At 66.8% G+C, this 54,303-nt stretch carries 57 protein-coding genes (2 of these 57 only partly in view); 33 read left to right on the top strand and 24 right to left on the bottom strand.

What is annotated here, in order from left to right:
* From uvrB to ASF08_RS09530, 3 genes are all read left to right on the top strand, one after another.
* Window positions 1-1,509 carry the 3' portion of an excinuclease ABC subunit UvrB gene (gene uvrB, locus ASF08_RS09540; protein WP_056144239.1) on the top strand. 1,179 nt of this gene lie to the left of the window's left edge, so only the last 1,509 of its 2,688 coding nucleotides appear in the window; its start codon lies beyond the left edge, outside the window; it ends in the stop codon at window positions 1,507-1,509.
* 107 nt (window positions 1,510-1,616) lie between these two features.
* On the top strand, window positions 1,617-1,916 hold the full coding sequence (locus ASF08_RS09535) for a hypothetical protein (RefSeq protein WP_056144236.1): 300 nt from the start codon (window positions 1,617-1,619) through the stop codon (window positions 1,914-1,916).
* Between the two features lie 38 nt (window positions 1,917-1,954).
* On the top strand, window positions 1,955-2,695 hold the full coding sequence (locus ASF08_RS09530; RefSeq protein WP_056144233.1) for a YidB family protein: 741 nt from the start codon (window positions 1,955-1,957) through the stop codon (window positions 2,693-2,695).
* A gap of 7 nt (window positions 2,696-2,702) precedes the next feature.
* On the opposite strand, the gene mutM is transcribed toward ASF08_RS09530, so the two are convergent.
* A complete protein-coding gene (gene mutM, locus ASF08_RS09525) occupies window positions 2,703-3,623 on the bottom strand; it encodes a bifunctional DNA-formamidopyrimidine glycosylase/DNA-(apurinic or apyrimidinic site) lyase (protein ID WP_056144230.1) in 921 nt (306 codons plus the stop codon).
* Window positions 3,624-3,767: 144 nt separating this feature from the next.
* Here mutM and ubiE point away from each other — a divergent pair, with 144 nt between their 5' ends.
* The 4 genes from ubiE to ASF08_RS09500 all read left to right on the top strand — a co-directional run bounded on the left by ubiE (window position 3,768) and on the right by ASF08_RS09500 (window position 8,136).
* Window positions 3,768-4,541, top strand: a complete 774-nt coding sequence (gene ubiE / locus ASF08_RS09520; RefSeq protein WP_056144745.1) for a bifunctional demethylmenaquinone methyltransferase/2-methoxy-6-polyprenyl-1,4-benzoquinol methylase UbiE — start codon at window positions 3,768-3,770, stop codon at window positions 4,539-4,541.
* Between the two features lie 211 nt (window positions 4,542-4,752).
* A complete protein-coding gene (gene ubiB / locus ASF08_RS09510) occupies window positions 4,753-6,309 on the top strand; it encodes a 2-polyprenylphenol 6-hydroxylase (protein ID WP_056144224.1) in 1,557 nt (518 codons plus the stop codon).
* Window positions 6,310-6,409: 100 nt separating this feature from the next.
* Window positions 6,410-7,681 carry a phosphopantothenoylcysteine decarboxylase domain-containing protein gene (locus ASF08_RS09505; RefSeq protein ID WP_056144221.1) on the top strand — a complete coding sequence of 424 codons (1,272 nt, stop codon included), beginning with the start codon at window positions 6,410-6,412 and terminating at the stop codon, window positions 7,679-7,681.
* A 245-nt stretch (window positions 7,682-7,926) separates the two neighbouring features.
* Window positions 7,927-8,136, top strand: coding sequence for a hypothetical protein (locus tag ASF08_RS09500; RefSeq protein WP_018042632.1), 210 nt, complete (start codon window positions 7,927-7,929; stop codon window positions 8,134-8,136).
* Window positions 8,137-8,160: 24 nt separating this feature from the next.
* Here the strand turns inward: ASF08_RS09500 and ASF08_RS09495 are convergent, their stop codons facing one another.
* Together ASF08_RS09495 and ASF08_RS09490 are read right to left on the bottom strand one after the other, a co-directional pair.
* A complete protein-coding gene (locus tag ASF08_RS09495; protein ID WP_018042631.1) occupies window positions 8,161-8,568 on the bottom strand; it encodes a VOC family protein in 408 nt (135 codons plus the stop codon).
* Between the two features lie 53 nt (window positions 8,569-8,621).
* Complete coding sequence (locus ASF08_RS09490; protein WP_056144218.1) at window positions 8,622-9,254, bottom strand: glutathione S-transferase family protein; 633 nt, start codon at window positions 9,252-9,254, stop codon at window positions 8,622-8,624.
* 459 nt (window positions 9,255-9,713) lie between these two features.
* Between ASF08_RS09490 and rpsT the strand changes: the two genes are divergently transcribed.
* The 4 genes from rpsT to recF all read left to right on the top strand — a co-directional run bounded on the left by rpsT (window position 9,714) and on the right by recF (window position 14,559).
* Complete coding sequence (gene rpsT / locus ASF08_RS09485) at window positions 9,714-9,980, top strand: 30S ribosomal protein S20 (protein WP_018042629.1); 267 nt, start codon at window positions 9,714-9,716, stop codon at window positions 9,978-9,980.
* Between the two features lie 564 nt (window positions 9,981-10,544).
* Window positions 10,545-12,056, top strand: coding sequence for a chromosomal replication initiator protein DnaA (gene dnaA, locus ASF08_RS09480; protein ID WP_056144743.1), 1,512 nt, complete (start codon window positions 10,545-10,547; stop codon window positions 12,054-12,056).
* A gap of 176 nt (window positions 12,057-12,232) precedes the next feature.
* Complete coding sequence (dnaN, locus tag ASF08_RS09475) at window positions 12,233-13,354, top strand: DNA polymerase III subunit beta (RefSeq protein WP_018042627.1); 1,122 nt, start codon at window positions 12,233-12,235, stop codon at window positions 13,352-13,354.
* Window positions 13,355-13,395: 41 nt separating this feature from the next.
* Entirely contained in the window at window positions 13,396-14,559 is a 1,164-nt protein-coding gene (gene recF / locus ASF08_RS09470) for a DNA replication/repair protein RecF (RefSeq protein WP_056144739.1), read from the top strand.
* Between the two features lies 1 nt (window position 14,560).
* Here recF and ASF08_RS09465 read toward each other — a convergent pair whose 3' ends face one another.
* Both ASF08_RS09465 and ASF08_RS25310 read right to left on the bottom strand, forming a co-directional pair.
* Complete coding sequence (locus tag ASF08_RS09465; RefSeq protein ID WP_056144214.1) at window positions 14,561-15,187, bottom strand: disulfide bond formation protein B; 627 nt, start codon at window positions 15,185-15,187, stop codon at window positions 14,561-14,563.
* A 10-nt stretch (window positions 15,188-15,197) separates the two neighbouring features.
* The gene (locus ASF08_RS25310) at window positions 15,198-15,353 is read right to left on the bottom strand and encodes a DUF5993 family protein (protein WP_018042624.1); all 156 of its coding nucleotides are present in this window, start codon (window positions 15,351-15,353) and stop codon (window positions 15,198-15,200) included.
* A 116-nt stretch (window positions 15,354-15,469) separates the two neighbouring features.
* On the opposite strand from ASF08_RS25310, the gene ASF08_RS09460 reads away from it, so the two are divergent.
* From ASF08_RS09460 to grxD, 7 genes are all read left to right on the top strand, one after another.
* Window positions 15,470-16,108, top strand: coding sequence for a LysE family translocator (locus ASF08_RS09460; RefSeq protein ID WP_244474492.1), 639 nt, complete (start codon window positions 15,470-15,472; stop codon window positions 16,106-16,108).
* A gap of 173 nt (window positions 16,109-16,281) precedes the next feature.
* Window positions 16,282-18,138 carry a DNA helicase RecQ gene (gene recQ, locus ASF08_RS09455; RefSeq protein ID WP_018042622.1) on the top strand — a complete coding sequence of 619 codons (1,857 nt, stop codon included), beginning with the start codon at window positions 16,282-16,284 and terminating at the stop codon, window positions 18,136-18,138.
* Window positions 18,139-18,298: 160 nt separating this feature from the next.
* A complete protein-coding gene (locus tag ASF08_RS09450) occupies window positions 18,299-19,444 on the top strand; it encodes a hypothetical protein (protein ID WP_056144734.1) in 1,146 nt (381 codons plus the stop codon).
* A 158-nt stretch (window positions 19,445-19,602) separates the two neighbouring features.
* Window positions 19,603-21,822, top strand: a complete 2,220-nt coding sequence (gene purL / locus ASF08_RS09445) for a phosphoribosylformylglycinamidine synthase subunit PurL (protein WP_056144208.1) — start codon at window positions 19,603-19,605, stop codon at window positions 21,820-21,822.
* A gap of 26 nt (window positions 21,823-21,848) precedes the next feature.
* Window positions 21,849-22,085 (top strand): BolA family protein, encoded by a 237-nt coding sequence (locus tag ASF08_RS09440; RefSeq protein ID WP_018042619.1) that lies wholly within the window; start codon window positions 21,849-21,851, stop codon window positions 22,083-22,085.
* A gap of 22 nt (window positions 22,086-22,107) precedes the next feature.
* Window positions 22,108-22,614 carry a DUF29 family protein gene (locus ASF08_RS09435; protein WP_056144206.1) on the top strand — a complete coding sequence of 169 codons (507 nt, stop codon included), beginning with the start codon at window positions 22,108-22,110 and terminating at the stop codon, window positions 22,612-22,614.
* A gap of 45 nt (window positions 22,615-22,659) precedes the next feature.
* Window positions 22,660-23,001 (top strand): Grx4 family monothiol glutaredoxin, encoded by a 342-nt coding sequence (gene grxD / locus ASF08_RS09430; RefSeq protein WP_018042617.1) that lies wholly within the window; start codon window positions 22,660-22,662, stop codon window positions 22,999-23,001.
* A gap of 918 nt (window positions 23,002-23,919) precedes the next feature.
* On the opposite strand, the gene ASF08_RS09425 is transcribed toward grxD, so the two are convergent.
* Window positions 23,920-24,744: a hypothetical protein gene (locus ASF08_RS09425; RefSeq protein ID WP_056144202.1), complete on the bottom strand. Its 825-nt coding sequence runs from the start codon at window positions 24,742-24,744 to the stop codon at window positions 23,920-23,922.
* A 232-nt stretch (window positions 24,745-24,976) separates the two neighbouring features.
* On the opposite strand from ASF08_RS09425, the gene ASF08_RS09420 reads away from it, so the two are divergent.
* Window positions 24,977-25,225 carry a porin gene (locus ASF08_RS09420; protein ID WP_244474491.1) on the top strand — a complete coding sequence of 83 codons (249 nt, stop codon included), beginning with the start codon at window positions 24,977-24,979 and terminating at the stop codon, window positions 25,223-25,225.
* Between the two features lie 7 nt (window positions 25,226-25,232).
* Here the strand turns inward: ASF08_RS09420 and ASF08_RS09415 are convergent, their stop codons facing one another.
* From ASF08_RS09415 to ASF08_RS09405, 3 genes are read right to left on the bottom strand one after another with little or no spacing between them, the layout of a single operon-like run.
* Window positions 25,233-25,721, bottom strand: a complete 489-nt coding sequence (locus ASF08_RS09415; protein ID WP_056144196.1) for a hypothetical protein — start codon at window positions 25,719-25,721, stop codon at window positions 25,233-25,235.
* Window positions 25,705-26,130: a rod-binding protein gene (locus ASF08_RS09410; protein WP_156465606.1), complete on the bottom strand. Its 426-nt coding sequence runs from the start codon at window positions 26,128-26,130 to the stop codon at window positions 25,705-25,707. Before ASF08_RS09410 ends, ASF08_RS09415 begins: the two co-directional genes overlap by 17 nt.
* A gap of 37 nt (window positions 26,131-26,167) precedes the next feature.
* A complete protein-coding gene (locus ASF08_RS09405) occupies window positions 26,168-27,307 on the bottom strand; it encodes a flagellar basal body P-ring protein FlgI (RefSeq protein WP_026175720.1) in 1,140 nt (379 codons plus the stop codon).
* A gap of 281 nt (window positions 27,308-27,588) precedes the next feature.
* Here ASF08_RS09405 and ASF08_RS09400 point away from each other — a divergent pair, with 281 nt between their 5' ends.
* Window positions 27,589-28,020: a flagellar assembly protein FliX gene (locus ASF08_RS09400; RefSeq protein WP_056144193.1), complete on the top strand. Its 432-nt coding sequence runs from the start codon at window positions 27,589-27,591 to the stop codon at window positions 28,018-28,020.
* Between the two features lie 37 nt (window positions 28,021-28,057).
* Here the strand turns inward: ASF08_RS09400 and ASF08_RS09395 are convergent, their stop codons facing one another.
* Window positions 28,058-31,066 (bottom strand): PAS domain-containing protein, encoded by a 3,009-nt coding sequence (locus tag ASF08_RS09395; protein ID WP_056144732.1) that lies wholly within the window; start codon window positions 31,064-31,066, stop codon window positions 28,058-28,060.
* Between the two features lie 480 nt (window positions 31,067-31,546).
* On the opposite strand from ASF08_RS09395, the gene dksA reads away from it, so the two are divergent.
* A complete protein-coding gene (dksA, locus tag ASF08_RS09390) occupies window positions 31,547-31,966 on the top strand; it encodes an RNA polymerase-binding protein DksA (protein ID WP_018042608.1) in 420 nt (139 codons plus the stop codon).
* A 206-nt stretch (window positions 31,967-32,172) separates the two neighbouring features.
* A complete protein-coding gene (locus ASF08_RS25305) occupies window positions 32,173-32,349 on the top strand; it encodes a hypothetical protein (protein WP_187273287.1) in 177 nt (58 codons plus the stop codon).
* A 278-nt stretch (window positions 32,350-32,627) separates the two neighbouring features.
* Here ASF08_RS25305 and flgH read toward each other — a convergent pair whose 3' ends face one another.
* The 4 genes from flgH to flgF all read right to left on the bottom strand — a co-directional run bounded on the left by flgH (window position 32,628) and on the right by flgF (window position 36,107).
* Window positions 32,628-33,380: a flagellar basal body L-ring protein FlgH gene (gene flgH / locus ASF08_RS09385; protein ID WP_056144728.1), complete on the bottom strand. Its 753-nt coding sequence runs from the start codon at window positions 33,378-33,380 to the stop codon at window positions 32,628-32,630.
* Between the two features lie 65 nt (window positions 33,381-33,445).
* Window positions 33,446-34,495 (bottom strand): flagellar basal body P-ring formation chaperone FlgA, encoded by a 1,050-nt coding sequence (gene flgA / locus ASF08_RS09380; RefSeq protein ID WP_056144190.1) that lies wholly within the window; start codon window positions 34,493-34,495, stop codon window positions 33,446-33,448.
* Between the two features lie 67 nt (window positions 34,496-34,562).
* Window positions 34,563-35,354, bottom strand: coding sequence for a flagellar basal-body rod protein FlgG (gene flgG / locus ASF08_RS09375; protein ID WP_018042604.1), 792 nt, complete (start codon window positions 35,352-35,354; stop codon window positions 34,563-34,565).
* Window positions 35,355-35,366: 12 nt separating this feature from the next.
* On the bottom strand, window positions 35,367-36,107 hold the full coding sequence (gene flgF / locus ASF08_RS09370; protein ID WP_018042603.1) for a flagellar basal-body rod protein FlgF: 741 nt from the start codon (window positions 36,105-36,107) through the stop codon (window positions 35,367-35,369).
* A 273-nt stretch (window positions 36,108-36,380) separates the two neighbouring features.
* Between flgF and fliL the strand changes: the two genes are divergently transcribed.
* From fliL to ASF08_RS09340, 6 genes are all read left to right on the top strand, one after another.
* Entirely contained in the window at window positions 36,381-36,878 is a 498-nt protein-coding gene (gene fliL, locus ASF08_RS09365) for a flagellar basal body-associated protein FliL (RefSeq protein ID WP_056144178.1), read from the top strand.
* Window positions 36,879-36,903: 25 nt separating this feature from the next.
* The gene (gene fliM / locus ASF08_RS09360) at window positions 36,904-38,121 is read left to right on the top strand and encodes a flagellar motor switch protein FliM (RefSeq protein ID WP_018042601.1); all 1,218 of its coding nucleotides are present in this window, start codon (window positions 36,904-36,906) and stop codon (window positions 38,119-38,121) included.
* A 7-nt stretch (window positions 38,122-38,128) separates the two neighbouring features.
* Window positions 38,129-38,644 carry a DUF6468 domain-containing protein gene (locus ASF08_RS09355; RefSeq protein ID WP_056144174.1) on the top strand — a complete coding sequence of 172 codons (516 nt, stop codon included), beginning with the start codon at window positions 38,129-38,131 and terminating at the stop codon, window positions 38,642-38,644.
* Window positions 38,641-39,489, top strand: a complete 849-nt coding sequence (locus tag ASF08_RS09350; RefSeq protein WP_244474490.1) for a MotE family protein — start codon at window positions 38,641-38,643, stop codon at window positions 39,487-39,489. Before ASF08_RS09355 ends, ASF08_RS09350 begins: the two co-directional genes overlap by 4 nt.
* Window positions 39,490-39,658: 169 nt before the next feature.
* A complete protein-coding gene (locus ASF08_RS09345) occupies window positions 39,659-40,330 on the top strand; it encodes an invasion associated locus B family protein (protein WP_156465607.1) in 672 nt (223 codons plus the stop codon).
* 47 nt (window positions 40,331-40,377) lie between these two features.
* A complete protein-coding gene (locus ASF08_RS09340) occupies window positions 40,378-40,752 on the top strand; it encodes a hypothetical protein (protein ID WP_056144167.1) in 375 nt (124 codons plus the stop codon).
* A gap of 75 nt (window positions 40,753-40,827) precedes the next feature.
* On the opposite strand, the gene ASF08_RS09335 is transcribed toward ASF08_RS09340, so the two are convergent.
* The 3 genes from ASF08_RS09335 to ASF08_RS09330 all read right to left on the bottom strand — a co-directional run bounded on the left by ASF08_RS09335 (window position 40,828) and on the right by ASF08_RS09330 (window position 41,674).
* Complete coding sequence (locus ASF08_RS09335) at window positions 40,828-41,040, bottom strand: hypothetical protein (protein WP_026175717.1); 213 nt, start codon at window positions 41,038-41,040, stop codon at window positions 40,828-40,830.
* Window positions 41,040-41,165, bottom strand: coding sequence for a hypothetical protein (locus ASF08_RS25990; protein WP_018042593.1), 126 nt, complete (start codon window positions 41,163-41,165; stop codon window positions 41,040-41,042). The genes ASF08_RS09335 and ASF08_RS25990 overlap by 1 nt, the downstream gene beginning before the upstream one ends.
* A gap of 65 nt (window positions 41,166-41,230) precedes the next feature.
* Window positions 41,231-41,674, bottom strand: a complete 444-nt coding sequence (locus ASF08_RS09330; RefSeq protein WP_056144166.1) for a DMT family transporter — start codon at window positions 41,672-41,674, stop codon at window positions 41,231-41,233.
* A gap of 262 nt (window positions 41,675-41,936) precedes the next feature.
* On the opposite strand from ASF08_RS09330, the gene ASF08_RS09325 reads away from it, so the two are divergent.
* Both ASF08_RS09325 and ASF08_RS09320 read left to right on the top strand, forming a co-directional pair.
* The gene (locus tag ASF08_RS09325) at window positions 41,937-42,185 is read left to right on the top strand and encodes a hypothetical protein (protein WP_056144164.1); all 249 of its coding nucleotides are present in this window, start codon (window positions 41,937-41,939) and stop codon (window positions 42,183-42,185) included.
* A 437-nt stretch (window positions 42,186-42,622) separates the two neighbouring features.
* Window positions 42,623-45,937 (top strand): hypothetical protein, encoded by a 3,315-nt coding sequence (locus tag ASF08_RS09320; protein WP_082473139.1) that lies wholly within the window; start codon window positions 42,623-42,625, stop codon window positions 45,935-45,937.
* Between the two features lie 182 nt (window positions 45,938-46,119).
* Here the strand turns inward: ASF08_RS09320 and ASF08_RS09315 are convergent, their stop codons facing one another.
* Window positions 46,120-47,223: an alkene reductase gene (locus ASF08_RS09315; protein WP_056144160.1), complete on the bottom strand. Its 1,104-nt coding sequence runs from the start codon at window positions 47,221-47,223 to the stop codon at window positions 46,120-46,122.
* Between the two features lie 429 nt (window positions 47,224-47,652).
* Window positions 47,653-48,537 carry an HpcH/HpaI aldolase/citrate lyase family protein gene (locus tag ASF08_RS09310; RefSeq protein ID WP_056144157.1) on the bottom strand — a complete coding sequence of 295 codons (885 nt, stop codon included), beginning with the start codon at window positions 48,535-48,537 and terminating at the stop codon, window positions 47,653-47,655.
* A gap of 214 nt (window positions 48,538-48,751) precedes the next feature.
* Between ASF08_RS09310 and ASF08_RS09305 the strand changes: the two genes are divergently transcribed.
* On the top strand, window positions 48,752-49,096 hold the full coding sequence (locus ASF08_RS09305; protein WP_056144722.1) for a DUF167 family protein: 345 nt from the start codon (window positions 48,752-48,754) through the stop codon (window positions 49,094-49,096).
* Between the two features lie 2 nt (window positions 49,097-49,098).
* On the opposite strand, the gene ASF08_RS09300 is transcribed toward ASF08_RS09305, so the two are convergent.
* From ASF08_RS09300 to ASF08_RS09280, 5 genes are read right to left on the bottom strand one after another with little or no spacing between them, the layout of a single operon-like run.
* Entirely contained in the window at window positions 49,099-49,470 is a 372-nt protein-coding gene (locus ASF08_RS09300) for a tRNA-binding protein (protein WP_056144155.1), read from the bottom strand.
* Between the two features lie 16 nt (window positions 49,471-49,486).
* Complete coding sequence (locus ASF08_RS09295) at window positions 49,487-50,314, bottom strand: FTR1 family iron permease (RefSeq protein WP_056144153.1); 828 nt, start codon at window positions 50,312-50,314, stop codon at window positions 49,487-49,489.
* A gap of 43 nt (window positions 50,315-50,357) precedes the next feature.
* Window positions 50,358-51,758, bottom strand: a complete 1,401-nt coding sequence (locus tag ASF08_RS09290) for a 4Fe-4S binding protein (RefSeq protein WP_056144150.1) — start codon at window positions 51,756-51,758, stop codon at window positions 50,358-50,360.
* Window positions 51,759-51,762: 4 nt separating this feature from the next.
* Window positions 51,763-52,098 carry a cupredoxin domain-containing protein gene (locus ASF08_RS09285; protein WP_056144148.1) on the bottom strand — a complete coding sequence of 112 codons (336 nt, stop codon included), beginning with the start codon at window positions 52,096-52,098 and terminating at the stop codon, window positions 51,763-51,765.
* A gap of 8 nt (window positions 52,099-52,106) precedes the next feature.
* Window positions 52,107-52,670 (bottom strand): iron transporter, encoded by a 564-nt coding sequence (locus ASF08_RS09280; protein ID WP_018042582.1) that lies wholly within the window; start codon window positions 52,668-52,670, stop codon window positions 52,107-52,109.
* A gap of 269 nt (window positions 52,671-52,939) precedes the next feature.
* On the opposite strand from ASF08_RS09280, the gene ASF08_RS09275 reads away from it, so the two are divergent.
* Together ASF08_RS09275 and ASF08_RS09270 are read left to right on the top strand one after the other, a co-directional pair.
* A complete protein-coding gene (locus ASF08_RS09275; protein WP_056144143.1) occupies window positions 52,940-53,956 on the top strand; it encodes a DUF2336 domain-containing protein in 1,017 nt (338 codons plus the stop codon).
* A gap of 94 nt (window positions 53,957-54,050) precedes the next feature.
* Window positions 54,051-54,303: the 5' portion of a hypothetical protein gene (locus tag ASF08_RS09270; protein ID WP_056144139.1), read on the top strand. 107 nt of this gene lie beyond the right edge of the window; 253 of the gene's 360 nt are visible here — the first part of the coding sequence; its start codon is at window positions 54,051-54,053; the stop codon falls past the right edge of the window.

Raw genomic sequence — 54,303 nt, 5'->3', positions numbered from 1 at the left:
TTCGTGAAGGTCTACGCCAACTCGCACTACGTCACGCCGCGTCCGACGCTCCAGCAGGCGATCAAGGGCATCAAGACCGAACTGAAGCTTCGGGTCGACGAGTTGACCAAGATGGGCCGGCTCATCGAGGCACAGCGGATCGAGCAGCGCTGCACCTTCGACATCGAGATGATCGAGGCGACGGGCGCCTGCAACGGCATTGAGAACTATTCGCGCTACCTCACCGGCCGCAAGCCCGGCGAGCCGCCGCCGACGCTGTTCGAATACCTGCCCGACAATGCCATCGTCTTCACCGACGAGAGCCATGTTACGGTTCCGCAGATCGGCGGCATGTACAAGGGCGACTTTCGCCGCAAGGCGACGCTGGCCGAATACGGCTTCCGCCTGCCCTCCTGCCTAGACAACCGCCCGCTCCGGTTCGAGGAATGGGACGCCATGCGGCCGCAATCGGTCCACGTCTCGGCGACCCCGGCGAAATGGGAGATGGAGCAGACCGGCGGTGTCTTCGCCGAGCAGGTCATCCGCCCCACCGGCCTCGTCGACCCGGTGATCGAGATCCGCCCTGCCCGTTCGCAGGTGGACGATCTGTTGGGCGAAGTGCGCGAGGTGGCCCAGGCCGGCTACCGCACCCTGGTGACCACGCTCACCAAGCGCATGGCCGAGGACCTGACCGAGTATTTGCACGAGAACAGCGTCCGCGTGCGGTACATGCACTCGGACATCGACACGCTGGAACGGATCGAGATCATCCGCGACCTGCGGCTCGGGGCGTTCGACGTGCTCATCGGCATCAACCTGTTGCGCGAGGGCCTCGACATCCCTGAATGCGCCCTCGTGGCGATCCTCGACGCCGACAAGGAGGGCTTCCTGCGCTCCGAGACCTCGCTGATCCAGACCATCGGCCGCGCCGCACGCAATGCCGATGCGCGCTGCATCCTCTACGCGGACAACATCACCGGCTCGATGGAGCGGGCCATGGCGGAGACCGAGCGTCGCCGCCTGAAGCAGCTCGCCTATAACGAGGAGCACGGCATCACGCCGCAGAGCGTGAAGCGTGGCATCTCCGACATTCTCAGCAGTGTTTTCGAGGGCGACCACGTCAAGGTGGATACCGGGCTCGCCAAGGACGCCGTCACCATCGGCCACAACTTCAAGGCCGTCATCGCGGATCTCGAGAAGCGCATGCGCACGGCCGCCGCCGATCTCGATTTCGAGGAAGCGGCGCGCCTGCGCGACGAGCTCAAGCGCCTGCAGGCGACGGAACTCCTGCTCTCGGATGATCCGATGGCGCGCCAGGGTGACGTTGAGCGCGACGCGGGCAAATACGGCGCGAAGCGGAGCCGCATCTCGAAGCCGAGCCTCGACAATATGGGTCCGGGCACCGACCGCGAATTACCCGTGGGAGGCGAAGCGCCGCTCTGGGCTGAGCGGCCGAAGCCGCGTTCGACGCAGGGGCTCGGCGGCCAGAAGCCGAAATACAAAGGCGGTGGCGGGCGCAAGCGCGACTGAAACACGCATCGTCGGCGGAACCCCCGGCCTAGGCTCGGGCTTGGAGAAGCATGTGACGGCGGCCCTTCACCTGTCGCCCCCATGCCTCGAACCGACGGAGCAATCCCATGCGCAAGGAACCTCTTATCCGGGCGAGCCTGCTCCTCGCTGCCGGAATCCTCCTGGTGCATACCGCGCCCGCTCAGGCGATCTCCGATCGTCGCGACCAACCGACGGCTGCCGACGTGCCGTCCGAAACCCGATCGGGCGAGACATCTGGTTCGAAGCCCATCGGCGATGTGAAGCCGCCGAGCGCCATCCGCCCCTCGACGGCTGTCACCGAGGATGACGGGAAGACCTCTCGGACCAACCCGCTCGATCATCTGCCCGCGCGCGACCGCGCCGGGACCGGCGGACGCCGGGAATAGAATTCGCCGTCAAGGCTCGCTGCTCAGGAGGAACGACCATGGGATTACTCGATCAGGTCATCGGCGGTGTGCTCGGCAACGTCCTCGGCGGCGGCCGGGGCAGCGATCACCAGCAAGGCGGCGGTTCCGGTGGCGGAGCGCTCGGAGGCTCCCTGTCGCCGATCGTCCAGGCTTTGCTGATGCTGCTTCTGCAAAAGGGCGGCGGCGGGCTGAGCGACATCCTCGGCGGCGGCCGGGGCGGCCCGCCGGATATGGAGCAAGGCCGGCGCGGGCCGCCCGAACCCTATGAGGAAGGCGACCAGGGCGGGTTCAACCAAGACCCGTACAATGAGGGCCGAGACCGTGGCGGCTACGGCGGCGGATCGCGCGGATCGTCGCCCGAAGGCGACTTCAGCGACCTGTCGGGGATGCTCGACGGACCCGGCGGCGACCAGGGCTCTCGCGATCAGGGGCATTCCTCCGGCGCGGGGTCTTACAGCCGCCTCGACCGGGAGCAGGGCGACGATCTCGGTGGGTTCGACGGGTTGATCGATAAATTGCAGCGCGGCGGTCTCGGCGACGCCATCGGTTCCTGGATCGGGCATGGACAGAACCAGCCCGTGGAGCCGAACCGGCTTGCCGACGCCCTCGGTTCGGACACAGTGAACACGTTGCAGAGCCGCACCGGGCTCTCCCGCGATGATCTGCTGTCGCAACTTGCACAAGCGCTTCCGGGCGTCATCGACGGGCTGACCCCGCAGGGGCGCAAGCCGGCTCCGGAGGAGCGTCGCGGCTGGTAATACCGAGTCAAGCCCGGCGAACAGCAGGTTTGCCGGGCTTCGCAGGCTGACAGGTGGCACAGTAGAAGGTCGAGCGGCCCGATTGCACGATCCGCGCGATGGTGCCGCCGCAGCCTTTCGTGGTGCAGGGCTCGCCGGTGCGGTCATAGACCCGGAACGCATGCTGGAACGAGCCCGACCCGCCATCGGTATGGGCATAGTCGCGCAGGGTGGACCCGCCGGCGGCGACCGCCTCGGTGAGCACGTCGCGGATCATCCGCGCGAGCAACCGCGCTTTCGTCGTCGGCCGCCCGTCGTCTTTCGCCAGGATTCCCGCCGGCAATTCGGGATGCAGCCCGGCGCGGTGAAGCGCTTCGCAGACATAGATGTTGCCGAGACCGGCAATGAGCCGCTGATCGAGGAGAGCGGCCTTCAGCGGCGTGATCTTGTTGCGGAAGAGGAGCGCCAGGCTCTCCGGGCTCATGGCTTCGCTCAGCGGCTCGATCCCCATCGCGGCGAAATGCTTACAGCCGGCGAGGTCAAGGGTCGGCACGAGGTCCATGAAGCCGAAACGGCGCGCATCGTTGTAAGTGACAGTCGCGCCGTTCGACATCGCCATCACCACATGGTCGTGCTTGGCGTTGCCGAGCGCCCCTTCGAGATAGAAATCTCCCGGCGAGACGTTGTGACCGTCCGGCAAGGCCACGTCGAAGCGCCCGCTCATGCCGAGATGCAGGATCAGGGTCTCCCCGGTGTCGAGACCGGCGGTGAGGTATTTCGCCCGTCGCGCCAGATCTGTCACCGTCGCGCCTTCGAGCCGCTGGGCGAAGCGCTCGGGGAAGGGAAACCGCAGGTTCGGCCGGCGCAGGGTCACGCGGGAGAATCGTGCACCCACCATGGCGGGGGAAAGCCCGCGACGGACGGTTTCGACTTCGGGCAGTTCTGGCATGGAGGGGGGCGAGGCTCTGGATCGGGGACGGCGCCTACATGACGAGAGCGGCATCCGCCACCCGATCGTCATGCACCTGTCTAACCCGGCACATGGCGATCCGTGCCGGCTTTCGCTATGACGCTCGCGCAAGAGGATGGTGACATGAGTTCGGCCGAGCGATCGAAGGAAGAGTCCAGCACGCATTTCGGGTTCGAGCAGGTTGCGCTCGACGAAAAGCAGGGGCGTGTCGACGACGTGTTCCGCTCCGTGGCGAAACGCTACGACCTGATGAACGACCTGATGTCGGGCGGGCTCCACCGCGCCTGGAAGTCGCATCTCATCTCGATGCTGCGGCCACCGCGCAACCGGCCTTTCCACCATCTCGACGTGGCCGGCGGCACCGCCGACATCGCCTTCCGCTGCCTGGAGGCGGGGGGCTCCGAAACCCATGTCACAGTGCTCGACATCAACGAGTCGATGCTGCGGGTCGGTGCGGAGCGGGCCGGCCACCGCTATGACGGCCGGATCGATTTCGTCACCGCGAATGCCGAGTCGCTCCCTCTGCCGAACGAAGCGTTCGACGCCTACACCATCGCCTTCGGCATCCGGAACGTTCCCCGGATCGACCTGGCCCTGGCCGAGGCACGCCGCGTCCTGAAGCCCGGCGGGCGCTTCCTCTGCCTGGAATTCTCAAAAGTCGATCTGCCCGTCCTCGACCGGATCTACGACGCCTACTCGTTCCACGTGATTCCTCGCTTGGGCGCGAGCGTGGCCGGCGATGCGGATTCCTACCGGTACCTCGTGGAATCCATCCGCAAATTCCCGACCCCTGGTCGATTTGCCGGCATGATCGAAGACGCCGGGTTCAAGCACGTTACCCACCGGCCCCTGTCCGGCGGAATCGTCGCGATCCATTCCGGCTGGAAGATCTCGTGACGTCAGATCGGATCGATCTGCCCGATCTGGTCCTACACAGCGGCCTCATCCTGAGGTGCCGCGATAGCGGCCTCGAAGGAGGCCTCCAGATCGCAGGGTGGCCTCTGGAAACCTCCTTCGAGGCCGCCGCTCCGCATCGTCACCTGAGGATGAGGTTCAGTGGTGGGACGAGTGCTGGTCCTGCCGTGATCACGCACGTCGAAAGCATCCCATGCTAGGCGCCATCGTCTATCTCATCCGCGGTGCCGGGGTCGGCTTCGTGCTGGCACGCGAAGGCGGGCTGTCGTTCATCGACCCCACCGAGCTACCGCCGCATCTTCGCTTCGCCCTTAAGCTCGGGCGGATGCTGGAGCGGCCGGGCCTCGGCGCCGGGGCGGGTCCGCTGCAACGTGCGCTGACCCGGCTCGGCCCTTCCTACGTCAAGTTCGGCCAATTCCTGGCGACGCGGCCCGACATCGTCGGCATGAATGCCGCCCTCGATCTCGAGAAGCTGCAGGACAGGGTTCCGCCGTTCCCACAGGAGCAGGCGATCCACGTGGTCGAAGCCGCCTTCGGCAAGCCGGTCCGCGAGCTGTTCCTGTCCTTCAGCGAGCCTGTGGCCGCCGCGTCCATCGCCCAGGTCCACAAGGCTCACATCCTCGACGCGAACGGCGTCGAGCGGGTGCTGGCGGTGAAGATCATGCGGCCGGGCGTGCGCGAGCGGTTCCAGCGCGATCTTCAGGTGATGCGGTTCATGGCTCGCGTGGTCCATGCCCTGTCGCCGAAGGCGGAGCGCCTGCGCCCGCGCGACGTGGTCGAGATCCTGGCCCGCTCCGTGATGATGGAGATGGATTTCCGGCTCGAAGCCGCGGCCATGTCCGAGCTCGCGCAGAACACCAAGGACGATGCCGATTTCCGCGTGCCGAAGCCCGAATGGGAGCTGACCGCGCGGGACGTGCTGTCGAGCGAGTGGATCGAGGGCATCCGGCTCAATGATCGCGCCGCCATCGTCGCTGCCGGCCACGACCCCAAGGCGCTCGGCCTCGCGGTCATCCAGTCCTTCCTGCGGCAGGCGATCCGCGACGGCTTCTTCCACGCCGACATGCATCCCGGAAACCTGTTCGTCGATGCGAGCGGCACGCTCGTGGCGGTCGATTTCGGCATCATGGGCCGGCTCGGGATGATGGAGCGGCGCTTCCTCGCCGAGATCCTGCTCGGCTTCATCCTGCGCGACTACAAGCGCGTGGCGCAGGTGCATTTCGAGGCGGGTTACGTGCCGGCCCACCATTCGGTGGAGGATTTCGCCCAGGCCATCCGCGCCATCGGCGAGCCGATCCACCAGCGACGGGCCGACGAGATCTCGATGGCCAAGGTGCTGACGCTGCTCTTCGACATCACTGCCCTGTTCGACATGAGCACCCGCACCGAATTGGTGATGCTGCAGAAGACCATGGTGGTGGTGGAAGGCGTCGCCCGTTCCCTGGACCCGCAGCTCGATATGTGGACCGGGGCGGAGCCGGTGGTCCGCTCGTGGATCGCGCGTAATCTCGGCCCCCTCGGGCGAATCGAGGGTGCGGGACGTGCAGCCCTGACCTTGTCCGACGTCGTCACCGACCTGCCCGATCTCGCCCAGCGCCTGCGCCGGATTCTCGTGCGTCTCGACGAGAGCGGAACCGGCGACCGCAAGGCGTTGGAGAGCATAGCCCGCAAGGAGCGTCGCCGGGCGCTGTGGTCCACGGCGGCGCTCTGGGCCATCGCGGTAGGCGCACTGATGATGGCGTTCCGGTAAGGGCCGGGTGAACGGGATGGCGCGGACACCGCTGTTCGTGGCCGCACTGTCATATCCGTTCGCTGTGGACGATCACGACGCGCGGGAGTAGCCCTCCATCATGACCCTCCCCCTCCAGAACCGACGCATCCTGCTCGTGATCGGTGGCGGTATCGCCGCCTACAAGTCGTTGGACCTGATCCGCCGCCTCCGCGAGCGCGGGGCGCGGGTGCGTCCGCTGCTCACGGCGGGGGCACAGGAATTCGTCACTCCTCTCGCCGCTGCCGCCCTCGCCGGGGAGCGCGCCCATACCGACCTGTTCGACCGGGCGGAGGAAGCCGATATCGGCCATATCAAGCTGGCGCGCGATGCGGATGCCATCGTGGTCGCGCCTGCCACCGCCAACCTGATGGCGCGGATGGCGAGCGGAGACGCCTCGGACCTCGCCTCCACGGTTCTCCTTGCGACGACCCTCCCGATCCTGATCGCTCCGGCGATGAATGTCCGCATGTGGCAGCATCCGGCGACGCGTCGGAACCTGGCGACGCTCAAGGGCGACGGTGTCCGAGTGGTCGGACCCAATGACGGCGCCATGGCCGAAGCGGAGTTCGGTCCGGGCCGCCTCGCGGAACCCCTGGAAATCGCCGATGCGGTCGAGGCCATGCTCGGTGAAATTTCGACGGCATCCTCGGCGGCGACCGGGGGATTCGGATTTCTCGCCGGTCGTTCGCCGCAGAAGCCTCTCGCGGGCCGGCGCGTCCTCGTGACGTCCGGCCCGACGCATGAACCGATCGACCCCGTACGATACCTCGCCAACCGCTCGTCGGGGCGACAGGGCCATGCCATCGCCGCCGCTGCCGCAGAAGCGGGCGCGGAGGTCACGCTGATCTCGGGTCCCGTGGCCATCGCCGACCCGAAGGGCGTTACAATCGTGCGTGTGGAGACCGCGCGGGAGATGCTTGCTGCGGTGGAGGCCGCCCTCCCCGCCGACCTCGCCGTCTTCGCCGCGGCGGTGGGGGACTGGCGCCCGGCTCAGGACAGTACGTCGAAGATCAAGAAGGACGGAGCGGCCGTGCCGCCCCTCTCCCTTGTGGAGAATCCGGACATTCTCGCCACCATCGCCAAGCGCAGTGAAGGGCGCCCGAAGCTGGTGGTCGGCTTTGCCGCCGAAACCGATTCGGTGATCGCCCACGCTCGGGCGAAGATCGCCCGCAAGGGCTGCGATCTGCTCGTCGCCAACGATGTCTCCGCCGAGGGCGGCGTCATGGGCGGCACCGCCAACACCATCCATCTGCTCGACCGGGACGGTGGGTTGGAGACATGGCCGACCCTCGACAAGGACGAGGTCGGGCGACGACTCGTGGAGCGCTTTGCCGCGCGGCTCGCACCGTGAGGCGGATCAATCTCGCAGATGCCACGTTAAGGCTTGACGAACACTTCGCACCGCATCATGTGGGCGCAACCGCCGTTGCCCGGCATATGCTCGGCTCGGTGGATCACAGGAACTTTCGAACCCAATGCCCAGCGACAGTAGTCGATGGACCGCGCCGAATTTGGCCGACCGCGTGTTGAGCGCCTGATCGCGTGATCGGGTTCACCCGCGATCGGCCTTGACGGCCGGTCGAACGAGGTGAGCCCATGACCTTCCAGACTCTTGCTTTCCGCCGTGCCCGCTCGCGCGTCGCTTCGCCCGCCCGCGACAACAGCGTGGCGTTGATCCTTCTCGTGATGATGTCGCTGGTCTTCGCGCCCGTCATCGGCATGCACCTCGTGGCGGCCTTCGCCCCCGCTTCGCTTCCCTCGACGCTGATGACGCGCTCGGCCGGCACGGCGCTTCCGCCGGGCTGAGCTTCGGCGGCCACGAAGCACGCCTTAGGATCGCGGCGGCATGGCTGCCGGATCCATATGCATCAGCTCCCAGACGTGGCCGTCCGGATCCTGGAACGAGCAGCCGTACATGAAGCCGTAATCCATGTTCGGCTTCCAAGGCTTGGCACCGGCCGCCAGCGCCTTGGCCAAGGTATCGTCGACCTCCTGACGTGATTCGCAGGAAAGGCAGGTCAGCACTTCGGTGGCCTTCGACGCATCGCAGATGTCGCCGGTGATGAAGTCACGAAAACGCGCTTCCGTCAGCAGCATCACGAAAATTCTGTCCGACACCACCATGCAGGCCGCATTCTCGTCGGTGAAGGCCGGATTGAACGTGAAGCCGAGGGCGCCAAAGAAGGTCTTTGAGGCTTCGAGATCCTTCACCGGCAGATTGACGAAGATCATCCGCATGTCTGTCGCTCCTTCTCATGATTCCGGTGGGCATGGTGGGTCGCGGACAGCGATCAGCCCGCTTCCTGCTGCTGGGCCGCCAGGGCGGATTCTTCGGCCGTGGTCTTGCGGAAGGAGGGGCGATCCTTGATCCGGGCGACGTAGGCGACGATCAAGGGTTCTTCCGGAACGAGTTTGAAGGCGGTCATCCAGCCGAGTGCGGCACCCCAAAGGATGTCGGCGGCGCTGAATCGCTCACCTAGAAGATATGGCCCCTTCGACAGGCCCGCGACGATGCTGTCGAGAACCGCGTCGAAGCTGCCATAGGGGGACATCGCCATCGGGCCCGGCTCTCTTTCGAGCGCGCGGTCAATCACCGCCGGCTCGAAGCACGACCCGTACAGAATCATCCAGCGAAGATAGGGACCGCGCAGCGGGTCCCCGATCGGCGGCGCGAGGCCCTTCTCGGCGAACTCATCGGCGAGATAGAGATAGATCGCGGCCTGCTCGGTGATGACCGCATCCCCGCGGCGGATGGCGGGGACCTTGCCCAGGGGATTGATCGCCAGATAGGGGGCCTCGCGATGCTCCCCCGCCCTCATATTGAGGACGTGCAGGCGGTAGGGCACCTGGAGCTCGTCCAGCAGGATGCGGACGCCAGACGAGCGCGTGTTGGGTGAATGATAGAGCGTGATGTCGGAGGTCATCGATTCCGTTTCGCGTGCGAATCGTGGAAGGCCACTTTCTCCGAAGCCTTGTCCCGGTCAAACATCGTCTCATCGTTAGGCGAAAAAAGACGGTCGCCGGATGATCGTGTCGGGAACGAGAGGGTTGTGTCGGGGCGCCCCCTTCAATTGTCGAAGCGGCGGATAACCTCTTCGTATTCCAATGCAATACTTGCCGTGATGGTGCTGCGTTGTCCGATCGGCGTCATTCTGTGCAGAATGTCGATGGCTCGGCCGAGGGTTCGGCAGCATCGGCGGCGCGGACATTCGCGCCTGTCGCGTTGACGGAATGCCGGGGCGTGTCTATAGAGCGCGCTTCGCCGACAGGCCGCACTCAAGCAGCCCGTCGGCTTCGCCATTGCCCGAACAACCTTCGCGCGTAGACCGACACACCAAGCCCGCGGGCTCGTCGGCATCGCCCTACATGAACGAGGATGCCCCATGGCCAACACCGTGTCGGCCAAGAAAATGACCCGCAAGATCGCGAAGCGGACCGCTGTGAACCGCTCGCGCCGCAGCCGTATGCGTACCTTCCTCCGCAAGGTCGAAGAGGCGATTTCCGGTGGCGACCAGTCCGTTGCGCTGACCGCCCTGCGGGCAGCCGAGCCCGAGATCATGCGGGCCGCTCAGCACGGCATCGTTCATAAGAACAACGCCTCCCGGAAGGTTTCGCGCCTCGCGGCGCGGGTGAAGGCTCTCGCAGCCTGATCCTTTCCTTCCTCGGATGACGCGAAAGAAGCCCGGCCTCAGTGCCGGGCTTCTTTCGTTTCAGGCTCGGTTTTCCGCCCCGTTCCCGATACTTTTTCCGCACGAGCCCGCCGGATGTCTCGTGGCGGGTGCCGGTCATCTCTCGATGGTCCGGCCGGCTGGTCATCGCTTCAATTTGAGTCGAACCGTTAACCCTACTTGCGAATCTGCCGTGTTGCGGAGTCTAGGAGGGCTGTGTAGATTAATGATCTCTCGCCAGAAGCGGGAAAATTCACACTTAATTCAAACCTATCCGAATCGTCCGCAAGGTTTCGGGCGGCTCAGGACTCGGTGCGGATCAGAGAGACTCTCACGGCACCTCACACAGCTTTCCCCGCAACCCCCGTTGTTAGGAGAACCGTAGCTTATTGTTGATAGGCTCCTCTCATCGGCAAAAGCCTGCGGTGGAGATGTTGACTCCGCAGGATCTCTATGGGTTCCGCGAATTCCTTGCGGGGCGTGAAGTCAGTCCAGTGTGCGTACGTTCCGAGCGGCGGCTTCGCCCTCGGCGCGAGGAGAGTGATGATGCATGTCGACGGTAGCGTGGCGGGTAACGCCGAGACCGGCATGGGTGGCGCAGGGGGATCGGACACGGTTGCTGCCTGGGCGCGCGTGAAGCGGCGCCTGCGGGCGGAATTGGGCGAAGACGTCTTCGCCAGCTGGTTCGCGCGTCTCGAATTGGTGGAGGTGGTCTCCGGGACCGCCCGCCTTAGCGTGCCGACCCGATTCCTTAAGAGCTGGATCGAATCCCATTATCTCGACCGTGTCCTGGCCACGTTCCGCAGCGAGGTAGAGAGCGTCTCGCTTATCGAGGTGGGCGTGCGCGGGGCAGGTGCTCCCCCACGCGTCGTTTCGGGTGCGGTCAAGTCCTCGGCTCCCGCGAGTCCCCTCGCCCGTCTCCAGGCCGCCAGCAACGCGCAGCCCTCATCCGGCGAGATGAGCTTCCCAGCCGAGGCGGAATCCTCCTCTCAGGCGCGCGGCGAAGCCTCCAGTGACCTCAACGGTGCGCCCCTCGACAATCGCCTCACCTTCGCGAGCTTCGTCGTCGGCCGATCCAATGCCCTGGCACACGCCGCAGCCGAGCGCGTGGCCCGTCATGATGGGCAGGGCGCCCTCTACAATCCGCTCTATTTCCATGCCGGTGTGGGCCTGGGTAAGACCCACCTTCTCCACGGCATCGGCCATGCTGCGCGCGAATCTGGCCGCCGTGTGATCTACCTGACCGCCGACCGCTTCATGTACGGCTTCGTCAACGCCCTGAAGACCCAGAGCGCGCTCGCCTTCAAGGAGAAGCTGCGCGCCATCGATCTCCTCATCCTTGATGACGTCCAGTTCATCCAGGGCAAGTCGATCCAGGCCGAGTTCGGGCACACGATCAACTCGCTCATCGATGCGGGCCGTCAGGTCGTCGTCGCCTCGGACCGCCCGCCCACCGAACTCGAAGCCCTGGAAGAACGGGTCCGTTCCCGTCTGGCCGGGGGCCTCGTGGTCGAGATCGGCACGCTGGACGAGCAGCTGCGCATGTCGATCCTGTCGGCGCGGCTCGCTGCCGTGCGGGTGGCGCATCCGAATTTCGAAGTGTCGCCCACCGTCGCCACCTATGTCGCCCGCGCGATCACCGCCAATGGCCGCGATCTCGAAGGCGCCGTGAACCGGCTTCTCGCCCATGCCACGCTCACCGGCACCTCCGTGACCATGGAGACGGCGGAAACCGCGATCCGCGACCTCGTGAAGAACCGGGAGCCCAAGCGCATCAAGATCGAGGACATCCAGAAGCTGGTTGCCTCGCGCTACAACGTCTCGCGTTCCGACATCCTGTCGGAGCGGCGGACCGCCGCCGTGGTCAAGCCGCGCCAGATCGCGATGTATCTGTCGAAGGTGCTGACTCTACGGTCGCTGCCCGAGATCGGCCGCCGCTTCGGAGGCCGCGACCACACCACAGTGCTCCACGCGGTCCGCAAGATCGATAAGCTGATCGGCGAGGACAATGTGCTGAACGACGAGGTCGAGCTCCTCAAGCGGATGCTGCAGGACTGATTGGCGGGATCGGAGCAATGCGGGAGACGTCCCTCCCGCATTGCCCTGGATAGAGCGTTCCGCGCTCTTGCGTTCGGACAGGGCCTTCGCCAAGTTCACCGGCCAAGCCGCCGGCTCCATCCGTCACCGTTTTCGGGGTGGGCGACGTTTTTTTAGAATGACCACGAGTTGTTGCGATGAAAGTCACTGTCGAGCGCGCGGCTCTCCTTCGATCGCTCGGCCACGTGCATCGTGTGGTGGAGCGGCGCAACACGATTCCGATCCTCTCCAACGTGCTCCTGCGCAGCGGGCCTGATGGACTGGAGCTGAAGGCGACCGACCTCGACATCGAGGTGACGGAATCCGTGCCCGCCGACATCGTCGATCCGGGTGCCACCACGGTGCCCGCGCATGTGATCTACGACATCGTGCGCAAGCTTCCCGATGGAGCGCAGGTCTCGCTGGAGACGAGCGGCGAGACTGGGCAGATGACGATCCGTTCCGGGCGCTCGCGCTTCTCCCTCGGTGCCCTGCCCGAGGGTGACTTTCCGGATCTCGCCGCCGGCGAACTCGGCACCAGCTTCGCCATTGGTGCCAGCGACCTCAAGCGCCTCATCGAGAAGACACAGTTCGCCATCTCCACAGAGGAGACGCGTTACTACCTCAACGGCATCTACCTCCACACGATCGAGGTCGACGGCGCGCTGAAGATGCGTGCGGTCGCCACCGATGGCCATCGCCTCGCCCGCGTCGAGATCGATGCTCCCGAGGGCAGCCGTGGCATGCCGGGCATCATCGTGCCGCGTAAGGCCGTGGCGGAGATTCAGAAGCTGGTCGAGGATGGCGGCGAAACCGTCGAGATCGACCTCTCGCCGGCCAAGATCCGCTTCCGCTTCGCCAGCGGCGTGACGCTGATCTCCAAGCTCATCGATGGCACCTTCCCCGACTACCAGCGGGTGATCCCGTCGGGGAACGACAAGTTCCTCACTGTGCAGCGCGACCAGTTCGCCCGTGCCGTCGACCGTGTCTCGACGATCTCGTCCGAGCGCGGCCGCGCGGTGAAGCTCGCCGTGCAGGAGGGCCGCCTCGCCCTCTCCGTCAACAACCCGGATTCCGGTAGTGCCACGGAAGAGCTCGACGTCGATTACGAGGCCTCCGCCCTCGATATCGGCTTCAATGCCCGCTACCTCCTCGATATCACCAGCCAGCTCGAGGGCGACACCGCTCTGTTCAAGCTCGCCGATCCCGGCTCGCCGACCCTGATCCAGGACCGCGAGGGCGCTTCGGCGCTGTATGTGCTGATGCCGATGCGGGTGTGATCGAGGTCGTTTCGCCGATTACCCAAGAAAGTTCGGGCATCGTGGATCCATCCACCGACGAACCGTCCGTCATCGGTCTGCGTCTCACCCGTGTCATCTGCCGCGACTTCCGCAACCATGCCGATCTCGACCTCGCTGTCGGGAGCCGTTTCGTCGCGCTTGTCGGCGAGAACGGGGCGGGGAAGACCAACCTGCTCGAATCGATTTCGCTCTTCTGCCCCGGCCGTGGCCTGCGGCGGGCGGACCTGTCGAGCATGGCGCGGAATGCCGGCTCCGGCGGGTTCGCGGTCTCCCTCGCGCTCAAACAGGGAGAGGACGAGCATCGTATCGGCACGGGCTTCGAGCCCGCCGTGGGCGACGGCCGGGCTACGCGTCTGTGTCGGATCGACGGCGAAACGGTAGGCTCCCCCGTAGCCTTCTCCGAGTTCCTGAGGGTGGTCTGGCTGACGCCGGATCTCGACGGTTTGTTTCGCGGGCCCGCCGGCGACCGCCGTCGCTTCCTCGACCGCCTGGTCCTTGCCGTCGACGCGACGCACGGCGCCAGAGTGAACGCGCTGGAGCGGGCGCTCCGATCGCGCAACCGCCTGCTCGAAGAGCGACCCAGCGACGGGCAATGGCTCGATGCGGTCGAGCGCGAAGTCGCCGAACTCGGCGTCGCTGTGGCGTTGGCGCGGCGCGAGACCGCCGAGCGGCTGGATCGCCTCATCGCCGAGACCCGCGATGACGCGCAGCCCTTTCCATGGGCGGGGCTCAGGCTGGAAGGCGACCTCGACGATCTCGTGGCCGTCTGGCCGGCCCTGGAGGCGGAGGACCGGTTCCGCGCCGCCCTCCGCCAGGGCCGCCACCGCGACCGTGCCGCCGGCCGCACCTTGGTCGGCCCGCAGGCCACCGATCTTGTAGTCCGCCATGGACCGAAGGACGTAGCCGCCGCAACCGCCTCGACGGGTGAGCAGAAGGCGCTGCTCATCGGCCTTGTGCTGGCCCATGCGCGCTTGGTTCAGGCCATGTGCGGCATCGCTCCCGTCATCCTGCTCGATGAGGTCGCGGCGCATCTTGATCCGCGACGGCGGGCCGGCCTGTTCGATGCCTTGGCCGCCCTGCAGGGGCAGGTTTGGATGACCGGTGCCGATCCGGCGCTGTTCGCCGAATTGGACGGCCGGGCCGACATGGTTTCGGTCTCCGACGGACGTATCGTGCGCGCCTGAATCACCGCGCGATGAGCCGATCGAACATCTCGTAGTTCACCGGATTGTCCGGACACAGGCCGAACCCGCATTCGGCAAAGGTCGAGCCGGCATTGGCCAGCGCCACGACGAGAAACAGCAGGACCACGGAAAGACCGAGCGCCCCGGCCCGGGTGCCGGGAAGAACCGTTGGCGCCGTTCCGGTGGGCTGCCCAAGGACCGAGACCGTCTCCGGGCGGGACACGGAGGCCTCAGGGGTGAACTGCCGATCCCACAGGCACAGGATGGCGACGGCGACGATTACGCCGGTGAAAGCGATGAGCGCCCAGACATAGAAATGGAGGCCGAACAGGGCCGAGCCGTAGGTCCCGGTTCCGGGGATGATGTGCAAAGCCGTCTGACGGGCGGAGACCGCACCCCCCACCACGGCGCTCAGGATGACGATGGCATAATGCGACGGTCTCGGCCGGTCACAGATATTGAGGACCAGTCCCAGGCCGACCGCCGTGAAAGCGGCGCGCTGAAGGACGCAGAGCGGGCACGGCAATTCTCCGAGGACGATCTGAAACCAGAACGCCACGAGCAAAATGAGGCTGCAGCCAAAGAGTCCCGCTGCGTTGAGCGCGCGGGCGAGGGACGATGCGGACATTCCGTGGCCTTCAGAAGACGAGCGGCAGGGCGTCGGTGGCGTGCTCGCGGAACAACGCCAGCAACACGCCCAGGGACAGGCCCCAGAGGAGCAAGGCCAGGCCGCGTCTCCCGGCGATCGCCGCCCCCGTGGCGCCAGCGAAACCGAGGAAGGGAAGGACCATCATGGGATAAACTCGCCGGTCTTTCATCGGCCCGCGATGACGACCCGCTGACCCTTGCCCATCTGAGCAGACATCTCCTTTCGGGTGACTTAAGATGTGAAGTCTTTGTATGTCCTGTATTGCAACTTTCGACCGGAGCAGGCGTCATTCCCATCGCGCAACTTGTCGTCTTTGCCGCCATCTATGCCGCCGCCGTAGCCTCCCCCGGACCCGGCGTCGCGGCTCTGGTAGCGCGTGTCCTCGCCGAGGGCACCCGCGGCATCGGTGCCTTCGTCGCGGGCTTCATTGTCGGCGACCTGATATGGTTCGCCGTCGCGGCGGGTGGATTCGCCCTGGTGGCGCAGACCTTCGCGCCGCTCCTCGTCGCCCTGAAATATGCCGGCGCGGTCTATCTCGCTGTCCTGGCGTTCAAAGCCTGGACATCCCGGGTCGGCGTGATCGACGCGGAGCCTCTTCGTGACGAGGGTGCATTGCGCCTGTTCGCGGGCGGCCTTGCCGTCACCCTGGGCAACCCGAAGGTGATCCTATTCTTCCTGGCCCTGCTGCCGACGGTCGTCGACCTCGACCGGATCGATGCTCCGGGGCTGGCGGAACTTGGCGCCACCATCGTTCTCGTCCTCGGCACCATCCTCTACGGTTATGTCCTGGCGGCCGAACGAGCCCGGCGCGTCATGACCTCCGCCAGGGCACGACGACTGCTCAACCGTGGAGCCGGGACGGTCATGGCCGGCGCTGCCGTCGCTATCGCGTCCCGCTGATACGTTCTCGAGATCGAGGTGAGGTGGTGGTCCTGACGATTGACCTCGGGGTCCAGGGCCGTCAAAGCCACCCTCCTAGCAAATGACGGCCTCGACGGCGGCATTGCCGTGCCAAGGATGGCCGGCGCGACGTCCGCCTGCCGCCTTTCCCTGACCGCGATGACGGGCCCTGCATGACCGACCGCCTCGACGAAGCTCGACGCGCCCTCAAGACCACCTTCGGCTACGACGATTTCCGGCCCGGACAGGACGAGGTGATCGGTGCCGTCCTGGATGGGACGGATGTGTTCGCGGTGATGCCGACGGGCTCGGGCAAGTCGATGACCTATCAGCTGCCGGCGCTGGTCGAATCCTCGCTCACGGTGGTCGTGTCGCCGCTGATCGCCCTCATGCACGATCAGGTCCAGCAGATGATCGGTTTCGGCGTCGAGGCGGCGACCCTGAACTCATCGGTGGCGGAAGCGACGTCCCGGGAGACCTGGCGCAAGATCCGCAGCGGCGATCTGCGGCTCCTCTTCGTCTCGCCTGAGCGGCTGATGATGGAAGGGCTGATGGATGCCCTGCGCGGGGCTGGCGTCCGGCGGCTGGCCGTGGACGAGGCTCATTGCGTCTCGCAATGGGGCCATGATTTCCGCCCGGAATACCGCGATCTCTCCAAGGCGCGCGAAGCGTTGGGGAATGTCCAGACCGTGGCGCTCACCGCTACCGCCGATAAGGCGACGCGGGCCGACATCACCGAGCGGTTGTTCCCGGCTGGTCGCGACCTGAAGGCCTTCGTCCATTCCTTCGACCGGCCGAACATCCGGCTGACTTTCACGCCGAAGGACAACCCGACCCGCCAGATCGAGCGCTTCTTGCGCCACCGACGCTCCGAGAGCGGCATCATTTACTGCTCGTCGAGGAAGCGCACGGAGCAACTCGCGGAGGTGCTCGCCAAGGATGGGTTCAACGCCCTCCCCTACCATGCCGGCCTCGACCAGGGCACGCGCATGAAGAACCAGGACACGTTCCTTCAGGAGGACGGGGTGGTGATGACCGCCACCGTCGCCTTCGGCATGGGCATCAATAAACCGGACGTGCGCTTCGTCTGCCACGCCGACATGCCCTCCAATGTCGAGGGCTACTATCAGGAGATCGGCCGCGCCGGCCGCGACGGCCTGCCCGCCGACACGCTCACGATCTACGGCCTCGACGACATGTCGCTCCGCCGCCGGCAGATCGACGAGAAGGACGTGCCCGATGAGCGCCGTCGCGTCGAGCGGCGCAAGTTGGAGGCGATGATCGCTCTGTGCGAGGGGGCGACCTGCCGACGCCAATCGCTCCTCGGCTATTTCGGCGAGGCGAGCGAGCCCTGCGGCCGCTGTGATCTGTGCCGCAGCGGCATCTCGCTCATTGATGCCACCGTGCCGGCGCAGAAGCTGCTCTCGGCCATCGTGCGAACGGGGCAGCGATTCGGCGCGGCTTATGTCTGCGACGTGGTCCACGGCAAGGAGACCGACACGATTCGGCGCAACGGGCACACGGCGCTGAAGACCTTTGGCGTCGGTGCCGACAAGCCGCTACCGGCATGGCGGGCGATGCTGCGCCAGCTCTTCGCAGCCGGTGCCGTGGCGGAGAACGACGACGGGTTCGGTGGGCTCTCCCTGACCGAGAAGGGCGAGGCCATCCTGTTCGGCCGCGAAGCGATCCAGATGCGGCCGGACCCGGAGCCGAAGGTGGCCGAGCCTCGCGACCGCAAGCGCAGCGGCGCGGCGCGCGAAGATGCGACCCTCGATCTCGATCCAGCGACGGAAGCTCTGTTCCAGCACCTGCGTGGCCTGCGCGCCACCATCGCCCGCACTGAGGGCATCGCCGCCTTCATGGTGTTCCCAGACCGGACGCTGATCGAGATGGCGCGGGCGAAGCCGGTGGATCTCTATGCCCTAAGGACGGTCCACGGCGTCGGCGAGCGCAAGCGCGATGCCTACGGGGAGCGGTTCGTCACAGCAATCGCGGAGCATCTCGCTCATGGGGCCGGGGGCAACGCCTGATGCGAATTCGCACTCGTACGAGGTCGACCTGATCGTGTAGGGACCGGTTCCGGCGCTTCGCTTGCAGGCGCCGCCCACCTTCTCCTCCTGCTGCACGGATAAACATCCCATCGCTTCGGAATCACCCGCCACAGATCTCCTTCCGCGCCAGATTTTTTACATGCCGGGTTTCGATCCGCGTGAGCCCGAAACCTATTGGGGCTTGTTTCGGCGCGAGAGCCGACTGACGGCAGTGAGGCGCCGCATGGCCATCGCCGTGAGCGACCCGGTGCGGTCGGAAGATGGCTTGCGCCTCGATTGGACGGTGAACGTGGACGGGGCCCCCACGCGCTATACCCTGCTGCGCTGGGACGACATCGTCCGCGCCCGCTTTCCGCGATCGAACTGGCGACGCCTTGTGGAGGTCCCCGCCCTATGGTGGCGCCTCTACCGCAGCGGCTACGTTCGTAGGTTTCGGCGGGAAGCCAAGCGCTTTGCCCGCGTGATCATCGGCGTCCACCAGATCTATGCCGGCCTGATCGTCGCATCGGTGATCCTGGCGGCGTTGCCGTCTATGCTCGGACCGTCAGGCTGGCGACCCTGGTTGATCGCGGCGATCCCGGTCCTCTCCTACGCCCTCCTCGCCGGCCTGATGGGCTTGACCCGGTCCAAACCGTTCTATGTCGCCCACCTCGTGGACGACGCCGCATTCACCCACGACCACGCCAGCGGTGCCGAGACGCGCATGCGCCGGCGTCTCGACGCCTTCGCCGATGAGATACGCACCGCTGAAGGCAGAGCAAGCGAGATCGTCGTCATCGGACATTCCTCATCGAGCTTTCTCGGCGTCGAGGCTCTCGACAGGGTCCTCACGCAGGATCCCGGCTTCGGGCAGCGTGGCACGCCGGTTTCCTTCGTCAGTATCGGCAGCGTGATCCCTTGGATCACCCTCGATGCACCGGCTGGCGAGATGCGCGCGGCCCTCGCGCGGGTGGCGGCATGCCGCGCCATCCGTTGGCTTGACGTGCGTGCGAAGTGGGACTGGCTTTCGGTCCACCAACGCGACGTCCTCAGCGCCTCCGACATGCCCTCCCCGCCTGCACATCGGCCGGTGGAGATCCATGTCCGCATCACCGACCTGATCGAGAAGAACATTATCGCCCGGCGCAAGTGGAATCTGTTCCGCATGCATTTCCAGTTGCTGATGTCGAGCCTGAACCCACAGGCATTCGATTACGTCGCCTTCGTCGCTGGTCCCGAGCCTATCCACAGCGCCATCGATCGCCTGCGTCTTCCAGGTGAGCCCGCCTCCGAGAAGGTCGTCTGACGCAGCGTTTCCGCCAGTCCGCATGGCCGGACGCCGCTTTGATGAGTTGCCAGCACGGGCGCTTACCCTCTAGAGCCGACCGGACTTGGTGAACCTCGCAAACCCATTCCGAGATCGGGAGGGGCGCGACAGATACCTGAGCGGTCGAGAGGGGTCGCATGTTCCGCAACGATGTTCCGATCACACCGGAGCTGGTACGCCAGCATGGCCTGACGCCGGACGAGTACGAGCGCTTCCGTGGCCTGATCGGACGCGATCCGACCCTGACCGAGCTCGGCATCGTCTCGGCCATGTGGAACGAGCACTGCTCCTACAAGTCCTCGCGCAAGCACCTGCGCGGCCTGCCGACCTCGGCGCCATGGGTGATCCAGGGACCCGGCGAGAATGCCGGTATCATCGATATCGGAGACGGTCTGGCCTGCGTCTTCAAGATGGAGAGCCACAACCACCCGAGCTTCATCGAGCCCTATCAGGGCGCAGCGACAGGGGTTGGCGGCATCCTGCGCGACGTGTTCACCATGGGGGCGCGGCCGATCGCGGCGCTGAACGCCCTGCGCTTCGGCTCTCCGGACCATCCCCGCACGCGCCACCTCGTCTCCGGTGTGGTGGCCGGCATCGGCGGCTACGGCAATTCCTTCGGCGTCCCAACCGTGGGCGGCGCCGTCGGTTTCCACCCGCGCTATGACGGCAACATCCTCGTCAACGCTATGGCGGTGGGCCTCGCCCGCACCGACGCGATCTTTTATGCGGCGGCAACAGGCGTCGGGAACCCAATCGTCTATCTCGGCTCTAAGACCGGCCGCGACGGCATCCACGGCGCCAGCATGGCCTCGGCCGAGTTCGACGACGCCTCCGAATCGAAGCGCCCCACGGTGCAGGTCGGCGACCCCTTCGCCGAGAAGCTGCTGCTCGAAGCCTGCCTCGAACTGATGGCGACGGGAGCCGTCATCGCGATCCAGGACATGGGTGCGGCCGGCCTCACCTGCTCGGCCGTCGAGATGGGCGCCAAGGGCGATCTCGGCGTAGAGCTCCACATCGAGAAGGTACCGGCCCGCGAAGAGAACATGAGCGCCTACGAGATGATGCTCTCGGAGAGCCAGGAGCGCATGCTCATGGTGCTCAAGCCCGGCATGGAAGCGGAAGCCGAGGCCGTTTTCGTAAAATGGGGCCTCGATTTCGCGATCATCGGGCACACCACCGACACTCTGCGCTTCGTGGTGAAGCATGACGGCGTCACGATGGCCGACCTGCCGATCAAGGAACTCGGCGACGAAGCCCCGCTCTACGACCGGCCGCACATCGCCAACACGCACCAGCCGGTGATCGCGGCCGCCGACGTGCCTGCGCCGATCGGCAATGCCGAGGCCCTGAAGAAGCTGGTCGGCTCCCCCGACCTCTCTTCGAAGCGCTGGGTCTACGAGCAGTACGACCACTTCATCGGCGGCAACACCGTGCAGAAGCCCGGTGGCGACGCCGCCATCGTTCGCGTCGAGGACGGACCCAAGGGGCTAGCCCTGACCGCCGACGTGACTCCGCGCTATTGCGAGGCGGACCCGGTGCAAGGCGGCCGGCAGGCCGTGGCGGAAGCCTGGCGCAACATCACGGCGGTGGGCGCCAAACCTCTCGCTATCACCGACAACCTGAATTTCGGCAACCCGGAGAAGCCCGAGGTGATGGGGCAGCTCGTCGGCTGCCTCAAGGGCATCGGCGAGGCCTGCCTCGCCCTGGACTTCCCGGTCGTCTCCGGCAACGTCTCGCTGTACAACGAAACGAACGGCGTCGGCATCCTGCCGACCCCGACCATTGGCGGCGTCGGCCTTCTCGACGATGTCACGAAACACGCCACAATCTCGCTGAAGCGTGACGGCGATATGCTCGTCCTCGTGGGCGCCACGGAAGGCTGGCTCGGCCAATCGGTCTATCTCTCGGTGGTTTCCGGGCGCGAGGATGGTGCGCCGCCGCCGGTCGATCTCGCGGCAGAGCGCCGCAACGGCGATTTCGTGCGCAGCCTCATCGTCTCGGGCCTCGTCGACACCGTGCACGACCTCTCCGATGGCGGGCTTGCCGTGGCTCTTGCCGAAATGGCCATTGCCGGTGGTATCGGCGCGACCCTGCCGGATGCGCCCGCCGGTCTTCCCGCGCATGCCTATCTCTTTGGAGAGGACCAGGCCCGCTACCTCCTCAGCGTCGACCCGGAGAACGTGCCGGACCTTCTCTACAGCGCGAACGCGCAGGGTATTCCGGCCTCCGTCATCGGCTTTGCTGGAGGGCAAGATTTGACCTTGCCCGCGGGCGAAACCATATCCGTCTCGGATCTGCGCGAGGCGCATGAAGGCTGGCTGCCGACCTACATGGCGACCCGGCCTGCCACGGTCTGAACGTCACTCGAAAGGGATTGAGTCCGATGCCGATGGATGCGCGCGATATCGAGGCCATGATCCGTGAAGCGCTGCCCGACGCCACGATCGAGATCAAAGACCTGGCCGGCGACGGCGACCATTATGCCGCCACAGTCATCTCCTCGGCCTTCAAGGGTAAGACTCGCGTAGCGCAACACCAACTCGTCTACGGTGCGCTTCAGGGGCGGATGGGGGGCGTCCTGCACGCCCTTGCGCTCACCACCGGTGTCCCGCAAGATTAGGGGCGATCAACAGGGCGTCCCCATGGACCAGCCGAGCCTGTACGACGACATCGTGAGCGGGACCGAGCAGCGGGCGTCGGACTTGCGCGCCCTCTCGCGAAGGTCCGACCTGTCCAATATGCTGGACTGGGAGAATATCGCCGAGGAGATGGTGAGCGTAGGGCGTTCGCAGGCCCAGGCCGGTGAAAACCTCCGCACTCAAAGCCCGGTGCATCTCTTAGAGCGGCTATCCGCGCCACGCACGCTCCCCGTAGAGCATTGGCGCAGGGAGGTTGAGACCTTCCAGATCGGTGCCCGCGGACGTTGCGAACCTTCCATGTCGCAGCGTATCGACTGGTTCAACGGCTGGGCCGCAACCCAGGAACTAGCCAAGCCGGGACGGACCGCATACGGCGATACGCTGATCTCCAACTTGCCGTTTCAATGCTCCTTGGACGTGGACGATCCCCTGGTCACCCCATTCTACATTGACGACGCGCTTTTGAGGATCGCCGAAACGACGATCTTGAAATCGCCGGAAAAACACTGACTTCAAGCGCTAGTTCCCCGCCTCAGTCCTGGAAAGGATATTTGCATGACCGACGTCAACGCCGCCATCAAGACCGAAATCGATTCCCAGGACGTCGTCGTGTTCATGAAGGGCACGCCACAGTTTCCGATGTGCGGCTTCTCCGGCCAGGTCGTGCAGATCCTCAATTACCTCGAAGTGCCGTTCAAGGGCGTGAACGTTCTCGACGACATGGCGATCCGCGACGGGATCAAGGCCTTTTCGAATTGGCCCACCATTCCGCAGATCTACGTCAAGGGCGAGTTCGTGGGCGGTTGCGATATCACCCGCGAGATGTTCCAGTCGGGAGAATTGCAGCAGTTCCTCACCGAGAAGGGTGTGGCTGTAAAGGCGACTGCAGTCGCCTGAAGCGACCAAAGCTCAATTTTAAATGTCGATTAAGGGCGCGCGAGCGCCCTTTTTCGTGTCGCTCACAATTTATCGGTACAAGAGCGCAACAGCCGATTTTACATTGAACCTTAGGCAGGGGGGCCTTGGGCTCGAGGATGAGGGGCGATTGGCTACCCATCCAAGGTCATCGCGGGCCACGTCAGAGGGTCATCGATTTATGTAGAGTATTAGATAAGGTACATAGAGGGTGATATTTTTTGGTTAAATCATAAATCTTCAGTATCAATGTGATTAAAAACGAGCAAATTTCAGTAATTATTGGTTTTTATTGGGTGAGCATCCATTTTTATTATTTGAAAATGAACCGATAATAAATCCTTCTATTTGATATTTTCTCAAAAATCTGAGATTTGTGCCCGCGACGATTAGCTGGGTTTCAGTTTCATGCGCCCATGGATGGGGTGAGGCGGCCGACGCTTACTATACTTTTGCAGGAGGTCCCATTCCAGATTGTATGAACCTGTAATCGAGTGTGTTGCCGCACTGCGGAAACTTCGTGGCGATGCAAAATGCAAATTAAGCGTAAACAATCGTCGCGGACGGGAACTTGTTGCCGGAATCCACATTGTCGGTTTATACGCACACAACGACCCATGCGAAGTTCGCACGGCTCAAGGTCCGGTGACCGCAATGCCAGTGTTTGAAGCAAAGAATCTGGATTCAGAATTCGAGGGACAGGCTCTCCTCGCGGCCATTCTGTTCCCCACCCAGGAAGCGCAGGATCGGGCACTAACCCATGGCCGCAACCGCGCTGCACGCGGGTGCGCTATGGCTGATCCCCTCACTATTGAAGCGCGGTATCCGCATTCCCTGCGTGATCCAGAGATCGAAGTACAGCTGTCCTGATTCCGCGCATACTCGATATTGTCCGTCGGCTCACCAAGTTTGGCTGGTGATCAGGCCCTGTTTCGTTACAACCGCCCAGCTCCGCCCGCGTCTCTCGACTGAATCGACCTTGCCGACGCCTGGGATCGTGTCCCCTGGACCGACCTCCACGAGGCGATGACGACGATCCTCGATGACGGCCACACCGTTATAGACCTCGCGCACAGCCCATCCATCGATGACAGCCGGTGTCGAAGCTTTTGCTTTGTCGGGAAGGGATCCGGTCTCCGTTGGCTCAGGCTGCTGAGGCTTGGCGGCTTGCGTCGCCGCCACAGGAGTGGCCGGAGCGGGCGCCGCCGCTCGCTTGTCCAATTGCGACGTCAGAGCAGCGATTTTTGCCGTCTGGTCTCGCTCTGTTTGATCCTGCCGGTCGGCGAGGCTCGTGACTTTTGAAACGATAGCCTGTTCGGCCTTGCCGATCCGGTCGTTGAGGGCGGCGGACCGATTCTTCGCTTCGCTGCGGACAGACTCGGTAGCATCCTGCACCTGCGCGAGAACCTTTCCTAGCTTCTCGATTTCGGTCTGTAGACGGGCGACATCCGCCTGGCGGATTTCCAGACGGGATTGGATCTGCGCCAGCTGCTCCGAGGATGGATCGGATTTCGGCGAAACGAGGCTCATCGCTCCTGCGCCCACAGCGAGCCCGATCACGAGGGCCGCCGCCGCCACTCCGCCAAGAAGCGGGGAAATCGATGGCAGTCGCCGACGCTTCTCCGGCATCGGCGCGGGCTTCACCTTGGCGCCGCTAACGGCTTGTTTTAAAAGCGCTTCCGGCGACCGATCGGACTCCGCCGCCCCGATGACCTTATCCGCCATGTCTCAAGCTTCCCGTTTGACCGTGTCACCAACGATTAAGGACGTTTGTTTACCGAAAGGTTACCGTATGGCGGAGGGGAACCGGTATCGATCGTTCGCGGCCGAAAGGGTATAGCGAATTGTTCCGACGGAGCCTTGGGGAACGACACGCATGGTGAGGGCGACACTGGTCGGCAGCTTGGCTGTCTGCGTACTCACGACCCTGACGTCTCTCGCTTTTGCGCTTGAGCCGATGAGGCCGCAACTGCAGCAGGCAGCAAAGCCTTGTCCCAGGCACGGCTCGGGGTTCATTCGCATTCCCGGCTCGGAAACCTGCATCCGCATTGGCGGACGGGCAACGACGGGGCTCGACCTGCGCTCCCGCGAAGGCGACACCGCCTCCCGATCGATCGCCGGCGGCCGCCTCGCCGTCGATACCCGCACGGAGACAGGTTATGGTCCGGTTCGGACCTATGTGCGGATCGACGCGGGACAGCGTTGAAACGCTGTCAAAGGTTGCGCGACAGCACCAGGGGCTGGCTCCGACCCGCCGGTCCCTTGCCATAGGGAGACGGCGGCTGAGAGGGGCGTCCATACACGGTGGCCGTTCTCGAGCGGTTCATGTCGTCGGCCAGGGACTTGACCAGGCTTTCGGAGACCGTGCGTGCCGTTGCCAGCACGATCTGACTGGTTTCCACCACCTGGGCAAATCGCCGGTGCGCGGTTTTAAGCTCTTCGATGGATTCCGGGGCGAACCGTGCCAACGCGATGGCATTGGCTTTTGCCACTTCCAGGCTCTGCATGTAGGACGCCCCCAGGGCAGTCTTCCGCTCGGTCTGCGATAGGCCCTGGCGCAGACGCCCGACGCGAACGTGGCCTCCCTCCTCCGAGAGGATGTCCTCCAGCGTCTGCATGGTTTGCATGATGTGCGCGATCAGCGCATCTGCGCCGGCCTTGTCCGCGATGCGAAGAGATTTGGTTTCAGTTGCGGCTTGCATTTCCAGCCTCCTGCATCTTGATCATCTCGCGGTAGACCTGATCGGCGATGCCGACCCCCCCGCTCTTCGCCATTTGACCCGCATATTCCTTGGTCAGCATCGAGCGGTAAACCGCTCCGCCGGTGCCATTGTCGCCGAGGGGGCCATCAGTGCCCTCCGAGGTGGCGAGCCGCTCCAGGGTCTGCTCCAGGAACATCGTCTCGAATTCGTTGGACGCCTTACGAGCTTTGATCTCCGCCGGTGTCTTGGCCGTGGCCGCCGCTGCAAGTTTGCTATTTGCGGACGTCGACGCCGCCTTTGTCGTCTCGTCTTTGAGGCCATTACCGACCGACTTGGCGATATCGCCGACGATAGCCCGGCCGACCCCGATGGCGGCTTTGGCGGCGAGGGGTGCGAACAGCATGGTCATCGCCTCTTGGGTTGGAGGAGGAAGAGAGGAAAGTGCATCACATCACCTCGATATCGGCCTGGAGGGCGCCGGCGGCTTTGATGGCCTGGAGGATCGAGATCAGGTCGCGTGGGCCGACCCCCAGCGCGTTCAGGCCATCCACCAACTCACGCAGGGTGACACCTTCCTTGACCATGGCGAGCTTGTTGCCCTCGCCTGTATCGACCTTGACGCCGGTGCGCGGCACCACGGTAGTCGTGCCGTTGGAGAGTGGCGCAGGCTGGCTGACTTGCGGCTGCTCGGTGATGGTGACGGTCAGATTCCCCTGAGCAATGGCGACGGTGGATACGCGCACGTCGCGGCCCATGACGATGATGCCCGAGCGCTCGTCGACGACCACCCGCGCCGTCTGATCGGGCTCGATCTTCAGCTGCTCGATCTCGGTGACGAGGCGGATCATGTTGCCGTTGTACTTCGCCGGGATCTGCAGGGTGACGGTGGCCGGGTCGGTGGGTTCGGCGGTGTCGGCGCCCATGAAGTCGTTGATCGCGGCGGCGATCCGCTTCGAGGTGGTGAAGTCCGGGTTGCGCAGGGACAGGCGCAGGGAGCGCATGTCGTTCATCTTGAACGCCGTCTCCCGCTCGATCATCGCCCCGTTGGGCACGCGCCCGTTGGTGGGCACCCCGCGCGTGATCTTGGCGGCATCGCCCTCGGCCGAGAAGCCCGCGATGGCGACCGATCCCTGGGCCAGGGCGTAGACCTCGCCATCGGCGCCGAGGAGCGGCGTCACCAGCAGGGTGCCACCCTGGAGGGATTTGGCGTCGCCCAGGGACGAGACCGTGATGTCGATCCGGTTTCCCTGTGTGGCGAAGGGCGGCAGGCTCGCCGTCACCATCACGGCCGCGAGGTTCTGGGTGCGCATGGTGGCCCCCCTCGTGTTGACCCCGAGCCGCTCGAGCATCGCCTGGAGGGACTGCCGGGTGAAGGGGATGTTGTTGAGGGTATCGCCGGTGCCGTTGAGGCCGACGACGATACCGTAGCCCACCAGCTGGTTCTGCCGCACGCCTTCGATGCTCGCGAGATCCTTCACCCGGGACAGGGCGAAAGCCTGGCCGCTCAAGCCGAAGACCAGCGCCAGCAGCGCCGCGCCGCAGGTGAGGAGTGCCGATTGGAAGGTCCGGGCGGTCGCGATTGGCATGATGCGCTTTGCTGGTCGGCGGGGCATGTCGTGGACGTTGGACATGCCGGATGGTCTGCCAGGACCATGCCAACCGGCCATGTCGGTCAAGCATCTGACAAAAAACGCTTATTTTTCGAGCTGGCGTTTCCCGTACTCGGGTTGAGAACCGCTTTCCCTGCCGACCCGGCAGCTTCTGCCCGGTCGTTTACGGATGGTTAACCATCGAGGGCGGATTCTGCTGGGCGAAACGATCGTCGTGCCGATGCGCGAAGCGACGCCCTGATTTTCGGAGACGGCTCATGCGCGTCGATAACCGCCTCGTCTCCCACGCCTCGGCCTCTGCCTCGCCCGCCCTGCGTAAGACGGATGCGTCCTCTTCCTTCCTGCTTGGCGGTGACGCAGCCGCCACCACCTCTTCGGCCACCACCGCGCCGACCACCTCCCTGGCGGGGCTCGACGCGATCCTGACCCTGCAGGGTCAGGGCGAGCAGCCCGGCGAGCGCCGCCGTCGCTTCGCCAAGCGTGGCCACGACCTGCTCGACGGCCTCGACCGGCTGAAGGCTTCCCTGGTGATGGGAAGGGTCTCGACGCGTGAACTCCAAGCCATCGCGAGCCGACTCTCGGAGCGTGCCGGGTCCAGCGGCGATCCGCGCCTCGACGGGCTCATCGCCGATATCGAGCTGCGCGCAGCGGTGGAACTCGCCAAGCTCTCGGCCGCTCAAGCCACCTGACGGGGCCTGCCGTCAGAAGCGAAAGCCTTCTGGCGCTTCAGGTTTCCATCATCTCGCGGATGCGCCCGGCCAGGATTTCCACCGGAAACGGCTTGGTGATCATCTGCATGCCCGGATCGAGCTGGCCGTTGCCGAAGATGGCGTTCTCGGCATAGCCGGTAATGAACAGCACCTTCAGATTGGGGCGGGTTTCGCGGGCCTGATCGGCCAGCTGGCGACCGTTGAGGCCGGGAAGGCCGACATCGGTCACGAGCAGGTCCACACGCTCCTGGGTGAGCAGGATCTTCAGGCCGGACAGGCCGTCCGGGGCCGAGATCGCGCGGTAGCCGAGGTCTTCCAGCACATCGACGATGAGGTCGCGCACCACCCCCTCGTCTTCGACCACGAGGACCGTCTCCCCCGCGCCGAGACGGGCCGCCTCCGTGACGGTGTCCGCCGTGCCTGGCTCCGGGACCGCTTCGACGGAGCGGGGCAGGTAGAGCTTCACCGCCGTACCGTGCCCGACCTGCGAGTCGATCTTGGCATGGCCGTCCGACTGCCGGGCGAAGCCGTAGATCATCGACAGGCCGAGGCCGGTCCCCTGCCCCAGGGGCTTCGTGGTGAAGAACGGGTCGAAGGCCCGGGCGATGACGTCGGCCGGCATGCCGGTGCCGGTATCCGATACGACGATGCGGACATACGCGCCCGGCTCCACCCCCGGATGCAGTCGGGCATAGGCGCGGTCGAGTTCGGAATTGCTGGTTTCGATGCGCAGACGGCCGCCATCCGGCATGGCATCGCGGGCATTGATGGCGAGGTTGAGGATCGCGTTCTCGAGCTGGTGGGGATCGCACAGGGTCGCCCACAGCCCCTCCCCCATGACGATGTCGAGGGAGATCGTCTCGCCGATCGTCCGGCGCAGGAGGTCTTCGAGGGATGCGATCAGGGCGTTGGCATCGACCAGCTTCGGATCGAGCGGCTGGCGCCTGGCGAAGGCGAGGAGCCGGTGGGTCAGCGCGGCGGCCCGGTTGGCGGAGGACATCGCCGCCTTGGCGTAGCGTTCGATATTGTCCATCCGGCCCTGCGACAGGCGGGTCTGCATCAGGTCGAGGGAGCCGACGATCCCGGTGAGCAAATTGTTGAAATCGTGGGCGATCCCGCCCGTGAGCTGGCCCACGGCCTCCATCTTCTGGGCCTGACGCAAGGCGTCCTCGGCGAGTGCGAGGGCGGCCGCCTGCTCGCGCTCGGCCGTGGTGTTGCGGCCGCTGGCATAGACCCGTCCGTCCTCGAACGCGCCCGTCCAGGCGAACCAGCGGTAGCTGCCGTCGGCGTGGCGCAGCCGGAACTCGAAGGGGTCGGTGAGCGGTTCGGCGACGATGGCCGAGAAGGTCGCGCAGACGGCGTCGCGGTCGTCGGGATGGGCGAGATCCGCAAAGGACCGGCCGGCGAGATCGTCGGATGTCCAGCCGAGAAGGGTCGTCCAGGCGGTGTTGATCGCCGCGATCCGGCTGTCCGCTTCCGTGACCATCAGCAGATCCTGCGACAGGCGCCAGGCCCGGTCGCGCTCCTGGGTCCGCTCCTGGACTTCCTGGGTCCGGGCCTGGACCTGTTGTTCCAGCGTCTCGTTCAGGCGTCTCAGCGCATCTTCGGCGAGCGCGCGGTCGGTGACGTCGTGCCCCTCGGCGAAGATGCCGGTGACGCTGCCGTCGGCCTCCGTGATCGGCTGATAGACGAGGTTGAGGATGCGCTGTTCGAGGCCGCCATCTTGTCCGGCCTGGATCGTCACCGGCATGTTCCGGCCGATGAAGGGCCTGCCCGTCGCGTAGACCTCGTCGAGAAGCTCGAAGAAGCCTTGTCCCTCGACCTCCGGCAACGCCTCGCGGACGCCGATCCCGATGATGTCGCGATGCCCGACGAGCTGGAGATAGGCCTCGTTGGTGTACTCGAACACGTGCGAGGGTCCGCTCAGGACGCACATGAAGCCGGGTGCGTCCTGGAACAGGGTGCGCATGCGGTCGCGCTCCGCCGTCCTCTGCCGGACTTCCGAGAGGAGGGCCTCGTTGGCCTGCCTCAGGGCTTCGGCCGCCTCCTGACGCATGCGAACGGCTTCGGCGAGGACAGCGTTGCGCTCGCGCTCGGCCTCATAGGCCGAGACGCTGGCGAGGCTCGACGAGATCTGTCCGGCCAAGAGTTTGAGAAAGCTCAGGTAATCGGCATCGATGGGCCGGTGCGGGTTCAGCCCCACCGTGACGATGCCCAGCGGCGCGCTTCCACCCTGTCCGACCAGGGGCAGGCTCACCGCCTGCGCGGGTGGCCTCGCCCAGTCGCCGGTCGGCCAGTTCTGGGCCGGATCGAGATCGACGATCGTCTCGTGTCCCGAGCCGTCGAGCAAGTCCGCGAGGGGGCCGGCGGGATCGATGACCTCCGGCAGGGCGGCATGGTCCGCCGACATCCCGGTGGCGGCGGCGAGACGGGCGAGGCTGCCCCCGTCGTAGAGATGGATGGCACTGAAGGGCAGATCGCGACGGGCCTCGCCGAGGCTGGCCTCCACCGCCCGCAGGACGTCGGAGCGGCTTTCCGCCCGAGCGAGACTCTCGCCGAGGAGACGCAGGATTCCGAGGCGCCGTTCGCTGATGACGCGGTTCGTCTCTTCGCTGACCGCGCAGAACAGGCCACCCACCGTTCCGTCGTCGGCGAGGACCGGGCTGTAGGAAAAAGTGTGATAGGTTTCCTCGGGATAGCCGTTGCGCTCAAGGAGCAGCAGCAGCCCGCGATCCCAGGTCGCCTCGCCGTCCTCGTAGACGCTGCGGATGCGCGCCTCGATGTCGTCCCAGATCTCGGCCCAGAGGATCTTGGTGGGTTTCGCGAGGGATTCCGGGTGCTTGAGGCCGAGCGTCGGGCGATAGGCGTCGTTGTAGAAAAACGCGATCTCCGGCCCCCAGCCGAGCCACATCTCGAACCGCGAGGTCAGGAGGATGCGCAGGGCGACCTTCAGCGCCTCGGGCCAGCGTTCCGGCGGCCCAAGGGGGGTCTGGGACCAGTCCTTGGCCCGCATCAGGGCCGCCATCTCGCTCGAGCCGACGAAGATGTCCGAATGTCCGGCGATGGGCTTCGGCAAAGTTCGGCTTTCCGGCACTCTCAGGGCCTCGGTTTCGCGCGGCGGGCGAGATCACGCGGCCGGTCCGGGGACCGACGTGAAACGACCCTATAGGTTACGGCGCACCGGCCGCAAACCGGCCTCTCCCAATCGTCCGATGGTATTCGCGAAGGGGGCGGGCCACCGCCATCCGACGGGTTTTCGACCGCCATGCGACGGGGCTTCGCACCGCCATCCGGCCTGGTTTCCGCCCGAAGGCCAAGCGCGGCGCGTTCGTCTCGGGGTGTCGCCTGGCGGATGCACCCGTTGCGTGTTTGTCGCAGGGGGCACGCAACACCGAATCCGAGGGGGGTAGGACCAACGGGTGCGTTGTAGTGTCGGGCGCCCTCAAGTATAGGCACGCGAAACATCGCCGCGTACCGGCTGTGACGGACTTGCGAAGGGGCGAGGATGGCGACAGTCAAGATCGACGACGGTTACGTGCCGTCCGAGGACGAGCCGTTCATGAACGAGCGGCAACGTGAGTATTTCCGCCGTAAGCTGGTGGGATGGAAAGCCGACATTCTGCGCGAAGCGCAGGATACGCTCGTGGCACTTCAGACCGAAAACGAGAATCATCCGGATCTGGCCGACCGGGCCTCGTCGGAGACCGACCGGGCGATCGAGTTGCGGGCCCGCGACCGCCAGCGCAAGCTCACCGGCAAGATCGACGCGGCATTGGCCCGGATCGAGGACAGGAGCTACGGATATTGCGAGGAGACCGGCGAGCCGATCTCCCTGAAGCGCCTCGACGCCCGTCCCATCGCAACCTTGTCGCTGGAGGCGCAGGAGCGCCACGAGCGGCGCGAGCGCGTCTATCGCGACGAGTAGCGTCGATGGTGTAGCCCATCGAACGGACCTGTCGCGACCGCCGGTGGTCGTGACAGGTTTCGGCGGTCGCCCCTGAAGTTCTAGATCCTGAATACCTCGCCGAGCATTCAACAGAAGCTTGGCCTTAAACGATAATTGCTCGCCCGGAACCTTCGTCCTGTTGTCACGATTACTGATACGACGTCGCGTCGATCAAGGATCCCGACATGGACAATGAAGTTCTGATCCTCGTGCTTGCCCTCGCAACCTTCGCGCTCGTCGTCGGGGTGGCGTTGTGGCAGCGCGCCCGCGTCGCCAAGCTGAAGAACGACCCCGAACGCTCGGCCTTCGTCGACAATCACGGAACCGCACCGCGCCCCAACCGGCCCGGTACCGAGCATTGACCGGGACGGTCCCTCTGGGCTGGTCGACGGGATTTATTCACGCACCGTCGTCGATCTTGCGGGCCGCGCGCGTTCCCTAGCTCGGAAGGCACCGGGTCCACGCCTCTCTTCGACGGCCGTTCCTCTATCCAAGACGGTTCGACCTGAGACGCCGCGCGCTCCCTCTCCTTCCAAGAGAGGGGACCCGTGCTGCCCGCGAGATCTGTGACTATCGTAGCCCAGCATGTGCAGGTTCCACGACGCAGAACCCAAGACCGTCCGGGCGAACTGGCTCAGCCTCAGAACGGCAGCAGGATGTCGACGAGCTGCTGGCCGTAGCGGGGCTGCTGCACGTCGGTGATCTGGCCGCGGCCGCCATAGGCGATGCGGGCCTGGGCGATCTTGGAGGAATCGATCGTGTTGTCGGATTCGATATCCTCCGGCCGCACCACGCCGGCGACGATGAGTTCGCGCACCTCGAAGTTGATGCGGATTTCCTGCTTGCCCTCCACCACGAGGTTCCCGTTGGGCAGGACCTGATTGACGATGGCGGCGATGTTGGTCGTCACCGTCTCGTTGCGCTGGACCGAGCCCGAACCATCGCTCGACGAGGTCGACGTCCCGGCGAGGAGCTTGTCCGGGCTGATCCCGGCGGCGGCCACGGCAGCGCTGCTCTCCAGGCCGAACGCGTTGGGGAGCCCCATGCCTTCCGCGTTGGAGCGGGAGCGCTTCGTCTCGTTGTTCAGGTTGGCCCTGTCGGTGACGTTGACCTTGATCGTCACGAGGTCGCCGATCCGGGCGGCGCGCTGATCCTTGAAGAAGGCGCGCGATCCCGTCCGCCACAGCGAATTGGGTGCGTAGGAGACGGGCTGCACGTCCGGCATGGGCAGGCGCACCGGGCGGTAGCCCGGCTGCGAGGTCGGATCCTCGATGGAGGAGAGCGCCGGGGTGGCGCCGACCTGCGAGAGCCGGTCCACCGTGTTGCAGGCGCCCAGGGCCGAGCAGGCCAGCAGGATCGCCGCGAGGGAGAGCGGCGTCTTGATGAGGGGCATGGAACGGACGGTCATGGAGCGGTTGGTCATGGGAGCCAGCTTTTCTCGTGAGGATCGGGGCGGTGTCAGCGGCCGGCGTCGAACGCCGCACTGGCCTGGCGGCCGATGCTGGCGGAGGAGCTGACCGAGACGCGGCCGGGGCCGATCACGGTGGCGGCGAGGGTCTTCTTGGAAACGGGATTGGTGACGGTGATCGCCGCGCCCAGACGTCCGTTCTCGTTGGCCTGTCCGCGCAGGGAGAGGTTGAGGCCGGGCGAATCGAACACGATGGTCACGGCCTCGCCGCGCTGGACGAGATCCGCCTGAGCGATGTCACCGGAGCGGAGGATGGAGCCGGCGCTCAGGCTGCGCTGGGCGATCTGACCGACGGCGACCACCGACCCGGCCTGGGCATCCGGGGGCGTCGCCTCGCGGGGGCGGCGCTCGACGGTGACGTCGCCGGCCGTCACGGTGTCGCCGCGGTTGAGCGTGCGGGAGAGGATCTGGACCTCGCGGATTTCCTGCACCAACCCGGCGACGCGCAGGGAGGCCTGGCGCTCGCCCAGGGTGATGAGGGCGGCGACCCGCTTCAGGCGCGGATCGTAGGTGACGTCGAGGGCCGCCGCCTGCCCGTCGAGGTCGAGGGGCGCCAGCAGGACGGTGTTCTCGCCGTCGAGGCGCAGGGCGAGGTTGCGCGGGTCGAGGCCGTAGGCCGTCTCCAGCACGCGCTTGATCGCCGCCTCGATCTCCGTGGGGCCGACACGCCGGGCGGCACGCTGCACCGAGACCTGGTTCCGGCCGCCGGTCTCGATCTCGCCGAGGCCGAGGGGGGCCACCGCATCGGCGATGCGGCGGGCCTGGATCGTCCCCGACGCGCCGAGCGCCGGGGCGCGGAACAGCGGGCGCCGCGCCAGATCCGCCGGCGCCCCTTCCACCAGATCGCCCAGCGTCAGGATATCGCCGCGCGCGGTGACGTCGCCGCGCAGGCGCAGTCGCTGGCCGGGCTCCTCGGCGAGAACCTGGACCGTCATGAAGCCGAGGGCCGCGAGCGCGAGGAACGTGCGCACGACGATGCCGGGCGTGAGCGTGCCGACGCGGCGCGGCTGGGCGGTGGGGATCTGTCTCAGGGCGAACATGGCGCGACGCTTTCGGAGGCGGGCTGAAACGGAGAGGCGAAGCGGGAACGTCAGGCCGGACGAACCGTCAGGCGCGGAACATCTGCGAGGTCGTGGAGAGCATCTGGTCGGCCGCCGTGACGACCTTCGAATTCATCTCGTAGGCACGCTGCGCCGCGATCAGCGACGAGATCTCTGTGACGGCGTTGACGTTCGCCTCTTCGAGATAGCTCTGCTGCAGGTTGCCGAAGCCCTCCGAGCCCGGCAGGCCGTTGATGGCGGGGCCGGAGGCGGCGGTCTCGACGAACAGGTTGTCGCCGATGGATTCGAGGCCGACCTTGTTCACGAAGCGGGCGAGCTGGAACTGGCCGAGATTCTGCGGCGCGGTCTGCCCCGGCACCGTCGCCTGGATCGAGCCCTGCGCGCTGATCGTGACGCTGGTGGCGTTGTTGGGCACCGTGATGCCCGGATCCACGAGATAGCCATCGCGGGTGACGAGCTGGCCCTGGGCCGAGAGGTCGAACGACCCGTCGCGGCTATAGGCGGTGCGGCCGTCGGGCATGGTCACCCGGAACAGGCCCTCGCCGCGGATGGCGACGTCGTATTCCTTCTCCGTCGAGGCGAGCGGCCCCTGCGACATCGTCCGGGCGGTGGAGGTCGTCTTCACGCCCGACCCGAGGGCGAGGCCGGCGGGAAGCTGCGTGTTCTGGTCCGAGGTGGACGAGCCGGCCCGGCGCAGGTTCTGGTAGAGCAGGTCCTGGAAATGGGCCGTCTGCCGCTTGTAGCCGGTGGTGCGCAGGTTCGCGATGTTGTTCGAGATGACCTGGACGTTGAGTTCCTGGGCCGCCATGCCCGTGGCGGCTGCGTAGAGGGCGCGCATCGCCTGGGTTCCTTACGCGACGTCGGCGAGGCGGCGGATCGCCGTGCCCCGCAACTCGTCCAGGCGCGAGATCACGCCCGAGACCATGGTGTAGGTGCGGTTCACGTCCATCAGCCGGGTCATCTCGATGACCGGCTTGACGTTGGAGCGTTCGAGGGCACCCGATTCGAGGCGGCCGTTGATGCCGGCGGCCACCGGAGCCGCCGCCGACCCGTAGAGGTTGGCGCCCTCGTTGGTGAGCGCCTGCGGGTTGGCGAAGGTCACCATCCGCACGCGACCGCGGATGCCGAGATTGGTGGAGACCGTGCCGTCCGGCCCGATGGAGAGGCCGGTCTCCTGGGCGTTGATCTGGATCGGGCCGCCCTCGCCCTGCACGGCGTAGCCGTCGCTGGTGACGAGATTGCCCTGGGGGTCGGTCTCGAACGCGCCGTTGCGGGTGTAGCGGTCGCCGTTCGGGGTGCGGACCACGAGGAAGGCCTCGCCGCGCACCGCGACGTGGAGCGGATTGCCCGTCTGCTCGATCGGTCCCTGGGCGAGGTCGAGGGCCGTGCCCTGGTCGATGACGTAGGAGACGCGCCGGTCTGGCCGATGGAACGAGTCGGCGCTCGCCACCGGCATCAGGTATTCCTGGAACCGCGAGCTGCGGCCCTTGAAGCCCGTGGTGGAGACGTTCGCCATGTTGTTGGCGATCACGTCGAGCTCACGCTGCAGGGCGACCTGACTGGAGACTCCGACAAACAGCGCGTTCTGCATGGATCGAATAAGCCTTGGGCTGCGGCGACGTTAAGGTTACCCGCACGGCCCGTGCCATCTCCAAAAAATCTAAAAAGATCAGTGAAATCAATATTTTGTGGCGAAGAGAGGCCGGTCGCATCGTCCTCCCGCCGCATCCCCGCGGCAAGAACCACCCGGCAGGTTTTGCCGCCTTAACGAGACGTTAACCGTAACCTTGGATACATCCCTCCACGGGGTCGCGGGGGCTCAGCGCCGGTCGCACCCTGGGACGAGATTCGATGGGGGCGATCCATGGCCAAGAAGCCCAAGACGGCCCCCGCCGCGGACGGGGAGGACGCCGGAGGCGAAGCCCCTAAAGGCGGGAAGAAGAAGATCATCATGATCGGCGCGGCGGTGCTGGTGCTGGCCGGCGGCGGCGGGTTCTTCATGATGAAGAAGAAGGGCGGCGACGATCACGCCGCCGTGGAGGTGAAGAAGCCCCTGGTCTTCCTCGAAGTGCGCGAGATGGTGGTCAACCTCGCCAACGAGCCCGGCCAGGACAAGCCGCGCACGGCCAAGGTCAAGGTATCCCTCGAACTCAAGGACGCCAAGGTGGAGGGCGAGGTGAAGCCGCTGATGCCGCGCATCGAGGACACCTTCCAGGTCTACATGCGCGAGTTGCGCCCGAGCGACCTCGCCGGCTCGGCCGGATTGTACCGGCTCCGCGAGGAACTGCTCCGGCGGGTCAATGTCGCGATCCATCCGGCACGGGCCGAGGCCGTGCTCTTCAAGGACGTGATCGTCCAGTAACCCCCCCATCGGTGTCGAGACGGTCATGGCAGGTCCCGAAGACGAGGTCGAAGAGGACGATTGGGCAGCCGCCCTGATCGCGCAGAACGCCGAAGGCGGCGAGACCTCGCTGGCCGACGAGTGGGGCGCGGCACTGGCCGAGCAGGGCACGAGCACGCATGCGAGCGACGTCGCCGCCGAATGGGCGACGATGATCGAGGACGGGGAGACCGACAATCTCCCCGAACTCGCCGGCAACGACCGCATCCTGAACCAGGACGAGATCGACGGCGTCCTCGGCTTCTCCTTGCGCGAATTGTCGGCCTCGGGCGCCGGCGGTGTCCGCGCCATCGTGGATTCGGGCGTCGTCCAGTACGAACGCCTGCCGATGCTGGAAATCGTCTTCGACCGGATGATCCGGTTGTTGTCGACCAGCCTGCGCAACTTCTTCCAGGACAACGTCGAGGTCACCCTCGACAACATCACCTCGGTCCGCTTCGGCGATTATCTCAACGCCATTCCGCTGCCGACCCTGCTCGGGGTCTTCCGGGCCGATGCCTGGGAGAATTCCGGCCTCGTCACCGTGGAATCGAACCTGGCCTACTCGACCCTCGACCTGCTGCTGGGCGGAAAGCGCGGCGGCTCGGCGACCCGGCTCGACGGGCGTCCGTTCACGACCATCGAGATGCAGCTGGTGCGGCGCCTCGTGGAGATCATCCTCAGCGATCTAGAACTCTCGTTCCAGCCGCTCTCCCCGGTGCGCTTCGGCATCGACCGGATCGAGACCAACCCGCGCTTCGCCACGATCACCCGGCCGGCCAACGCCGCCATCCTGATCACCCTGAAGCTCGACATGGACGGCCGCGGCGGCCAGCTCCAGATCCTGTTTCCCTACGCCACCATCGAGCCGATCCGTGAACTGCTCATGCAGAGCTTCATGGGCGAGAAGCTCGGCCGCGACCACACCTGGGAAAGCCACCTCGCCACCGAGATCTGGCAGGCCGACGCCACCATGGAGGCGGTCCTCCACGAGATGATGCTGCCTCTGAAGAAGGTGCTGTCACTGAAGGTCGGCGACACGCTGATGTTCGACACCAAGCCCACCGACCTCGTCAACGTCCGCTGCGGTGACTGGGCCCTGACGCAGGGCCGCATCGGCCGTGTCGACGACAACATCTCGGTGCAACTCACGCGGCCGCTCCGGCGCTCGCGCACCACGTTCCAGGCCTTCGAGGCCTCCATGAACAACCGCAACGACGGGTGACCCGCGCATGAGCCTCCTCGTCACCCTCGCCGCCGACGTCCTCGTCGCCATCCTCCTCGTGGCCAGCATCGTCTCGTCCGTGCGCCTCAGCCGGCGCATCACCCGGATGAAGGCCGACGAGGCGGCCCTGCGCCAGACCATCGGCGATCTCGTGGTGGCGAGCTCGACCGCCGAGCGGGCGATCATCGGCCTGCGCGCCACCCTCGACGAGTGCGACCGGACCCTGGCCGACCGCCTCGGCACGGCGGAGCGCTACGCCGCCGACCTCTCCGCCCACGTCCAGGCCGGCGAGACCGTGATCGCCCGCATCTCCGCCATCGTCTCCCATTCGCAGCCCTCGCGGGTGGCCGTGGTGCCCCCCGTCGAGATCCGCCCCTCCGAGATCCGCGCCGCGCCGGTGGAGGCCGGGGACGCGAAGGCCGCGCCGTCGAGCCCCAACGGTGAGCGCCTCGGCGCCGCCGCCGCCGCCGCCCTCGCCATGTCCGAGCGGGCGCTCGGCCGCCTGCGGAGCCGCGCCGCATGACGACGCCCCGCTCCCTCGTCCGCGCGGGACAGACCCGCCTGGGAAAACTCCGCACCGGCCGGCAAGGTGCAGCACAGGCGCGTCCCTACAAGCTGCGGCTGATCGATGCGGTGACGCTGGCGGCCGTGGGCCTCCTCGTGCTCAAGCTCGGCGCCATCGCCGTCGACGATCTGGGGCCGAGCCCGGCCTCGGCCGACGCGCAGCTGCCGGAGTTCGCGCGGGTCCTCGCCAAGGCCCGGACCAATTACGAACTGCCGGACCCGCAGACCACCGGGTCCGTGACGCCCAAGGAACCGGAAAAGCCCGCGGCCGAACCGGAGCCGCCCGCGCCGCGCCCCCCGCCTCCCCCGGAGCCGATGCCGGCCAGCGAGCGCGCCATCCTCGAAAAGCTCTCGGCCCGGCGCGACGCCCTCAAGCAGCGCGACGAGACCCTGAGCCTGCGCGAGCAGATGCTCGGAACCGCCGAGCGCAAGCTCGAAGAGGGCGTCAAGGATCTCAAGCGCAACGAGGACAGGCCCGACGGCGCCGCCGCGCAGCAGGCCGATGCCGAGAGGATGGGCCTGAAGAACATCGTCACCATGTACGAGACGATGAAGCCGAAGGACGCCGCCCGCGTCTTCGATCGCCTCTCCCTCGACGTGCTGGTGCCCATCGTCCTGGCGATGAATCCGCGCAAGATGGCCGACGTGCTGGCGCTGATGCAGTCGGAACCCGCCGAGAAGCTCACCGTGGCGCTCGCCAACCGCGCGCGCGGCCAGACGCCGACGCAGCAGCCCGTCGTCATGGGGCTCGGCCCCAACGAGCTGCCGGCCATCGACCAGGGCGGCCAGGACAGGCGTCGCTGACCCGGACGGTCGAGCGGGGTAGACGGGGCTCGCGGGCAAATTCGGCAAGGACGGCCGGGTCGGATTGCCGGTGGGCGACGAATCGCGATGCCGGCGGGTCCATTGCGCTCGCGGGCCGGGAGGGCTAGGCGGCAGGTCTGATTTCGTTCGAATGCCGGATGCCCGCTCGATGCGTTGGAGACATGTTTTGCCCGTGGTCGGCGTGATGTCGTTCGCCGCGATCACCGCCTGGAACGGTGCTTCGGCGCAGGAGGCCGCGCCGGAGCAGGACGCACCGGCCGCCTCCGACGCGCCGGCGAAGCCCAAACCCAAGCCGAAGCCGAAGCCCGCGCCGAAAGCCCCCGCCCCGGTCGCCGCTGCGCCCGCCGCCGTAGCCCCGGCCAAGGCGATCTGGCCGGAAGGCGCCAGTGCGCTGAGCGAGAGCTATGGCGATTGGAGCATCAATTGCTCCCGCGAGAACCAGGTTTCGATCTGCTCGGTGGTGCAGGCCCAGGGCTCGAAGCGCGAGAACCGCCGCGAATTCGCCATCGAGTTGAAGCCGCCCGCGAACGATCGCACCGATGGGCTGATCCTGATGCCGTTCGGGTTCCAGATCGAGGCCGGGTTGAGCTTCAAGATCGACGACGCGGTTCTCGGCAAGGGCGCGCCCTATTACACCTGCAGCTCGGAAGGCTGCCTCGTGCCGGTGAGCCTGCCGACCCTGGCCACCGACACGATGAAGACCGCCAAGAACCTGCTCATCCTCGCCCCGAAGCAGGACGCCACCGAACCCACGACGATCACCGTGCCGCTCAACGGCTTCGGTGCCGCCCTCGCGAGGGCCAGCGCACTCTCGCACTGACGGCAAACAGTCGGGCGACGGGACAGACAGGTAGGAACACGCCACCCATGAAGCAGATCGTGCTCGCCTCGCTCCTGTTGGGGACCCTGACGGCTCCCCTCGCCGCCCAGCCCGCGCCGGATGCGCCCCCGCCGCCGGACACCAAGGAGGAGCGGCAGAAGAACACCGCCGCCAAGCTCGCCGGGCTGCTCCAGTTCGTCTCGGCCTCCTGCCCCGAATCGAAGCCGAACTACGAGACGTTCAAGACGGTGGTGCGCGGCCTCGGCATCGAGCCGGACGCCCTGGCGGGCGGCGAGCTGATCCTGCGGGTCAAAGCCTATGCCGATGTCTACGGCAAGGATGTGCCGGCCAATTGCGCCAAGGCCGTCGCCAATTTCGGCGAGACCGGCACGATCATTCCGGGGCTCGTCGTCAAGAAATGACGGGGTCGGGTGGTCTCCCGATCCAACCGCCGGACTGAGTGCTCCGGCAAGATCGAGCGGAGGGCCGCGCGGGCGTCAGCGCTTCTGCGTCGCGGTGATGGACGCGTCGGGGCAGTTCGGCAGGATCGCCTTGCCGACCGTGTTGTTCGGATCGCAGGCCGGGACGGCGGGGGCTCCGCCATTCTCGGCCCGCTCGGTGCGAAGCGCCTCGAAATTCCAGACGCCCACCCAGATCACCGCGAGGATCGCGACGAGACCCAGCAGCACCAGGGGCATCAGGCGTCGCATCAGCGCGGCGCCGTCTGCTGGACGGGGGCGGTATGCGCCGTGTCGCCGTTGCGGACGAAGGCATACAGGATCCCGACCGCGAGGATCGCGACGACGGCGATGAGGACGGGGAAGTAACGGTGCATGGGTCTTCCTGGTTGAGAGTAGCGCTATAACGGCGGACACCGTGGAAACGGTTCAGCCCGGCGGACTAGAATGTCGCCACGAGGGCGACGCCTGCGATCATCAGCAGACCGCCTGCGATCCGCCACAGGGTCGCCGGGTGGCGTTCGAAACCGATCCAGCCGAAATGATCGAGCAGGATCGAGGTGACGACGCCCGCCGTCACCAGCATTCCGAGGAACGGGGCGGCCCCGATCTGGCGGGCCACCATGAGCTGCGCCACGACGATGCCGCCCCCGAGCACGCCGCCGAACCAGGCCCACCAGGGCACGTCCAAGACCTGGGCGGCGGACGGCAGGGTCAGCTTGCCCGAGACGAGGCCGGCGAGCGTGATGCAGGCGGCCGTTCCCGCCGCGACGACGAGGCCGGCGCTCAGGGATCCGCCGAGGCTCTTGGCCAGAGCGCCGTTCTGTCCCGCCTGCACGGCGTTGGCGATGCCCGCGAGAAGAACGGCGCCGTACAGATACCACATCGGTTTCCGGCTCCGTCGAGTGACCCCTCTATCTAGGGCGGCCACGGCCGGGGGTGGTGCGACATCTGCGGCCTGCCCGTTTCGGGGATGATTTGGCTGGGGTCGGGCGTCTATCCCATACCCTCCGCCCCGAGGGGGATTGTCTGACTTCCCCCCGTCCGGTTCGCGCCGGGCGGGGTCTTTACCGTCGCGGTCTTCGTTCTTCCGTCATGGATATTCCGGGTCGTTCTGGCGTTGGCCCACCGGATCGACAGGAGAATTTATGAAGACCTTGGCCCTCACTTTTTGCGCCCTCGCCGTGTCGTCGCTCGCCCTCGCGCAGATGACGACCTCCGCCAATGCGCGCTCGCGCCATTCCAAGCGCGGATTTGGAACCCATAACCTCTCGAACAACACCGGCGGCCGTCGCGGGCGGGACAGTTCGGCGGCGAGCGGCAATTCCAGCCAGCCCTCGCGCCGGTCCGGGGCCGGAAGCGCCGGTGGCGGCAGCGGCGGAACCGGCGGGATGTAGGCCGGAACCGCTCTTCGGTCGCCGCCCGGCGTCGGGCGGGCCGCCCTCCACCCGGCCCGCGACATCGACGCGCGAGCCGCCTCGGCAGTGGACATGTCCGTTTCCCGATGTGGTAAATGTGGGATGTCACATGGTAAAGTTGCGGTCTTCCTCCCAAGGAAGGTCCTTCTGAACACCTCCCCGCCCGGCGAAAGCCGGCGCGGGGTTTTTTTGATCGGACATCGGCGGAAGGCCATCGTTCCGGGGGGAATCCAGGGGGCGCGCAGTTTCGAGACATCGCGCCGAGCGGGCGTTAGGCGGGCGTTAGCCTCGACAGTGGAGACTCGCCGGCGGTGTAGCGTGTCGCGGGAATCGGTTTCGGATTCTCCGGGCAATCCGGTGTGGCGTGACGTTCGATGGGAATGGGGGCCGAAATCGCGAGACGACGGCGCCGGCTCATGGCGGGCTTCATCGCGACCTCGATCCTCGGCGGGACGCTGGTTTCGGGCAGCGAGGCCGAGGCGGCACGCCTCCTCACTCTGAAGGCGAACCAGGTCGGGCGCTACGCCCGGATCGCCATGACGTTCGATTCGGCGGTTCCGGTGAAGGCCCGGATCTCCGGCCTTGTCCTGCTGGTGAATTTCGGTGAGCCCAGCACCTCGGCGCCCGAGAAGATCGCGGGCGAGATCCCCGATTTCGTCACCATGGTCCGGCGGGACCCCGACGGGACCGGCCTGCGCATCGCCCTGCAGAAGCCGTATCGCCTCAACGTCCAGACGGCGGGCGAACACGTCTTCGTGGACCTGCTGCCCGAAGACTGGTCCGGGCTCCCTCCTCCGCTGCCGCCCGAGATCGTGGCCGAACTCGTCCGCCGGGCGCAGATCGCGGAAGCCGCCATGCGCGCGGCCAAGCCCGTCATCGAGCCGAAGCGCCTGCCCCTCGAACTCTCGCGCCTGCCGACCCTGACCCGGCTCAGCCTGCGGCTCGCACCGGAGACGACCGCGCGGTTCGACGAGGCCGGATTGGCGACGCGGCTGACGATTCCCGGTGCTTGGCGCATCGACGACCTCGCGCCCCGTGGGCGCACCAAGCCCGCCATCGAGGCTCTGTCCGTCGAGAACGACGGTGAGGGCGCCCGCCTGCTGGTGACGCCCGCCGCCGGCTACGAGATCCGCACCGGACGGGACGAGGACGGCGTGACGCTGGACGTCTTCCGCAAGGCCGCGCCCCCGGATGCCAAAGCTTCGGATATCAAGCCATCCGCGGCGGACGTGAAGGCCGCGGCGGGGGACGCATCGTCCAAACCCGCGACGGCGCCGGTGAGCGCCGCGCAGGCCAAACCGGCCGGCATGCCGGCGCCCACTCTTCCGCAGAAGACCGTCGTCCTGCGCCCGGCCGGACCCGGCCTCGCCTTTCCGTTCCAGCGCCAGCCGGCGGCGGCCCTGTTCGAGCGGGCCGGCATCGCCACCCTGGTCTTCGAGACGCCCGAGACGGTCGCCGTCCCCCCCGGAGATCCGGTCTTCGATCTCGTCAGTCAGCCCCGGCGGCAGGGTGCCTTCGTCTCCCTGAGCTTCAAGGTTCCCCGCGAGCGGCTCCTCGATCTCGTCCCCATCGGCGATGCGGATGCGCCCACCGGCTGGGAACTCGTGGCCGGTGAGAATCTGTCGGCGAGCGAAACGCTGTCCGCGATCCGCAACACGGAAGCGAGCGGCCGCATCGGCATCGGCATCCGCCTGCCCCACCCCGGTGGAGCGACCTGGATCGAGCGGGGCGGCGAGCGGATCGGCGTGGTGACCGGCTATGGCCCGAAGCCCGCCGGCATCCCCAAGCGACAGGCCTTCGTGGATTTCGAGCTGCTGCCGAGCCGCCAGGGCGTCGCCGTCCTCGCCAAGGCCGACGATCTGCTGGTGCGGCCGGACATGGACGGCGTCGTGATCGCCCGCGAAGGCGGCATGGCGGTCTCCGGAGTGGCGCGCCCGGCCGAACCGGCCCTCACCGCCGTGAGCGATCTCGCCATCGAGCGCCAGCCCTGGGACGCGGCGCGGAGCGGCAATATCGGCGAGAACCTGCGGGAGCAGTTGAACGCCGTGGTCGACGCGCCGCGCCCGGCGCGCGGGCCGCTGAGGCTCGCCCTGGCGCGGAGCATGCTCGCCAACGGGCTCGGCCTGGAAGCCCTCGGCGTCCTTCAGGTGGCGGCCAGCGAAGATCCGGTGATGGCCGGACAGCGCGAACTCGCCATCCTCACCGCCGTGGCGAACGCGCAGATGGCCCGTTACGCCGATGCGCGGAAGGCCCTCGACTCCGAATACCTGCGGGCCGACCCGGAGGCGCGGCTGTGGAAGGGCTATCTCGATGCCAAGGCGGGGCGCTGGCCCATCGCCGATACGGCGTTCCGGGACACGGCGGCCATCATCGAGCGCTATCCCGACGACCTGCAGAGCCTGCTTCGCTCGGTTGCGGCGGAGGCCGCCATCGAGACCGGCGACTGGGCCACCGCGAGCCAGCAGATCACCACCGCGCAGGCGCGCGCGTCCGACCGCTCGGTCTCGGACCGCCTGGCTTTCCTGCGTGCGCGGATCGACGAGGTGACGGGCCAGACGAGCGCGGCGCTCGATACGTATCAGCGATTGTCCGACACGGCGGACCGGCCCACCGCCGCCGTGGCGACCCTGCGCGGCACCGTCCTCGCCCATGCCCTCGGCAAGATGCCGGTGGCCGAGGCCATCGAACGGCTGGAAACGCTCCTCCTCACCTGGCATGGCGACGAGATCGAGCAGAGGACGATCGCAGGGCTCTCCAAGCTGAACATGGAAGCCGGGCGCTGGCGCCAGGCTTTCGCCGCCTCGCGCAAGGCGGATGCGCTGGCGCCCGGATCGGCGATCAGCCGCGAGCTCCATGACAGCGCCCAGGACCTGTTCGACGACCTCTTCCTCTCCGAGAAGGGGGCGCGGATGTCCGGCGTGGAGGCGCTGGCGCTGTATTTCGATTTCAAGGACTTCGCGCCGATCGGCCGGCGCGGCGACGAGATCGTGCGCCGCCTCGCCGACAAGCTGGTGGAACTCGACCTGCTCGATTCGGCGGGTGAACTGCTGCAGCATCAGGTCGATCACCGTCTCACCGGCCCGGCCCGCGCCAGCGTCGCCGCGCGGCTGGCGACCATCCGGATGATGGACGAGAAGCCGCTCCAGGCGCTCCAGGTCATCGACGCCACCTATCAGCCGGAATTGCCCGAGGATCTGCGCCGTGCCCGCGCGCTCATCCGGGCGCGCGCCCTGTCCGACCTGTCGCGCACCGATCTCGCCCTGGAGACCATCGAGGCGGAGACCGGCGCCGACGTGGAGCGGCTGCGCGCGGACATTCTCTGGAGCGGCCGACGCTGGCGCGAGGCGGGCGAGGCGCACGAGGCCATGGTCGGCGAGGCCTGGCGCCTGCGCAAACCCCTCGACGATGCCATGCGCTCCGACATCATCCGCTCGGCCATCGCCTACGGCCTGTCGAACGAGTCCCTCGGGCTGGAGCGCCTGAGGGCGAAGTTCGCCGAGCCCATGGCCGAGAGCGCCGACGCCCGCACCTTCGCCTTGCTCACCCAGCCGAACGCGGTGCGGAGCCAGGCTTTCCGCGAGATCGCGCAGCGGGCCACCAAGGCGGAGACCCTCCAGGCCTTCCTGAAGGAATATCGCAAGCGCTACCCGGAGATGTCGGTGCCGCAACCGGCGAATGCCGGTGGCGAGCAGGCCGAGGCGCAAGGTGGCGAGCCCTCACCGAAGGGCTGAGGCCCACCGTTCCACCTTGGCTACGATATTCACACATCTCGCGGGCAGCGCAGGTCCCCTCTCCTTCCAGGAGAGGGAGCCCGTGGCGCCTCACGTCGGACCCTCTTGGATAGGGCGAACAGCCGTCGAGCAGGTGCGGGAAGCGAGTAGTCCACCCCGGACCGAGTTCCCGGGATGAGGCATCAGCGCCGGAACGCGACGGGGCCGTTCATGCCCGGCCAGTCGGAATAGCCGTTGGCGCCCCCGCCATACCAATACGCCTTCGGAGCCTCGGCGAGCGGTGCGCCGGTGCGGAGCCGCTCCACGAGATCGGGATTGGCGATATAGGGCCGGCCGAAGCTGAACAGGTCCGCCCTCCCCTCGGCGAGATCCTTCTCGGCGAGGTCGAGCGTGTACTGGTTGTTGCCGATATAGGCGCCCCGGAAACGCTCGCGGATCTGGCCGAAATCCACCTCGTCCGGCACGTCGCGGGTCTGCTGGGTCACGCCCTCGATCGTGTGGACGTAGAGCAGGTCGAATGCGTTCAGGGCATCGATATAGGCGCCGAAGGTCGCCTTCGGATCGCTGTCCAGCGGCGTCTTACCCGGTTCCGTGGTGGCGGGCGACAGGCGGATGCCGACGCGCTTGCCGCCCCAGACCTCGGTCACCGCCTTCACCACGGCGAGGGGGAAGCGCAGGCGGTTCTCGATGGAGCCGCCATACCGATCGGTCCGCTTGTTGGTGGAATCGCGCACGAACTGTTCGAGCAGGTAATTGTTGGCCGAATGGATCTCGACACCGTCGAATCCGGCGCGCTTCGCATTCTCGGCGGCCTTCCGATAATCCTCGACGATGCCCGGGATCTCGTCCGTCTCCAGGGCGCGGGGCGTCTCATGCGGCTTCATGCCGGATTTGGTGAAGGCCATGCCCTCGGGCTTCAGGCCCGAGGGCGCCACCGGCGACTGGCCGTTCGGCTGCACGTCGGGATGCGAGATGCGGCCCGTATGCCAGAGCTGCAGGAAGATGCGCCCGTCATTGGCGTGAACCGCCGCGGTGACGGGCTTCCATCCCTCCACCTGCGCATCGGTCCAGATGCCCGGCGTCAGCGCATAGCCGACCGCCTGGGGCGAGATGTTGGTCGCCTCCGAGATGATCAGGCCGGCATTGGCGCGCTGGGCATAGTAATCGACCGCGAAATCCGGGGGGATGCCCTCGTCGGAGGACCGGCTCCGGGTCAGCGGCGCCATGACGACGCGGTTCTTGAGGGTGAGGTCGCCGAGGGTGAAGGGTTCGAGGATCGGGCTCATGAGGCGCGTGCTGTCCTAAACGGGGTGAGACAGGCCCCCGACCGGGAGGCCTCGCGTTCACCCGTTCACGCGACCGAGCCGTCCCGCTTTCATGAGGGAGGCGGGACGGGGCTGGTTGGGATGAAGCGCTATGGACGGGCAATCCCGCCGCCCGATCCCTTGTTCCCACACCCCTCCCCGATTGCACGGGGTGCGCATTCCCTCGCCCCGCTTGCGGGGAGAGGGACGCGACGACCCTGTCGTCGGCGCGTCGAGGCGGTAGCCGACGGTGAGGGGACGATGTCGGATGAGACACCATCGGAATCGCCCCCTCACCGTCGCTCCGGCTTCGCCTCCGCTCATCGCGGACACGACGAGGTGTCCGCGATCCTCTCCCCGCCTGCGGGGAGAGGGGGCTCTCTCCGCCGTTCATGGAGGAGACGACCTGCCTCAATACCCTTTGGCGGCGATGGAATCCGACCAGTTCACCGCGCGGCGGGCCATGCTGATATGCTGGCGCTCGTACATGCGGCCCTCGACCTTGATGGCGCCGCGCTTTGCGTTCTCCGGCTTGTCGAAGGCCTCGATCACCAGGGTGGCGCGGCGCACCTCTTCCTCGGTCGGGGCGAAGGAGGTGTTGGCCGGCTCGAGCTGGTTGGGATGGATCAGCGTCTTGCCGTCGAAGCCGAGGTCGCGCGCCTGGCGGCACTCGGTGCGGCACCCCTCGATGTCGCCGATGTCGTTCCACACGCCATCGAGGATGGTGAGGCCTTCCGCGCGGGCGGCCGCCAGGGTGAACATCATCCAGGGCAGCATCGGCACCCGGCCGGGCACGAGCTGCGCCCAGGTGTCCTTGGCGAGATCGTTGGTCCCCAGGGCGAAGCAGGTGAGCCGGGTGCGCCGGTCGCGCCGCGCCTTGGCGATGTCCTGGATGTTGAGGATCGCCGCCGGGGTCTCGATCATGGCCCAGACGTCGATGCTCTCGGGCGCGTCGAGGGCTTCGAGATGGTTGGCGATGCTCTCCAGCACCGCGGGCGAGGACACTTTCGGCATCAGGATGGCGTCGGGACGGGCTTCGATGGCCGCCTTCAGGTCGGCTTCGCCCCAGGGGGTCTGCGGAGCGTTGACGCGGATCACGAGCTCGCGGTCGCCGTAGCCGCCGCCCTTCACCGCCGCGCAGACCTGCTCGCGGGCCAGCACCTTCTCGTCCGGTCCCACCGCGTCTTCGAGGTCCAGAATCAGGGCATCGGCCTGCAGGGTCTTCGCCTTGTCGAGGGCTCTCTGGTTCGAGCCGGGCATGTAGAGGACGCTGCGGCGCAGGCGGAGATCGGACATGAACGCATTCCAGTGACGATGCGGTGGAGCTTAATGCAACACGGCTGCCGGGACAGCCCTGCGGATATAAAATGCGTGTCGATGATCCGCGTTCGACCGGCGCGGGCGTGGCCTTTGCAGCGAAATGCCGATCACACCGCATCGCCGCGAGGGCCTCGGGAAAATCCACTGGGTTCGCGGGAAACCGGCCCGGACCATGCACGGACAGGGAATCATGCCGCCTTCGACGGAAAACCGCCCCTATACGGCGACGCGGGAGGGCGTCCGGCTCGCCGTGCGCCTGACGCCGCGCGCGAGTCGGACCGGCCTCGACGGTCTCGTGGAGGGCGCCGACGGGCGCGTCTGGGTCCAGATGCGGGTCGCCGCACCTCCGGTGGAGGGGGCCGCCAACACGGCGCTGATCGCCGCCCTCGCTGAGGCCCTGGACCTGCGCCGGTCCGACATCCGCATCGTCACCGGGGATACGGCGCGACAGAAGATCCTGGCGCTCGGCGGCGACCCCGCATCGCTCGTCTCACGCCTCGAGGCCTGGATCGCCGGCGCTGCCAAACGGCGGTGAGATCAGAACAGGCGGCTTCCGTCCGGCACGGCCTGGTCGGGGCGGAACAGCACGACGGCGCCGTTCGTGTCGGCGAAGCCCAGGGTCAGGACCTCCGAGAGGAACTTGCCGATCTGGCGCGGGGGGAAGTTCACCACCGCGGCGACCTGCCGGCCGACCAGATCCTCCGGCCGGTAATGCTCGGTGATCTGGGCGCTGGAGCGCTTGGCGCCGATGGCCGGTCCGAAATCGATGACGAGCTTGAGGGCCGGCTTGCGCGCTTCGGGAAACGGCTCGGCGGAGACCACCGTGCCGATCCGGATGTCGACGGCCAGGAATTGGTCGAACGTGATCGGGGCCGCCGCCGGAGCCGCCGAATCGTGGTTCACATGCATGGTCCGCCTCCCCGGTTCACGCCGTCCGCAGGGTCCGCCGCCTCTTGTCGGCCGACGACCATTGCATGAGCGCGATCATCACCAGGATCGTGCCGAGATAGACGATGACCTGCAGTCCCGTCGGGCGGTCGGTATAGCCGACGAGGGCATGGAGCACGCGGCCGACCATGCTGCCCTCGGACAGGATGTTGGCGGTGTTCCAGAGCGGCCGGTCGAGCACGGTGATGAGCCCGGCATTGGTGAGGAACTGCGCCGCCTGCGCGGCGAGGCCGGCGGCGAGGAAGATGATGAGCGCGCTGGTGACCGAGAAGACGTAGCGGGTGGGGATCGCGGCCAAGCCGAAATAGCTCACCGCCGAGATCAGGATGCCGGCGCCGACCCCGGCCAGCGCCCCGATCTGCAGGTCGGGGCCGGACGTGCCCGAGGCGACGAGGCCGTAGAGGAAGAGGACGAGTTCCGCGCCCTCGCGCAGGATCGCCGCGCCGACGACGAAGGCCAGGGCGGCGGATGTGGTCTCGCCCCGGCGCACGGATTCTCCGGCGGCCTTCAGTTCGCCCGCCAGTTCGCGCCCGTGGCGGCTCATCCAGGTGTTGTGCCAGATCAGCATGATAACGGCGGTGGCGAGGACGGCGGCGTTCAGGATGTCCTGTCCCGCGCCCTCGAACGCGTCGGAGATCGCTTCGGCGAAGAGCGCCACGAGGCAGGCGCCGGCAAGCCCGCCGACCACGCCGAGGCCGATCCAGCGGCCGCGCCCGGCGATGCCGCGCGTCGCCGCCAGCACGATGCCGATGATGAGGCCGGCTTCGATGACCTCGCGGAAGGCGATGACGAATGCTCCGATCATGCGGAGATTTCCTTCGATGTCGCGGGCGGGCTGCGTGAGCGCCCTACCAGATCCAGAACAGAAGCACCCAGCCGGAGACCGACAGGGTGGCGGCGGCGGCGATGCAGGCCGTCGCGCCCGCCCGGCGCCATCCGCCGGTGGTGAGCCCCGCCACCTGCCAGGCGAGCCACGCGCTCCACAGGCTCGCGCCGATGAGCAGCCCGGCCCGCATCTCGGCGACGTAGGGAAGCGGGAGCCCCTCCCCGCGCAGGAAGGTGACCGTGAGGGCCGAGAGGCCGAGGAAGACGCCGCATCCCGCAATGGGGATCAGCGTCTGCGTCAGGTGGTGGAAGCGCGACGGGGACCAGGGGCCGAGGCAGCGCGTGGCGAGGGCCACGAGGGCGGAGAGACCCACCCCCAGGACGATCGTCGCCGCACCGATATAGGCCAGCAGCAGGCCGCCATCGAGCAGGGTCATGACGTCGTTGTGCTCAGGGTAATTGGTGAGCACGAACCACGGCAGGGTGGTCTCGAGTGGCCAGACCATGCCGTGATCGATGAACCAGGTGGCGAGCCATTGCTTGGCGTCGATGAACCAGGGGCTCGACGACCATTGGAAGGCGCCGGCCGCGAGGCCCATCATGCCGAACAGGATCAGGACCGTCTGTTCGAGGCTCGGCTCGGTGCCGGCCACATGGACGATCTCGTAAGCCGGGGAGCGCCGGGCGAGGCGGACCGCGCCGCGATAGCCGCTGCAGCGCCCGCACATATGGCAGGCGCCGGCCCCGCGCATGGTCTTCACCGGCACCAGGGGCGCGCAGTTGAAGGCGGCGCCCTGCGGCTTATCGGAGGCGGCCCAGGCGGGGCGGTCCACCTGGAAGCTCACCGGCGCCAGCTTGGCCAGCACCGCGAAGACCCCGTTCACGGGGCAGAGATAGCGGCACCAGACGCGCTTGTTGCGGCCATAGACGAGGCCCACCGCGATTGCCGCCACCGTTGAGCCGCCCAGAACGGCGAGTACCGGCTTCGGATAGCCGTAGACGCTGACCATCTGGCCGTAGACGGTGGTTCCGGCGAACGCGATGAAGGGCCAGCCGCCCCAGGTGATCCAGCGCGGCACCGCGCGGCCGAGGCTCCAGCGGCTGGCGAATTCCGTGAGCGTGCCCTCGGGACACAGGACCCCGCACCACGCCCGGCCGACCAGCACCATGCTCACGAGGACGAAGGGCCACCAGATGCCCCAGAACGCGAATTGCGCGAGGACCGTCAGGTTGTTCCAGAGATGGGCGGTGCGGTCCGGCAGGGGCAGGAAGGCCGGCACGGCCACGAGGACGAGATAGACCGCCACGACGGCCCATTGCACGCTGCGGATGATTCCGCCGTGGCGCTGGAGCCAATGGCCGAGTTCCGCGAGGCGCTGGTCAATCCAGGCTTCGCGCAGGTCCGTCGAGACGCTCGCCGCCATCGGGCTACTTCGCCACCAGCTTGGCTTTGGCTTCCGGATGGAAATCGTCGAACACGTCGTAGGTGCCGGGGTCGAGGGTGCGGAACACGATGGCCGAGGTCGCGCCGGCGGCCAGGGCCTTCTCGCGCTTCAGTTCCATGCTCTCGAACTCCACCGGCGAAGCGCCGGTATTGCTGATCTCCAGCTTGAAGCGGGTATTGGCCGGCACCTCGATGATCTCGGGGATGATCACGCCGTCCTTCATCTCGACCTTGATCACCGGCATGTCGTTGGCCGACGCAAAGCCGATACCGGCCGCCATGACGGCGCAGGCGAGTGCGAGGCTGCGGACGTGCTGCATCACGGGGCTCAATACGCACCCTTCTTGCCGGTGCCGGCGAAGGTGAAGTCCTGGATCAGGTCAAAGGGCTTGAACCATTCGGCGACGCCCGTCTCCTTGTCCACGTGGCGGCCGAAATGCTGGTTCTTGCCGGGAGGGGCCACGGTGAGCTTGAGCCGGTAGCGGCCGGGGCCGCTCAGCTTGACGTTGTCGCCGTAATGCGGGCCGTCATTGGCGACCATCGGCATCAGCGAGCCGCTCACCTTCGGGCCCGTGGCGGCCTCGCCCTCCAGCTTCGTCAGTTCGAAGCTTACGTCGAGGGAGGGGAGCCAATCGCCCTCGGCGAAGCCGTTGCGGTTGTCCTTGGCCGCGCGGATATCGGCTTCGAGGTGGATGTCGGATTGCGCGGCGGCGCGCATCATGTCCGGCGGGTCCATCTCGATCGGCTGAAGATAGACCGCCGTCACTTCCAGCCCGTCCTTCAGCATGGGAGGGCCGATCGGCGTCTCCTTGGCCGAGGCGAAGCCGGTGCCCAGGGCTGCGAAGGCCAGCAGGGAGGCGGAAATCAGGGCGGAGTGAGTGATCTTGCGCATCGTCTCTAGCGCGTAAACCAGCGCTCAGCCGATGCAAAGGCGCTTCTTTGCCGAATCGATATATCAGAACAATTCCAATGTGTTGCGCCCGCCCTTGGAACGACCGACGAAGGGCGGTCCGACGGCCTCTATGCCGCACCGCCCTCCCGAACGGCGACCGGGCCGCAAGCCGAGCCGGCCGGACGAACCGCCCGTTAACGGTGGCGCGACCAGTATCGTCGTCCCGTGGTCCTGCTGGCACGCAAGGTCGGCCGGAGACATCAGCGCCCATGGCGACCGCACTCGTAGCCCTCGTTCAGCAACTCGACCGCACCATGGCGGGGGCTTCGACGGAGCGCCGCGAGTCGATCCTGCACGATCTGACGTCACTATTCGCCGAATACGCGCCGCGTCTCGGCGCCGACCACGTCCGCGCCTTCGACATGGTGATGTTGCATCTGGCCCGGTCGATGGAGGAGGTCGCCAGAAGCGACCTGTCGCGCCGCATCGCCCCGATCGCCAACGCGCCGCCGCGCCTGATTCGCGACCTGGCCTTCGATCCCGCCGCCGCCGTATCCGTCCCGACCCTCGAAGCGGCGACGCTGCTGACGCTCGACGATCTCACCGCGATCGCGCGGGTCTGCGGCCAGCCCCAGCTCCTGGCCCTGACGCGCCGCAAGACCCTCATCGAGCTCCTCACCGACATCATCGTCGAGCGGGGCGACGCGACAGTATCGCGTGCGGTGGCGGGCAATCCCGGCGCGCGATTCTCCCTCGACGGCTACAGACAGCTCGTGGGCCGCAGCCTGTCCGATCCGGAACTCGCCGCGCGGCTTCGCGACCGCGACGACGTACCCGACATCCTGGCGCAGGAAGGTGCCCTGTGGCACGGTATGACCCCGCCCTCCCCGGACGATCCGGCCCGCGCCATCTTCGCGGCCGAGGTGTTCGTGGGCGCCCAGTTCCGCCAGGGCGAGGTCACCGAAACCGTCATCGTCGGCTGGCTCGATTCGGGCCGCGAGACGGAAGCGCTCGTGGCGCTCGCCCGCCTCGCTGGGGTTCCCAGCGCCATGGCCATCGAGGCCTATCACGCGCCCTCCTACGAGCCGCTGCTCTACCTCCTCCGCTCGGTGCGCTTCGGCTGGAAGATCCTGAAGCTGTTCATGGCCTCGAAATCGGATCGGGAGACGCCGCCCGAAGTGATGCGGGGGATGACGGAGGCGTTCCAGGCCCTCTCCGTCGCCACGGCGCAGCGCGTCGTCCGGATGAACGCGGCCCGACGGCAGATCGACGCCGACCATGACTAACCGCCTCGCATGCGCTTGGCCGCACGGAACCGGTGCCGCGCCGAACGGGCGGCGAGCCCTCACCTGTCTGACGACGTTCTAAGAAGTCGCTCTCATGCCTCAGCTACGCAAAGACATCAGGACCAGTTTCGAGCATGCCCGGCGGAAGGTCGAGGCCTATGCCTCGGCCAGCGAGGACTTGTCCGGCGAATTGCGTCGCTGGACCGATTCGACCCTCCGGTTCATCGAGCCCGAGGCCACGATCCGAACTCTTCACCGCATCGTCCTGGAAAGGGCCGACGATCTCGCCGGTCTGATGGCGGAGCGACCCCGGCCCCGCGACTCGTCCATCGCCACGGCCAAGAGCC

Origin of the sequence: Methylobacterium sp. Leaf85 (genome assembly GCF_001422125.1) — a bacterium.
Lineage (GTDB): Bacteria > Pseudomonadota > Alphaproteobacteria > Rhizobiales > Beijerinckiaceae > Methylobacterium > Methylobacterium bullatum.
The sequence above is the reverse complement of the archived record's forward strand: the minus strand, read 5'-3'. Positions and strand labels throughout refer to the sequence as shown.

Bases quoted from the DNA above. Each gene is read 5' to 3' on its own strand.
- ubiE (WP_056144745.1), top strand. From the start codon at position 3,768: ATGAGTTCGGCCGAGCGATCGAAGGAAGAGTCCAGCACGCATTTCGGG.
- flgG (WP_018042604.1), bottom strand. From the start codon at position 35,354: ATGCGCGCCCTCTACGCAGCCGCCACGGGCATGGCGGCCCAGGAACTC.
- ASF08_RS09465 (WP_056144214.1), bottom strand. From the start codon at position 15,187: ATGTCCGCATCGTCCCTCGCCCGCGCGCTCAACGCAGCGGGACTCTTT.
- ASF08_RS09300 (WP_056144155.1), bottom strand. From the start codon at position 49,470: ATGCATGTGAACCACGATTCGGCGGCTCCGGCGGCGGCCCCGATCACG.
- recQ (WP_018042622.1), top strand. From the start codon at position 16,282: ATGACCGACCGCCTCGACGAAGCTCGACGCGCCCTCAAGACCACCTTC.
- flgH (WP_056144728.1), bottom strand. From the start codon at position 33,380: ATGCCCCTCATCAAGACGCCGCTCTCCCTCGCGGCGATCCTGCTGGCC.
- purL (WP_056144208.1), top strand. From the start codon at position 19,603: ATGTTCCGCAACGATGTTCCGATCACACCGGAGCTGGTACGCCAGCAT.
- ASF08_RS09420 (WP_244474491.1), top strand. From the start codon at position 24,977: ATGAGGCCGCAACTGCAGCAGGCAGCAAAGCCTTGTCCCAGGCACGGC.
- ASF08_RS09335 (WP_026175717.1), bottom strand. From the start codon at position 41,040: ATGCGACGCCTGATGCCCCTGGTGCTGCTGGGTCTCGTCGCGATCCTC.
- ASF08_RS09450 (WP_056144734.1), top strand. From the start codon at position 18,299: ATGCCGGGTTTCGATCCGCGTGAGCCCGAAACCTATTGGGGCTTGTTT.
- ubiB (WP_056144224.1), top strand. From the start codon at position 4,753: ATGCTAGGCGCCATCGTCTATCTCATCCGCGGTGCCGGGGTCGGCTTC.
- ASF08_RS09275 (WP_056144143.1), top strand. From the start codon at position 52,940: ATGGCGACCGCACTCGTAGCCCTCGTTCAGCAACTCGACCGCACCATG.
- ASF08_RS09315 (WP_056144160.1), bottom strand. From the start codon at position 47,223: ATGAGCCCGATCCTCGAACCCTTCACCCTCGGCGACCTCACCCTCAAG.
- ASF08_RS25305 (WP_187273287.1), top strand. From the start codon at position 32,173: ATGGACAATGAAGTTCTGATCCTCGTGCTTGCCCTCGCAACCTTCGCG.
- ASF08_RS09490 (WP_056144218.1), bottom strand. From the start codon at position 9,254: ATGACCTCCGACATCACGCTCTATCATTCACCCAACACGCGCTCGTCT.
- ASF08_RS09530 (WP_056144233.1), top strand. From the start codon at position 1,955: ATGGGATTACTCGATCAGGTCATCGGCGGTGTGCTCGGCAACGTCCTC.
- ASF08_RS09425 (WP_056144202.1), bottom strand. From the start codon at position 24,744: ATGGCGGATAAGGTCATCGGGGCGGCGGAGTCCGATCGGTCGCCGGAA.
- ASF08_RS09350 (WP_244474490.1), top strand. From the start codon at position 38,641: ATGACGACGCCCCGCTCCCTCGTCCGCGCGGGACAGACCCGCCTGGGA.
- ASF08_RS09325 (WP_056144164.1), top strand. From the start codon at position 41,937: ATGAAGACCTTGGCCCTCACTTTTTGCGCCCTCGCCGTGTCGTCGCTC.
- grxD (WP_018042617.1), top strand. From the start codon at position 22,660: ATGACCGACGTCAACGCCGCCATCAAGACCGAAATCGATTCCCAGGAC.
- mutM (WP_056144230.1), bottom strand. From the start codon at position 3,623: ATGCCAGAACTGCCCGAAGTCGAAACCGTCCGTCGCGGGCTTTCCCCC.
- ASF08_RS09285 (WP_056144148.1), bottom strand. From the start codon at position 52,098: ATGCAGCACGTCCGCAGCCTCGCACTCGCCTGCGCCGTCATGGCGGCC.
- ASF08_RS25990 (WP_018042593.1), bottom strand. From the start codon at position 41,165: ATGCACCGTTACTTCCCCGTCCTCATCGCCGTCGTCGCGATCCTCGCG.
- dnaA (WP_056144743.1), top strand. From the start codon at position 10,545: ATGCATGTCGACGGTAGCGTGGCGGGTAACGCCGAGACCGGCATGGGT.
- ASF08_RS09505 (WP_056144221.1), top strand. From the start codon at position 6,410: ATGACCCTCCCCCTCCAGAACCGACGCATCCTGCTCGTGATCGGTGGC.
- dnaN (WP_018042627.1), top strand. From the start codon at position 12,233: ATGAAAGTCACTGTCGAGCGCGCGGCTCTCCTTCGATCGCTCGGCCAC.
- ASF08_RS09415 (WP_056144196.1), bottom strand. From the start codon at position 25,721: ATGCAAGCCGCAACTGAAACCAAATCTCTTCGCATCGCGGACAAGGCC.
- ASF08_RS09500 (WP_018042632.1), top strand. From the start codon at position 7,927: ATGACCTTCCAGACTCTTGCTTTCCGCCGTGCCCGCTCGCGCGTCGCT.
- ASF08_RS09320 (WP_082473139.1), top strand. From the start codon at position 42,623: ATGGCGGGCTTCATCGCGACCTCGATCCTCGGCGGGACGCTGGTTTCG.
- ASF08_RS09305 (WP_056144722.1), top strand. From the start codon at position 48,752: ATGCCGCCTTCGACGGAAAACCGCCCCTATACGGCGACGCGGGAGGGC.
- ASF08_RS09535 (WP_056144236.1), top strand. From the start codon at position 1,617: ATGCGCAAGGAACCTCTTATCCGGGCGAGCCTGCTCCTCGCTGCCGGA.
- ASF08_RS09310 (WP_056144157.1), bottom strand. From the start codon at position 48,537: ATGTCCGATCTCCGCCTGCGCCGCAGCGTCCTCTACATGCCCGGCTCG.
- flgA (WP_056144190.1), bottom strand. From the start codon at position 34,495: ATGTTCGCCCTGAGACAGATCCCCACCGCCCAGCCGCGCCGCGTCGGC.
- ASF08_RS09290 (WP_056144150.1), bottom strand. From the start codon at position 51,758: ATGGCGGCGAGCGTCTCGACGGACCTGCGCGAAGCCTGGATTGACCAG.
- flgF (WP_018042603.1), bottom strand. From the start codon at position 36,107: ATGCAGAACGCGCTGTTTGTCGGAGTCTCCAGTCAGGTCGCCCTGCAG.
- ASF08_RS09400 (WP_056144193.1), top strand. From the start codon at position 27,589: ATGCGCGTCGATAACCGCCTCGTCTCCCACGCCTCGGCCTCTGCCTCG.
- dksA (WP_018042608.1), top strand. From the start codon at position 31,547: ATGGCGACAGTCAAGATCGACGACGGTTACGTGCCGTCCGAGGACGAG.
- ASF08_RS09395 (WP_056144732.1), bottom strand. From the start codon at position 31,066: ATGGCGGCCCTGATGCGGGCCAAGGACTGGTCCCAGACCCCCCTTGGG.
- ASF08_RS09280 (WP_018042582.1), bottom strand. From the start codon at position 52,670: ATGCGCAAGATCACTCACTCCGCCCTGATTTCCGCCTCCCTGCTGGCC.
- fliL (WP_056144178.1), top strand. From the start codon at position 36,381: ATGGCCAAGAAGCCCAAGACGGCCCCCGCCGCGGACGGGGAGGACGCC.
- ASF08_RS09330 (WP_056144166.1), bottom strand. From the start codon at position 41,674: ATGTGGTATCTGTACGGCGCCGTTCTTCTCGCGGGCATCGCCAACGCC.
- ASF08_RS09405 (WP_026175720.1), bottom strand. From the start codon at position 27,307: ATGCCAATCGCGACCGCCCGGACCTTCCAATCGGCACTCCTCACCTGC.
- ASF08_RS09495 (WP_018042631.1), bottom strand. From the start codon at position 8,568: ATGCGGATGATCTTCGTCAATCTGCCGGTGAAGGATCTCGAAGCCTCA.
- ASF08_RS25310 (WP_018042624.1), bottom strand. From the start codon at position 15,353: ATGATGGTCCTTCCCTTCCTCGGTTTCGCTGGCGCCACGGGGGCGGCG.
- ASF08_RS09435 (WP_056144206.1), top strand. From the start codon at position 22,108: ATGGACCAGCCGAGCCTGTACGACGACATCGTGAGCGGGACCGAGCAG.
- fliM (WP_018042601.1), top strand. From the start codon at position 36,904: ATGGCAGGTCCCGAAGACGAGGTCGAAGAGGACGATTGGGCAGCCGCC.
- rpsT (WP_018042629.1), top strand. From the start codon at position 9,714: ATGGCCAACACCGTGTCGGCCAAGAAAATGACCCGCAAGATCGCGAAG.
- ASF08_RS09340 (WP_056144167.1), top strand. From the start codon at position 40,378: ATGAAGCAGATCGTGCTCGCCTCGCTCCTGTTGGGGACCCTGACGGCT.
- ASF08_RS09355 (WP_056144174.1), top strand. From the start codon at position 38,129: ATGAGCCTCCTCGTCACCCTCGCCGCCGACGTCCTCGTCGCCATCCTC.
- ASF08_RS09295 (WP_056144153.1), bottom strand. From the start codon at position 50,314: ATGATCGGAGCATTCGTCATCGCCTTCCGCGAGGTCATCGAAGCCGGC.
- ASF08_RS09440 (WP_018042619.1), top strand. From the start codon at position 21,849: ATGCCGATGGATGCGCGCGATATCGAGGCCATGATCCGTGAAGCGCTG.
- ASF08_RS09345 (WP_156465607.1), top strand. From the start codon at position 39,659: ATGCGTTGGAGACATGTTTTGCCCGTGGTCGGCGTGATGTCGTTCGCC.
- ASF08_RS09410 (WP_156465606.1), bottom strand. From the start codon at position 26,130: ATGACCATGCTGTTCGCACCCCTCGCCGCCAAAGCCGCCATCGGGGTC.